This is a genomic window from Algibacter miyuki (genome assembly GCF_030409805.1).
GTDB lineage: Bacteria > Bacteroidota > Bacteroidia > Flavobacteriales > Flavobacteriaceae > Algibacter > Algibacter miyuki.
The window spans coordinates 812401-870071 of sequence record NZ_JAUFQP010000010.1; the positions used below are offsets into that span (position 1 = coordinate 812401).

General features: G+C 35.1%; 49 protein-coding genes (2 of these 49 only partly in view). 17 read left to right on the plus strand and 32 right to left on the minus strand.

The window, feature by feature from the left end:
• From mraY to mraZ, 6 genes are all read right to left on the minus strand, one after another.
• On the minus strand, positions 1 to 161 hold the 5' portion of the coding sequence (mraY, locus tag QWY92_RS11490) for a phospho-N-acetylmuramoyl-pentapeptide-transferase (protein WP_290271372.1). It extends 1081 nt beyond the left edge of the window; 161 of the gene's 1242 nt are visible here — the first part of the coding sequence; the start codon lies at positions 159 to 161; its stop codon lies beyond the left edge, outside the window.
• 16 nt (positions 162 to 177) lie between these two features.
• Positions 178 to 1641 carry a UDP-N-acetylmuramoyl-L-alanyl-D-glutamate--2,6-diaminopimelate ligase gene (locus tag QWY92_RS11495; protein ID WP_290271374.1) on the minus strand — a complete coding sequence of 488 codons (1464 nt, stop codon included), beginning with the start codon at positions 1639 to 1641 and terminating at the stop codon, positions 178 to 180.
• Positions 1638 to 3596 (minus strand): penicillin-binding protein, encoded by a 1959-nt coding sequence (locus QWY92_RS11500; RefSeq protein WP_290271616.1) that lies wholly within the window; start codon positions 3594 to 3596, stop codon positions 1638 to 1640. The genes QWY92_RS11495 and QWY92_RS11500 overlap by 4 nt, the downstream gene beginning before the upstream one ends.
• 62 nt (positions 3597 to 3658) lie before the next feature.
• Positions 3659 to 3982 (minus strand): FtsL-like putative cell division protein, encoded by a 324-nt coding sequence (locus tag QWY92_RS11505; protein WP_290271376.1) that lies wholly within the window; start codon positions 3980 to 3982, stop codon positions 3659 to 3661.
• A gap of 40 nt (positions 3983 to 4022) precedes the next feature.
• Positions 4023 to 4931 carry a 16S rRNA (cytosine(1402)-N(4))-methyltransferase RsmH gene (gene rsmH, locus QWY92_RS11510; protein WP_290271378.1) on the minus strand — a complete coding sequence of 303 codons (909 nt, stop codon included), beginning with the start codon at positions 4929 to 4931 and terminating at the stop codon, positions 4023 to 4025.
• The gene (mraZ, locus tag QWY92_RS11515) at positions 4906 to 5376 is read right to left on the minus strand and encodes a division/cell wall cluster transcriptional repressor MraZ (protein WP_290271379.1); all 471 of its coding nucleotides are present in this window, start codon (positions 5374 to 5376) and stop codon (positions 4906 to 4908) included. The genes rsmH and mraZ overlap by 26 nt, the downstream gene beginning before the upstream one ends.
• Before the next feature lie 297 nt (positions 5377 to 5673).
• Between mraZ and QWY92_RS11520 the strand changes: the two genes are divergently transcribed.
• Both QWY92_RS11520 and yihA read left to right on the plus strand, forming a co-directional pair.
• Positions 5674 to 6438 (plus strand): alpha/beta fold hydrolase, encoded by a 765-nt coding sequence (locus tag QWY92_RS11520; RefSeq protein WP_290271381.1) that lies wholly within the window; start codon positions 5674 to 5676, stop codon positions 6436 to 6438.
• A gap of 46 nt (positions 6439 to 6484) precedes the next feature.
• The gene (yihA, locus tag QWY92_RS11525; protein WP_290271384.1) at positions 6485 to 7093 is read left to right on the plus strand and encodes a ribosome biogenesis GTP-binding protein YihA/YsxC; all 609 of its coding nucleotides are present in this window, start codon (positions 6485 to 6487) and stop codon (positions 7091 to 7093) included.
• A gap of 44 nt (positions 7094 to 7137) precedes the next feature.
• On the opposite strand, the gene QWY92_RS11530 is transcribed toward yihA, so the two are convergent.
• Together QWY92_RS11530 and QWY92_RS11535 are read right to left on the minus strand one after the other, a co-directional pair.
• On the minus strand, positions 7138 to 8232 hold the full coding sequence (locus QWY92_RS11530; protein ID WP_290271386.1) for an ABC transporter permease: 1095 nt from the start codon (positions 8230 to 8232) through the stop codon (positions 7138 to 7140).
• 13 nt (positions 8233 to 8245) lie between these two features.
• Positions 8246 to 10387, minus strand: coding sequence for a carboxy terminal-processing peptidase (locus tag QWY92_RS11535; RefSeq protein WP_290271618.1), 2142 nt, complete (start codon positions 10385 to 10387; stop codon positions 8246 to 8248).
• A 174-nt stretch (positions 10388 to 10561) separates the two neighbouring features.
• Here QWY92_RS11535 and surE point away from each other — a divergent pair, with 174 nt between their 5' ends.
• The 5 genes from surE (at position 10562) to QWY92_RS11560 (ending at position 15559) form a co-directional block, all read left to right on the plus strand.
• Complete coding sequence (surE, locus tag QWY92_RS11540) at positions 10562 to 11335, plus strand: 5'/3'-nucleotidase SurE (RefSeq protein ID WP_290271388.1); 774 nt, start codon at positions 10562 to 10564, stop codon at positions 11333 to 11335.
• The gene (locus QWY92_RS11545) at positions 11336 to 11617 is read left to right on the plus strand and encodes a hypothetical protein (RefSeq protein ID WP_290271390.1); all 282 of its coding nucleotides are present in this window, start codon (positions 11336 to 11338) and stop codon (positions 11615 to 11617) included. It abuts the gene before it with no gap.
• Between the two features lie 33 nt (positions 11618 to 11650).
• Positions 11651 to 12763: a lipid-A-disaccharide synthase gene (gene lpxB, locus QWY92_RS11550; RefSeq protein ID WP_290271392.1), complete on the plus strand. Its 1113-nt coding sequence runs from the start codon at positions 11651 to 11653 to the stop codon at positions 12761 to 12763.
• 8 nt (positions 12764 to 12771) lie between these two features.
• Positions 12772 to 13365 carry a C40 family peptidase gene (locus QWY92_RS11555; RefSeq protein ID WP_290271394.1) on the plus strand — a complete coding sequence of 198 codons (594 nt, stop codon included), beginning with the start codon at positions 12772 to 12774 and terminating at the stop codon, positions 13363 to 13365.
• 151 nt (positions 13366 to 13516) lie between these two features.
• Positions 13517 to 15559, plus strand: coding sequence for a ComEC/Rec2 family competence protein (locus QWY92_RS11560; RefSeq protein WP_290271396.1), 2043 nt, complete (start codon positions 13517 to 13519; stop codon positions 15557 to 15559).
• Between the two features lie 15 nt (positions 15560 to 15574).
• Here the strand turns inward: QWY92_RS11560 and QWY92_RS11565 are convergent, their stop codons facing one another.
• The 4 genes from QWY92_RS11565 to QWY92_RS11580 form a co-directional block, all read right to left on the minus strand.
• Complete coding sequence (locus QWY92_RS11565) at positions 15575 to 16123, minus strand: thioredoxin family protein (protein WP_290271398.1); 549 nt, start codon at positions 16121 to 16123, stop codon at positions 15575 to 15577.
• Positions 16124 to 16255: 132 nt separating this feature from the next.
• Positions 16256 to 18040 carry a peptide MFS transporter gene (locus QWY92_RS11570; RefSeq protein WP_290271399.1) on the minus strand — a complete coding sequence of 595 codons (1785 nt, stop codon included), beginning with the start codon at positions 18038 to 18040 and terminating at the stop codon, positions 16256 to 16258.
• A gap of 63 nt (positions 18041 to 18103) precedes the next feature.
• Complete coding sequence (locus QWY92_RS11575; protein ID WP_290271401.1) at positions 18104 to 19657, minus strand: peptide MFS transporter; 1554 nt, start codon at positions 19655 to 19657, stop codon at positions 18104 to 18106.
• 26 nt (positions 19658 to 19683) lie between these two features.
• Positions 19684 to 21870 (minus strand): S9 family peptidase, encoded by a 2187-nt coding sequence (locus QWY92_RS11580; RefSeq protein ID WP_290271403.1) that lies wholly within the window; start codon positions 21868 to 21870, stop codon positions 19684 to 19686.
• Positions 21871 to 22021: 151 nt separating this feature from the next.
• Here QWY92_RS11580 and QWY92_RS11585 point away from each other — a divergent pair, with 151 nt between their 5' ends.
• The gene (locus QWY92_RS11585) at positions 22022 to 23338 is read left to right on the plus strand and encodes a hydroxymethylglutaryl-CoA reductase, degradative (protein WP_290271405.1); all 1317 of its coding nucleotides are present in this window, start codon (positions 22022 to 22024) and stop codon (positions 23336 to 23338) included.
• Positions 23339 to 23351: 13 nt separating this feature from the next.
• Here the strand turns inward: QWY92_RS11585 and QWY92_RS11590 are convergent, their stop codons facing one another.
• The 13 genes from QWY92_RS11590 to gldB all read right to left on the minus strand — a co-directional run bounded on the left by QWY92_RS11590 (position 23352) and on the right by gldB (position 40260).
• Positions 23352 to 23876 (minus strand): ubiquitin-like protein, encoded by a 525-nt coding sequence (locus QWY92_RS11590; protein ID WP_290271407.1) that lies wholly within the window; start codon positions 23874 to 23876, stop codon positions 23352 to 23354.
• Between the two features lie 42 nt (positions 23877 to 23918).
• The gene (locus QWY92_RS11595) at positions 23919 to 24554 is read right to left on the minus strand and encodes an HAD family hydrolase (protein ID WP_290271409.1); all 636 of its coding nucleotides are present in this window, start codon (positions 24552 to 24554) and stop codon (positions 23919 to 23921) included.
• Positions 24555 to 24559: 5 nt separating this feature from the next.
• A complete protein-coding gene (locus QWY92_RS11600; protein ID WP_290271412.1) occupies positions 24560 to 26587 on the minus strand; it encodes an OmpA family protein in 2028 nt (675 codons plus the stop codon).
• A gap of 1 nt (position 26588) precedes the next feature.
• On the minus strand, positions 26589 to 27500 hold the full coding sequence (locus QWY92_RS11605; RefSeq protein WP_290271413.1) for a PorP/SprF family type IX secretion system membrane protein: 912 nt from the start codon (positions 27498 to 27500) through the stop codon (positions 26589 to 26591).
• A gap of 4 nt (positions 27501 to 27504) precedes the next feature.
• Positions 27505 to 30234: a T9SS type B sorting domain-containing protein gene (locus QWY92_RS11610; RefSeq protein WP_290271416.1), complete on the minus strand. Its 2730-nt coding sequence runs from the start codon at positions 30232 to 30234 to the stop codon at positions 27505 to 27507.
• Between the two features lie 144 nt (positions 30235 to 30378).
• The gene (locus tag QWY92_RS11615) at positions 30379 to 33603 is read right to left on the minus strand and encodes an FIDD domain-containing protein (protein WP_290271417.1); all 3225 of its coding nucleotides are present in this window, start codon (positions 33601 to 33603) and stop codon (positions 30379 to 30381) included.
• A gap of 83 nt (positions 33604 to 33686) precedes the next feature.
• Positions 33687 to 34370 carry an SDR family NAD(P)-dependent oxidoreductase gene (locus QWY92_RS11620; protein WP_290271418.1) on the minus strand — a complete coding sequence of 228 codons (684 nt, stop codon included), beginning with the start codon at positions 34368 to 34370 and terminating at the stop codon, positions 33687 to 33689.
• A complete protein-coding gene (locus QWY92_RS11625; protein ID WP_290271419.1) occupies positions 34363 to 35382 on the minus strand; it encodes a M28 family metallopeptidase in 1020 nt (339 codons plus the stop codon). The genes QWY92_RS11620 and QWY92_RS11625 overlap by 8 nt, the downstream gene beginning before the upstream one ends.
• A 96-nt stretch (positions 35383 to 35478) precedes the next feature.
• The gene (locus QWY92_RS11630) at positions 35479 to 37104 is read right to left on the minus strand and encodes a dihydrolipoyl dehydrogenase family protein (RefSeq protein ID WP_290271420.1); all 1626 of its coding nucleotides are present in this window, start codon (positions 37102 to 37104) and stop codon (positions 35479 to 35481) included.
• 3 nt (positions 37105 to 37107) lie between these two features.
• Positions 37108 to 38106: a pyruvate dehydrogenase (acetyl-transferring) E1 component subunit alpha gene (pdhA, locus tag QWY92_RS11635; RefSeq protein WP_290271421.1), complete on the minus strand. Its 999-nt coding sequence runs from the start codon at positions 38104 to 38106 to the stop codon at positions 37108 to 37110.
• Positions 38107 to 38274: 168 nt separating this feature from the next.
• On the minus strand, positions 38275 to 38757 hold the full coding sequence (gene cdd, locus QWY92_RS11640; RefSeq protein ID WP_290271423.1) for a cytidine deaminase: 483 nt from the start codon (positions 38755 to 38757) through the stop codon (positions 38275 to 38277).
• A 206-nt stretch (positions 38758 to 38963) separates the two neighbouring features.
• Complete coding sequence (gene gldC / locus QWY92_RS11645) at positions 38964 to 39296, minus strand: gliding motility protein GldC (RefSeq protein ID WP_290271425.1); 333 nt, start codon at positions 39294 to 39296, stop codon at positions 38964 to 38966.
• Positions 39289 to 40260 carry a gliding motility lipoprotein GldB gene (gene gldB / locus QWY92_RS11650; RefSeq protein WP_290271427.1) on the minus strand — a complete coding sequence of 324 codons (972 nt, stop codon included), beginning with the start codon at positions 40258 to 40260 and terminating at the stop codon, positions 39289 to 39291. The genes gldC and gldB overlap by 8 nt, the downstream gene beginning before the upstream one ends.
• A 94-nt stretch (positions 40261 to 40354) precedes the next feature.
• On the opposite strand from gldB, the gene nadE reads away from it, so the two are divergent.
• Both nadE and QWY92_RS11660 read left to right on the plus strand, forming a co-directional pair.
• Positions 40355 to 41143, plus strand: a complete 789-nt coding sequence (nadE, locus tag QWY92_RS11655) for an NAD(+) synthase (RefSeq protein ID WP_290271430.1) — start codon at positions 40355 to 40357, stop codon at positions 41141 to 41143.
• Positions 41144 to 41239: 96 nt separating this feature from the next.
• The gene (locus QWY92_RS11660) at positions 41240 to 41872 is read left to right on the plus strand and encodes a response regulator transcription factor (RefSeq protein ID WP_290271431.1); all 633 of its coding nucleotides are present in this window, start codon (positions 41240 to 41242) and stop codon (positions 41870 to 41872) included.
• A 146-nt stretch (positions 41873 to 42018) separates the two neighbouring features.
• Here the strand turns inward: QWY92_RS11660 and dnaG are convergent, their stop codons facing one another.
• Together dnaG and lipB are read right to left on the minus strand one after the other, a co-directional pair.
• Entirely contained in the window at positions 42019 to 44040 is a 2022-nt protein-coding gene (dnaG, locus tag QWY92_RS11665; RefSeq protein ID WP_290271433.1) for a DNA primase, read from the minus strand.
• A gap of 84 nt (positions 44041 to 44124) precedes the next feature.
• Positions 44125 to 44823, minus strand: a complete 699-nt coding sequence (lipB, locus tag QWY92_RS11670; protein ID WP_290271435.1) for a lipoyl(octanoyl) transferase LipB — start codon at positions 44821 to 44823, stop codon at positions 44125 to 44127.
• A 76-nt stretch (positions 44824 to 44899) separates the two neighbouring features.
• Here lipB and QWY92_RS11675 point away from each other — a divergent pair, with 76 nt between their 5' ends.
• From QWY92_RS11675 to QWY92_RS11685, 3 genes are read left to right on the plus strand one after another with little or no spacing between them, the layout of a single operon-like run.
• The gene (locus tag QWY92_RS11675) at positions 44900 to 45268 is read left to right on the plus strand and encodes a cupin domain-containing protein (RefSeq protein ID WP_290271437.1); all 369 of its coding nucleotides are present in this window, start codon (positions 44900 to 44902) and stop codon (positions 45266 to 45268) included.
• A gap of 3 nt (positions 45269 to 45271) precedes the next feature.
• Positions 45272 to 46099, plus strand: coding sequence for an alpha/beta fold hydrolase (locus QWY92_RS11680; RefSeq protein ID WP_290271439.1), 828 nt, complete (start codon positions 45272 to 45274; stop codon positions 46097 to 46099).
• A gap of 17 nt (positions 46100 to 46116) precedes the next feature.
• Complete coding sequence (locus tag QWY92_RS11685) at positions 46117 to 46872, plus strand: pseudouridine synthase (RefSeq protein WP_290271441.1); 756 nt, start codon at positions 46117 to 46119, stop codon at positions 46870 to 46872.
• A 56-nt stretch (positions 46873 to 46928) separates the two neighbouring features.
• Here QWY92_RS11685 and QWY92_RS11690 read toward each other — a convergent pair whose 3' ends face one another.
• The 4 genes from QWY92_RS11690 to QWY92_RS11705 all read right to left on the minus strand — a co-directional run bounded on the left by QWY92_RS11690 (position 46929) and on the right by QWY92_RS11705 (position 49979).
• Positions 46929 to 47180, minus strand: coding sequence for a hypothetical protein (locus tag QWY92_RS11690; protein WP_290271442.1), 252 nt, complete (start codon positions 47178 to 47180; stop codon positions 46929 to 46931).
• Between the two features lie 30 nt (positions 47181 to 47210).
• Entirely contained in the window at positions 47211 to 48089 is an 879-nt protein-coding gene (gene folD, locus QWY92_RS11695) for a bifunctional methylenetetrahydrofolate dehydrogenase/methenyltetrahydrofolate cyclohydrolase FolD (RefSeq protein ID WP_290271443.1), read from the minus strand.
• Positions 48090 to 48187: 98 nt separating this feature from the next.
• On the minus strand, positions 48188 to 49516 hold the full coding sequence (ffh, locus tag QWY92_RS11700) for a signal recognition particle protein (protein ID WP_290271444.1): 1329 nt from the start codon (positions 49514 to 49516) through the stop codon (positions 48188 to 48190).
• A gap of 304 nt (positions 49517 to 49820) precedes the next feature.
• Positions 49821 to 49979: a YqaE/Pmp3 family membrane protein gene (locus QWY92_RS11705; RefSeq protein WP_290271620.1), complete on the minus strand. Its 159-nt coding sequence runs from the start codon at positions 49977 to 49979 to the stop codon at positions 49821 to 49823.
• Between the two features lie 331 nt (positions 49980 to 50310).
• Here QWY92_RS11705 and lysS point away from each other — a divergent pair, with 331 nt between their 5' ends.
• The 4 genes from lysS (at position 50311) to QWY92_RS11725 (ending at position 57173) form a co-directional block, all read left to right on the plus strand.
• Positions 50311 to 52002 carry a lysine--tRNA ligase gene (gene lysS / locus QWY92_RS11710; RefSeq protein WP_290271445.1) on the plus strand — a complete coding sequence of 564 codons (1692 nt, stop codon included), beginning with the start codon at positions 50311 to 50313 and terminating at the stop codon, positions 52000 to 52002.
• A gap of 606 nt (positions 52003 to 52608) precedes the next feature.
• The gene (locus QWY92_RS11715; RefSeq protein WP_290271446.1) at positions 52609 to 53826 is read left to right on the plus strand and encodes a hypothetical protein; all 1218 of its coding nucleotides are present in this window, start codon (positions 52609 to 52611) and stop codon (positions 53824 to 53826) included.
• Between the two features lie 294 nt (positions 53827 to 54120).
• Positions 54121 to 56556 carry a zinc-dependent metalloprotease gene (locus tag QWY92_RS11720; RefSeq protein WP_290271448.1) on the plus strand — a complete coding sequence of 812 codons (2436 nt, stop codon included), beginning with the start codon at positions 54121 to 54123 and terminating at the stop codon, positions 56554 to 56556.
• A gap of 146 nt (positions 56557 to 56702) precedes the next feature.
• Positions 56703 to 57173 (plus strand): DUF4890 domain-containing protein, encoded by a 471-nt coding sequence (locus QWY92_RS11725; RefSeq protein WP_290271450.1) that lies wholly within the window; start codon positions 56703 to 56705, stop codon positions 57171 to 57173.
• 104 nt (positions 57174 to 57277) lie between these two features.
• Here the strand turns inward: QWY92_RS11725 and hemL are convergent, their stop codons facing one another.
• A protein-coding gene (gene hemL / locus QWY92_RS11730; RefSeq protein ID WP_290271451.1) for a glutamate-1-semialdehyde 2,1-aminomutase crosses the window boundary here: on the minus strand, positions 57278 to 57671 show its 3' portion. Its footprint extends 893 nt past the window's final position; 394 of the gene's 1287 nt are visible here — the last part of the coding sequence; the start codon falls outside the window, past its right edge; the stop codon is at positions 57278 to 57280.

Here is a 57671-nt window from a genome sequence, read left to right on the forward strand (position 1 = left end):
TGCTTTTTAGCCAAAAAGTTGATTATTTTTTTCCCATAAATGGTTGAAAACAACAAAGCAAAAATCATAGCCAATGCTGCTCTAAAGGTTAAAAACCCAAAGAGTGATGCTCCAGGAAACTGGAACTGTTTTTCTAAATATTCAAATAGGTAATACAGCATTCTTTTTCTATTATAATTACTTCTGTAATTGCTTTAATAACTCTTGTACGGTTTCAAAATCATCAAAATGAAAACGTTCGCCTTTAATTTCCTGATAATCCTCGTGCCCTTTTCCTGCGATTAAAATAATATCATTAGGTTGCGCCATTTGGCAAGCCGCTTTAATAGCCTGTTTCCTATCTGAAATAGTTAAGGCTTTTTTGAAGTTTTGAGGCTCCACTCCTTTTTCTATATCATTTAAAATAGCTTCAGGCTCTTCGCTTCGCGGATTATCACTCGTAAAAATCACCTTTGTACTTAGAGCCGTAGCAATATGCCCCATTTTTGGTCGTTTCGTTTTATCTCTATCACCTCCACAACCTACAACGGTAATCAATTCTTCATTTTTAGTACGAATACTATTTATGGTTTCTAACACATTTTTCAATGCATCAGGCGTATGCGCATAATCGACAATGGCCGTTATTTTTTCATCAGAAATTAAATACTGAAAACGCCCGCTTACACTTTCCAAATCACTCACTAAACGCAATATTTCCACTTTTTCTAACCCTAACAATTCCGCTGTAGCGTAAATTGCCAAAACATTATAAGCGTTAAAATCCCCGATTAATCGTGTCCAAACGTCACTCCCATTCACTTTAAGCAACAACCCACTAAATCTGTTTTCCAGAATTTGCGCATTATAATCTGCATAGCTTTTTAGAGCATACGTCTGTTTTTTAGCTTTTGTATTCTGAAGCATAATTGCTCCATTTTTATCATCAGCATTTACCAATGCGAATGCCGTTTTAGGCAAACCATCGAAAAATCGTTTTTTAACATCACGATATTCCGCGAATGTGCTATGATAATCGAGATGATCATGGCTTAAATTCGTGAAAATTCCGCCCTCGAAACGCAAACCTTCTGTTCTATTTTGATGAATACCATGTGAACTTACTTCCATAAAGCAAAACTCAACACCGGCATCGTTCATTTTTTGTAAATACTTATTTATAGTCAAAGAATCGGGCGTGGTATGCGTCGCCTTAAATTCCGTATTATCAACCATAATTTTAACCGTAGACAACAAGCCCACTTTAAAACCTGCGTTTTTAAACAGCTGAAACAACAAACTTGCTATTGTGGTTTTTCCATTCGTTCCAGTAACACCAACAAGTTTCAAGTTTTCCGATGGCACTCCGTAAAAATTAGAAGCCATAAAAGCCAAAGCTTTACTAGAATCTTCAACCTCAACATATGTTACACCAGCTACTTTTTCTTCAGGAATAACTTCACAAACTACAGCCGTTGCACCGTTTTCAACAGCGACATCGATATACTTATGCCCATCGACAACAGAACCACGAATAGCCACAAAAACGTCGCCAGCACTGATGTTTCTAGAATCGAAATCGATGTTACTCACATCAATACTCGTACTACCAACAACAGCATTCAAGGAAACCTTATATAATATGTCTTTTAATGCCATCATGATGCTTTTAACGTAACTGTTTGATTATTTTTCAACTTAGTACTTTTGTTTACTGATTGCTCTTTTACAACTCCGTTCCCATTAAGTTTCACCTTAACTTTCACATCCATATTTTCCAATAAAGCCAAAGCATCCATTGCAGGTAACCCTACTACGTTTGGCATAATGGTTTTATATGTTTTTGTGGTTTCGTAAAACTGATTGTATTCCTTTTCGACAGAAGCGACTTTCACATCTAAAGATTTTACTTCATCAATTAAAGGCGTATCAGTAAATATTTTTTGAGCTATACGTTTAAAAACAGGTCCCGTAACATCGGCTCCGTAATACCCTTTTTTCGTACTTGGCTTATGGATTATTACAATACACGAATACTTTGGGTTTTCAGCTGGAAAATACCCCGCAAAAGATGAAATATATCTTTTGTTAGTCTTCCAATCTTTCATCCAATATTCTGTTTGCGCTGTCCCTGTTTTTCCTGCCATGGAAAAATTTGGAGAATACAACTTACTCGCCGTTCCTCTTACCACAATGTTTTTCAAAATCTCTTTGATTTCTCCTAAAGTTTTATCCGAACAAATCTTTTTATTAATAACTTCCTTCTCAAAAACCTCAATTTCCTCATCAAACTCCTTAACCGCTTTAATAAATCTAGGCTTCACCATTTCACCATTATTCGCAATAGCATTATAAAAAGTAAGCGTTTGCAACGGCGTTAAGCTTAAATTATACCCGTAAGCCATAGATGGCAAGGCATTTCTACTCCACTTTTTATCGCCTGGTTCCGGAATATCAGGATCGCCTTCACCTTTAATTGAAACACCAAGGGGCTTATCTAAACCCCAATCCTTAATATGATCAATAAATTTCTCGGGTTTTTTAGAATAATTTTCGTCAATAATAGTGGCCAAAGCAATATTTGAAGACACCTCCAAAGCTCTTGCTACTGAAATTTTCCCAAAACCACCATGATGCGAATCGTAAATGGTACGTCCGTAAAAACGTTTCGAACCTTTTTTAGTATCTACAACTGTTGCGGTATCTACCACTTTATCTTCCAAAGCCGCCATAACCGCCATAACTTTGAATGTTGAACCAGGTTCGTGAGACTCCCAAACAGCATAATTTCGTTTTTCGTAATACTCACCACTTTTAGTTTTTGCTAAGTTTGAAATGGCTTTAATTTCACCTGTTTTCACATCCATAACCACCACACAACCGTGCTCAGCCTCGTAATACTCCAACTGTCCTAATAATGAATGATGAGCGATATCTTGAATATTTACATCAATAGTAGTATAAACATCATACCCGTCTTTTGGCTCCACCTGATTATAATCGGTAAGTGGCTTCCATTTATTTTTTCCTATTTTTTGTTTTAAACGCTTACCATCGGTGCCTCTTAAATATTTTACACCAAAAGCACCATCAATCCCTGCGCGCGTTACATTACCCTCATCATCAAAACGCTCGTAACCAATAGAACGTTGTGCAATGGCACCCATTGGAAATTCACGTTTAGTTTTCTGACTCACTATAAGTCCGCCCGGAATAGCACCAAGCTCTAAAAGCGGAAAATTCCTAAACCGCACATAATCGGTGTAATTAATATTTTTTGCTAATAGTAAATATTGATTTTTATTAACACGCGCTTTTCTAATAGACTTCTCATAATAAGCTGAAGATTTTCCAGAATATTTTGAAAGGGAATCTGATAAAGGTTTTATAAATTGTTCAAACTTTTTTGTTGGCGATACTACAGCATCAATTGCAATATTATACTTCGGAATAGACGTTGCTAACAACCCACCATTATCGGAATACACATTACCACGATTGGCAGGAATGGTAATATTTTGCACATCTCGAGTTTCAACTAACGCCCTGTATTTATCACCTTGCAAATATTGAATACTAAACAATTTAAACAGCACAGCAAAGCCAAACACGAACATGATGCCTGCTATAAAATACAATCTGTTTAATATGCCTTTTTCGTTAATTGCCAAAGTTCACTTTAGTTTTGCGATTTAACTTTTATCTTTTTTGCTGGCGTTGTTGATGTTGCCAATCCTTTTTCTTTCATTTTACTCAATACGGTGGATTCCATTTTTAATCGTTGCAGTTTTGAACGCCCATCCACAAATGCCGAACGCATTTCTTTAACTTCATTATTCAATTTAGAAATCTCGTACACTTTTTTATCAGCACTATGCGAACTCGCTATCATCACTATCGCTAATGCGGAAACAAACAAAATCATGCGCCAATTTTTAAACGAATCGTCGCTGACTAAAAAAGTTCCTTTTAATATGTCGTATATGTTATTTTTAACTCCCAATGCACGATAAGCATCACCTTATTTAAAAGCTGATTTTGCTTTATTTTTTTTCTGCAATACGCAACTTGGCGCTTCTTGCACGGTTATTTATTTTTATTTCTTCTTTCGACGGTACAATTAAACCACCTACTTTTTTAAGAGGCACTTCAAAATTTCCGAACATATCTCGCTCTGGCTCGCCTTCAAACAAACCATTTCTAATGAAGCGCTTCACTAAACGATCTTCCAAAGAATGGTACGAGATAAAACTCAACCTCCCATTTTCATTTAAAATCTCTGGAGTTTGCTCTAAAAATTCTTTTAAAGCTTCAATTTCCTGATTCACTTCAATTCTAATCGCCTGATAAATTTGCGCCAACACTTTATTTTCATGTCTCGGTGGCAAAAACTTTTTCAAAACTGCTTTTAATTGTTCACTAGTAACAATCTGCTCCGTCTCTCGGTGTTCTACAATAAGCTTTGCCATTGCAGGTGCAGCGCGCAATTCACCATATTGTAAAAACACATCTTTCAACTGCTCTTCTTCGTAATGATTTACCACATGAAAAGCAGACAATTCTTTCTCCTGATTCATGCGCATATCTAAATCCGCTTCAAAACGCGTAGAAAAACCACGCTCGGCAACATCAAATTGATGAGACGACACACCGAAATCTGCCAAAACACCATCTACTTTTTTCACTCCATGAAAACGCAAAAACCGTTTTATAAATCTAAAATTCTCATTTATCAATGTAAATCTCGAATCGTCTATTGCATTTTCAAGCGCGTCTAAATCTTGATCAAAAGCGAATAACTTCCCGTTTTCACCTAAACGCTTTAATATTTCTTTGCTGTGTCCGCCACCTCCAAAAGTAACATCCACATACACGCCGTCTGGTTTAATATTTAAACCATCGACCGTTTCTTTTAACAATACTGGATTATGATATTCCATAGTCTTCATCATCTTGCCCCATAACTTCCTCGGCTAAATCTGCAAAATCAATTGCCGCGTCATCAATGGCTTGTTCATATAAATCTTTATCCCAAATTTCAATAATATTAATAGCCGAAGCCACCACAATATTTTTCGAAATATTAGCAAAAACAGTTAAATCTTTAGGCACTAGCAACCTGCCATTCACATCAACTTCAACAATTTTTGCTCCTGCAGTAAACCTTCGAATAAAATCGTTGTTCTTTTTTTTAAACTTATTCAGCTTATTCATTTTCTGCATTAACGCTTGCCATTCACTCATGGGATACAGCTCTAAACATTTCTGAAACACCGATCTTCGCAAAACAAAACCATCGTCCAGCACTGATGTAAGCTGCTTTTTTATCGCAGCAGGCATCATAAGTCTGCCTTTGGCATCAACTTTACAATCGTATGTTCCTGTTATTAAGCTCAATAGTATCTCGTTATGTTTTAAACGTTTAAGATTCAAATATATTGAAAATTTTACCACATTTTACCACTTTACCCCACTTTGTTAACAAGTTTTTGACGAAACGTAGGTTAGCTTCGTTTTGATGAATGAAAAACAAGACACAAAGGCTTGATTTCGCATTGAAAAATCGTAGGAAAAATCATAAATAAAAAAGAATAATTCCCTTATTAATAATTATTCTTTTTGAGAAACAATTAAAACCTTTGAAATACCAATGAAATAACTATATTTGTTTCTCATGCAATGACTAATTGATTAATGACGCACCGTTTAAAAAAGGAAGGAAACTACAGCTATATTGAAGCCGGAGAAGGAACACCAATAATTGTTCTACACGGATTAATGGGCGGATTGAGTAATTTTGATGCCGTAACTGATTTTTTTAGCCAAAAAGGATATAAAGTTCTTATTCCTGAACTCCCGATATATAGCATGTCGCTGCTTAAAACTAACGTAAAAAGTTTTGCCAAATATTTACATGAATTCATAATTTTTAAAGGTTATGATGAAGTTATTTTATTAGGAAATTCACTTGGTGGACATATTGGTTTATACCACACAAAAATGTTCCCAGATACAGTGAAAGCTTTGATAATTACAGGAAGCTCTGGACTATACGAAAGCGCTATGGGTGGCGGATACCCAAAACGTAGCGATTACGAAGTGATTAAAAAGAAAGCACAAGATGTATTTTACGATCCGGCTGTTGCTACAAAAGATATTGTAGACGAAGTTTACGAAACCGTAAACAACCGTAATAAACTAATAAAAACTTTAGCAATTGCAAAAAGTGCTATTAGACATAATATGGCTAAAGATTTACCCAACATGCCTAATCCAACTTGTATTATTTGGGGTAAAAATGACAACGTAACGCCTCCGGAGGTTGCTGAAGAATTCAACGAACTTCTTCCAGATTCTGAATTATTTTGGATTGATAAATGTGGGCACGCCGCTATGATGGAACACCCACAAGAATTCAACACCATTATGGATGCATGGTTACAAAAAAGACAATTTTAAAGTCTTTATCTTAAAACATTCCAACTAAAAAAAACACCAAAAATAGATGCATATTAAATCTGCCGAGTTCGTAATGAGCAATTCTGATGTTGAAAAATGCCCAAAAAGCAGATTACCAGAATACGCGTTTATTGGCCGAAGTAACGTTGGAAAATCGTCGTTAATAAACATGTTAACAAGCCGAAAAAGCTTAGCAAAAACATCTGGACGTCCAGGAAAAACCCAACTTATTAATCATTTCCTAATTAATAAAAACTGGCATTTAGTAGATTTACCAGGTTATGGTTATGCCCGTGTTTCTAAAAGTTCTAAGAAAGTATTTCAGAAATTTATTACGCAATATTTCGGACTAAGAGAACAACTTGTAACCGCTTTTGTATTGGTTGATATTCGCCATACACCACAACCTGTTGATTCAGATTTCATGAAATGGCTTGGAGAAAATGGCGTTCCGTTTTCTATCATCTTTACTAAAGCAGATAAACTGAGACCTAAAGCAATTCAAAACCATGTGGATGCCTACAAGGCTATTTTACTAGAAACCTGGGAAGAGATGCCTAATTACTTTATAACATCATCGTCTAAAGATATTGGAAAAGATGAAGTTCTAGGCTATATCGCTGAGTTAAATGAGAATATGGAACCTGGAAGTTAATTCCTTTTCATTTAATATTTTCAGCAATAAAATCCCCAAACATACTACCCTTTTACATCTAAAGCATCGCGAAGCGCATTGCCAATAAGCATAAACGCCATAACGAGACTCATGATACAAAGTCCTGGAATTAACGCCAAATAAGGTTTCCCTAGTATAATATAGTTATAATGATCTTTAATCATGGCACCCCAACTTGCCATAGGCGGTTGCGCACCAATACCCAAAAAACTTAATCCGCTTTCTATCAAAATTGCTGCAGCGAAGTTTGCGGCGGAAATCACGATAACCGGCGCCATAATATTAGGTAATATATGTTTTGTAATTATTCTGAAATCGTTAAAACCTAAAGCTCTCGCAGCTGTAACATATTGCATTTCTTTAGTGCTAATTATTTGTCCGCGCACCACTCTAGCCACTTCTACCCACATGGTTAAACCTACAGCGATAAACACTTGCCAAAAGCCTTTTCCGAGAGCCAAAGTTATGGCGATGACCAATAATAGCGTTGGTATGGACCAAGTGACATTTATAATCCACATGATAATGGCGTCTACTTTGCCCCCAAAATAACCTGCGATACTCCCCATAAAAATACCGATAACTAAGGATATAAAAACAGCAACGAAACCAATAAAAAAGGAGATTCTTGCCCCCACTAACACACGACTTAACAAATCACGTCCATATTTATCGGTTCCAAAAAGAAATGTTTTTTCTGATATAAAAGCAGAAGCATCACTGTTTGTAAACTGACTTAACGCTATTGTTTTTTTAACACCTTCCAAGCCATCGGAAGCATATTCAGTATAATCTAATGTGTTTTTATTAATCTGATATTCAGAAACAGGAATTTCAGTATCAGTATTTTTCTTTCCAAAAAATATTTTATCAAAACCATTTTGTTCCACGGTTATTTTAGAAGGAATGGTAAGCATGGTTACCATATAACCTGGCTTTTTGGAATGAATTGCCAAATGCATTTGATTAGCATATTGTGAATTATCAGGCGCAAACACATATGCAAAAACCGATACAACCCCAACAAAACCAATAAAACCCAAACTAAAAACACCCCAAAAGTTCTTTTTAAACTTTTGGAGTGCTAGTTGTTTTAGTGAGCTAGATTTTGAACTCATATATTATAATGTCCTATTTTTTTACTCTATTAACCGCAGCTACTTTACCTATAAGAAAACCATTTAAATCTTCCAATACATTTAAAGCTTCTTCAACATAAACATCTTGACTTAAATTTTCGTGCCAACGTGTACGTTTTTCTTCTAAATCAGTGGTGTCTTTCGCGAAAAGCGCTTTCTCATAACTGGTAGAACTAAAAGTTAAGTTCGTTTTATAATCAGAAATGGCATCAAAACGCTTCGCCTCCTCTTCATTAGTATCTAATTCCGATTTATATTTCTTGAAATTTAAAGAAAATATCGTGTTATCAATTTTACTCTTTACCCACTTCGCGTTTTCGTCAATAAGTTTTAGCTGCTCGTTATTTTCCATACGCGCTTTACTTTTTGCTATTATTGCATTATAATCAAAATAGTCTGCCCAAGGCTTATAATTTGCTGCATCAATTTCATCGTAAGGCAATGGGTTGTCTTTGTCTTTTTCACCTACATCAATATAACTAAATCGACCTGGAACTTGCACGTCACTTTTAACGCCTTCTAACTGCACCGAACCTCCGTTGATTCTATAATATTTTTTGGTAGTAAGTGCTAAGGCTCCTAAATCGTCTCCTGTATTATTTCTAAGCAAGCTATTCAAATTAATTACATTTTGAACCGTCCCTTTTCCATAAGTTTGTTTACTACCTATAATAACAGCACGTTTATAATCTTGCATTGCCGCTGCCATAATTTCGGAAGCAGATGCTGAAATTTCGTTTACTAAAACCACTAAAGGTCCGTCCCAAACAATAGATTTATCGGTATCGGTTAAAACCTCCTTAGCTTGCCCGGTAGAGCGCACTTGTACCACCGGTCCATCTTCGATAAAAAGCCCTGCCATATCTACCACAGTTGGCAGTGATCCTCCGCCATTATTACGTAAATCGAGCACAATACCTTCTACCCCTTCTTTTTTCAGACGAAGTATTTCATCTTTTACATCTTTGGCTGCATTAATATTTTTATAATCCTGAAAATCGGCATAAAATGCAGGCAAATCAATAATACCAAAACGGCTACCGTCTTTTTCTACTACCGAAGATTTTGCATAAGTCTCTTCCAACTCCACAATATCTCTTGTAATTACAACATCCTTTATGGTACCATCAACACGCTTTATGGTTAAGGTTACTTTAGTTCCTTTTGGACCTTTTATATATTTTATGGCATCGTTAATTCGCATACCAACAATATCTACAGCAACTTCTTCATCTTCTTGTTTTACTTTCAAAATAACATCTTCAACTTCTAGCAGTTTGCTTCTCCAAGCCGGACCACCAGAAATTAGCTCAACGATTTTAATGTAATCCATTCGTTTTTGCAATCTCGCTCCAATCCCTTCTAGTTTTCCAGACATGCGTTGATCGAAACTTTCTTTTCCTCGAGGTGCTAAATAATATGTATGCGGATCAAACTCTTCTACAATAGTGTTAACATAAACAGCAAACCAATCATCACGTTCTAAATCGTCAACATTATCATTAAAGTAAATATCTATAGATTTCAAAGTAGCCTCGCGAGCTTCCTTTTCAATTTCTTCTTCCGTTTTCATAACATACTCCGGATCTTTTTCCTTGGCACGTTTTTCAGTTTCATATATATCATCAAAATTAGTTAACGTAGAAAACTTCAACTGTTTTCTCCAACGTTCTTTCATTTCTTTTTTATTCTTTGGATACTGAGATTGCTCATAATCGGTATCAAAATCTTCATCAACAGTATAATCGAAAGGTTTTGCTAAAATATCACGATATATCTCTTTAACTTCAACAATACGTTTTAAAACTCTCTCGTTTACTAAGTTGAAAAATGAAATATCAACAGATTTTAACTGATCATCTAAGCTAGTTTCAAATTTTTGAAAATCTTTAAAATCCGAAGCATAAAAATAACGTTTTACCGGATCTACAATTTCTAAATAATCAGAAAATAGTTCTTTTGAAAACTCATCATCAAACGCAATAGGATCAAAATGTCCGCGCTCGATAACCATAGTAATAAGTTCAATTAATCTTTTATCTTTATCAGGGTTATCATATCCTTTCGAAGTAAAACTGCACGATGCAAAGGCTAACACCAACAACAAAGACAGCACTTTAAAATTCTTTTTCATAATATTCTTCATCTTCTATTTTTAAAAATTCCCTCGGAACTTTATATCATTCCACTAAAATAGAGAAAAAACTATGCCAATAATCCGTTTAGGTGATAATTTTTTGTTAAACAGAAGAAATAAGGGCTATACAAGGGAAATTATGTATTTTAGCACTGTTATTTAATGATACCCATGACAGACAAACCACTTATACTGGTAACGAATGATGACGGCATTACAGCTCCAGGAATTCGAACTTTAATTGAAGTTATGACCACCATTGGCGATGTTTTTGTGGTGGCACCCGACAGCCCACAAAGCGGTATGGGCCACGCCATAACTTTAGACGCCATGCTTTATGCACAAAATGTAAACATAAACAGCGGACCACAACAGGAATTTAGCTGTTCTGGCACACCTGCCGATTGTGTAAAAATTGCCATTCGCGAGCTATTACCTAGAACACCAGATTTATGTGTTTCGGGCATAAACCACGGTTCGAATTCGGCTATCAACGTAATTTATTCTGGCACCATGAGTGCGGCTATTGAAGCGGGGATTGAAGGTATTCCGGCCATTGGGTTTTCATTATTAGATTACAGTTGGGATGCAAATTTTGAAGCTTCAAAAAAGCACATCAAAACCATTGCTAAAAATGTATTAAAATCGGGATTGCCAAAAGGCATTGTTTTAAATGTAAACATCCCTAATGTTAAGTCTGAAACCATAAAAGGCATACGAATTTGCCGCCAAGCGAAGTCCAATTGGGTAGAATCTTTCGATAAACGCAAAAACCCACAAGGCAAAGATTATTATTGGCTTTCGGGAAAATTCGTAAATTTAGATGGCGGAGAAGACACTGATGAATGGGCTTTAGAAAACAACTATATATCGGTAGTACCTGTGCAATTCGATTTAACAGCACACCAATTTATTGCAGAATTAAATACTTGGAATTTAAAATAGATGAAAAAAAACATATTTATAGGCATGTTTATTGGACTAATTGCAAACGCGATTGGCTTAATTTTAACAGCTACATTAATAGGAAATGGGGATGATTTTAGCACCGTAATTAAAGCGGCTTCGGAAGAAGGATTTCTTGGAAAGCTCATTAGTTTAGGAGCTATTTTAAACCTCATCACATTTTTTATTTTCATTAAAAAGAAACAAGATTATCGTGCTAGAGGCGTATTATTAATTACCGTATTTATTGCCGTTTTCACTTTTGCATTTAAAATGTTTTAACCTATAAAATAAAGCATTTAAAACTCACAACTCATGAAGTACTACATTATAGCAGGCGAAGCATCGGGCGATTTACACGGTTCGAACCTCATGAAAGCGCTACTGAAAGAGGACGCTCAAGCCGATATTAGGTTTTGGGGTGGCGATTTAATGCAGTCAGTTGGTGGCACATTGGTAACGCACTATAAAGAACGTGCCTTTATGGGCTTTCTAGAAGTAATCTTGAACCTTAGAAAAATATCTAAATTCATTACGTTTTGCAAAGAAGATATTCAAGAGTTCCATCCAGATGTGGTTATTTTTATTGATAATTCAGGCTTTAATTTACGTATAGCCAAATGGGCAAAAGCCGCTAATTTTAAAACACACTATTATATCTCGCCACAAGTTTGGGCCTCGCGAGCAAGTCGAGTAGAAAAAATAAAACGCGATGTAGATGCCATGTATGTCATCTTGCCTTTTGTTGAAGAGTTTTATAAAAAACACGATTATAAAGTCCATTTTGTTGGGCACCCGCTTATTGACGCTATTGCAAACCGTAAACAAGTTAGCGAAGCTCAATTTAGAGCAGCAGAACAACTGAACGACAAACCTATTATCGCCTTACTACCAGGAAGTCGTAAACAGGAAATAACGAAAATGCTATCGGTGATGCTTAGTTTGGTGGACGATTTTAAGGAGTATCAGTTTGTAATTGCAGGCGCACCAAGTCAAGAATATAGTTTTTACCAAACCTTTATTAAGGCCACCAACGTAAAATTTATAGACAATAAAACTTACGATTTATTAAGTCTTTCCACAGCCGCTTTGGTAACATCTGGTACCGCTACTTTAGAAACCGCTTTATTTAAAGTACCTCAAGTGGTTTGCTATAAAGGCAGCAATATTTCGTACCAAATAGCAAAACGCATCATTACTTTAAAATATATTTCTTTAGTGAATTTGGTTATGGATCGCGAGGTAGTTACAGAACTTATTCAAAATGATTTCAATAAAAAACGCCTTAAAAAAGAATTAGAATACATTTTAAACGAAGAGCATCGTAAAAAACTATTTTTAGACTATTACGAATTAGAAAAAGCTTTAGGCGGAAAAGGCGCCAGCGAAAAGACGGCAAAATTAATTTATAAATCCATTCACGATTAAATTTTTAGATGAAAAAAATTGTTCTTATACTTATCCTCATCATTAGTTTCAGTAGTTGTAAATCTTCAAAACGTTCGAAACGAAAAACGAACTCATCTTCACAAATAATTACCAAACGATCGAAAGATTACCAGGTAAAACAAGCCGTTACTTATTCCGAAGAAAAAAAAGCAATCCCAAGAACAGCAGCAAATACACCTTCTAAAAAAGTATCTAGTTCGAAAGCCGATAATATTATTGATTATGCTGAAGATTTTAAGGGCGTGCGCTATAAATGGGGCGGCACCACAAAAGACGGCATGGATTGTTCGGGCTTAATTTACGAATCGTTTAGAGCCTATGATGTTGTTTTACCGCGAGTGTCACGAGATATGGCAAAACGTGGAGAAAAAATCACTTTGAAAAATGTTAACAAAGGTGATTTACTTTTTTTCAAAACAGGCAACCGTAGAAATTCCATCAATCATGTCGGACTCATTGTTGACATTGCCGATAACGATATTCAGTTTATTCATGCAACCAGTAGTAAAGGTGTGATGACTTCTTGGCTTAACGAAAATTATTGGCTAAAGGCTTTTTATCAAGCACGCAGAATTCTTTAAACTACTTCGCTGTAATATATTATAGGTCAATCAAAGACTGATTACATCAGTCATATTTCTCGCCTTTTCCACCCGAAATAACATAGCGTACTAAAAACCGTACCTCATATTTTTATCGGACATCAATAATATTTTATATCTTACCTTGGTTATGAAGTTACTCAATTTCACCATAATCAAACTCACTATTTGCCTCATTACCGGCATCTTAATTGGATGGTTTTTCACTACGCCCCTCAATATCTCACTATGGTTAACAGGTACTTCATTATTAAGCTTATTCATTACTTATAGCGTTGCCCGAAAACAATTCATCAGTACGGTTTGGTTTGGATTAATTGCCTTTATCTCGATGATCTCTGTGGGAATTCTCACAACAAACATTCATAACGAAAAAAACTTTTCTAAGCATTTTACACATTATGTATTAGATGAAAAAGAAACCTTAGAAACTGTTACATTCCGCATTAGAGAAGTTTTAAAACCCAACAGATATTATGATAAATATGTTGTTGATATTTTACAGTTTGAAGATAAACAAACGCAAGGAAAATCGCTTTTAAGTATTGAAAAAGATAGCACAAAAACACCTTTAAAAGTTGATGCCGTTTTTTCCACAAGAACCACTTTTGAAGATTTAGGTTATCCGTTAAACCCTTATCAATTCGACTATAAAGCCTATTTAGAAAAAAAGCAGATTTATCATCAGTTACGTGTTAACATTTCTGAATTATTTCCTGTTTCATCAAAAATACACACAGCGTTTGGAGTTGCAGATGGTATTCGAAGTTTCATCAATTCTAAATTGAAAAAATATAATTTTCACCCTGATGAATTAGCTGTGATAAATGCCTTATTTCTCGGGCAACGTCAAGATTTAAGTCAGGATATTTATAACGATTATAAAAATGCAGGTGCCATTCATATTTTAGCTATTTCCGGACTGCACGTTGGTGTTATTTTGCTCATTTTAAGTTGGCTCTTAAAACCTATGGAAAGTCTGAAACACGGCAAAATACTTAAAACCATATTGCTCGTTATCCTATTATGGAGTTTTGCTGTTATCGCAGGACTTTCCGCCTCTGTAACGCGTGCTGTAACCATGTTTAGCATTGTAGCTATTGCCATGAATTTAAAACGGCCTACAAACATCTATAACACACTAGCGATTTCAATATTTATTATTTTATTGTTTAAACCCTTATACATTTTCGATGTTGGTTTTCAACTGAGCTACATGGCTGTTTTTGCTATTGTGACTATAGACCCATTGCTTTTTAAGTTATGGCAACCCAAAAACAAAATACTTAAATTGTATTGGCACACGGCTACGGTTAGTATTGCTGCTCAATTAGGTATTGCTCCGCTTTTACTATTTTATTTTCATCAGTTTGCGGGGCTCTTTCTAGTATCGAACTTGATTATTATCCCTGTGTTAGTTTTCATTTTAGGTTATGGATTATTCGTTATTTTCATGGCGTCAATAAGCATATTACCACAATTTCTAGCAGATGCATTCAGTTGGATTATTAGTAAACTGAATGCTATTATCGCTCTAATATCAGATCAAACAAGTTTTATTTACAATGATATTCCGTTTAGTATTTGGCATGTTTTAGCGTTTTATCTTTTTATTATTTCGATTGTTCAACTCATGAAAGCTTGGGATTTCAAAAACATAAAGTGGCTATTTTTAAGCATTGCAAGTATACAGTGTGTTTTTATCTATACCAACTTCAACAAACCGTCAAACGAGTTTATTGTATTTCATAAAAGTAGATATAGCTTAATTGGAAATACCGCAAATAATAAGATTACTGTGGCTCATGACATGGATTCTACGGCCTTTTTAGAATCTTCAATCGTAAAAAATTATACTGTTGGGAATTTTATTAATCACATAGAAGAAACCAAAATACAACCAGTTTACAGTTTAAACACAAAAACACTTTTAGTTGTAGATAGTCTAAATACGTATAATATTAAATTGTTTAAACCCGATTATGTTTTGCTTCGGCAATCGCCTCAAATAAACTTGAATCGATTAATAGATTCCATTCAACCTAAATACATAATTGCTGATGGTAGCAACTACAAATCGTACGTGGAGCAATGGAAATCGGTATGTATAAAAAGAAAACTCCCTTTTCATAATACGAATGAAAAGGGAGCTTTTATAATTGAATATGAGTAATATTAAAGGAATAATCTATCCTTTAAACTCAGACACAAATGCGCTATAATAAGCATTAAATTCATCTTGAGTTTTAATATTTTTATGATCGTCGTTTTTAAACATTTTTAAATACAACTCTAATTGTGTTGGTGTTTGGTATCCTCTAAGCGGTGTAATAACCTCAGCATTTTCATCTAAAAACACAACCGTTGGATAGGCACTTATTTTTAAATATCGTGCTAAATCGTGCGCTCCATTACGTCTGTTTGCTAAAGCAGGATCGTAATTAGGATTAGTAAACGATTTTTCTTTATAATTTACCACCTCATTACCTTCGCCATTAAACTTTACAGCATAATAATTTTCGTTAACATAATCGGCTACTTCTTTATTCTGAAAGGTGTTTTTATCTAACATTTTACATGGTCCGCACCATGTAGTGTAAACATCCATCATTATTTTTTTTGGTGCTTTCTTTTGAAGTGAAATGGCCTCTTCTAAAGTAACCCATTTAATTTCTTGTGCCTGACTGTAAACTACTGTAAAAAGCATTAATAAAAACGCTATTGATATTTTTTTCATTTGAACTATTTTTAATTATTCTGATAAGAAACACTACTTTCTTACCATACAAAGGTAGTAAAAGCTGTACCGAACTTACAAAAAACGCCCCAAAAAGTGGAGCGTTCTATATATTTTTAACATTTAATTTTATTATCGAACGCCATGCATTAACCTTTTAAGTAATGGATTTAATACTATTGAAAACAAGGCAAATACCGCCGGTACAATGGTAAATATTAAGAAGAAACTACTCAATGAGTATTCCGCAGTAATTTTATCAATCATCCCTCCCATGGTTCCTGCTGCTTTCTGCCCAATGGCGATGGCTAAATACCAAATACCGAACATAAAACCAATCATTCTACCTGGTACTAATTTACTTAAATACGACAAGCCTACCGGAGATATACACAGCTCTCCCATAGTGTGAAGCAGATAAGCTAATATTAAAAACACCATACTTACCGAAGCTGTTTTCGCGCCTTGAGGAATGCCCAAAGTACCGAAGACTAACACACCAAAACCTAAGCCTAAAAGTAACAAACCGATACCGTATTTCATGGCGGCACTTGGGTTGTATTTACTTTCCCACCATCTTGAAAACAATGGCGCTAGGGTAATTATAAAAAATGAATTTAAAATACCAAACCAAGTTGCTGGTACTTCGGTAGTATCTTTACTGAATTCATTATTAATTTTATAGTAAACAATATACCATAGAAACGCAAAAGACACAGCTAATACAATATTTGAATACGGTATTTTTGAGTATGTTTTTTTGAATAATAAAAATAACACCCACGTAATGATAGCCAAAGGACCAACGGTTAAAATTAAGTCTACAATTTTAAAAATCATGGCCGAACTCCCCGTAAGAGCGCGCTCGGTATAATCTCTAGCAAACAACGTCATAGAACCTAAAGCCTGCTCGAAAGCAGCAAAGAAGATTACAGTAAATACAGCGAACACCGATACGGCAATAATTTTATCACGTACAACACGTGAATATCTAGAAATACGCGTGGTAATTAAATACAAAAACAACACTAAAGCCGTTAACACTGTAACGCTAGAACCATCTAAACCTCCAATTTGGAAGTTCAAAATATTAATGTTTCCAATTTTTGAAAGTGGATCATTTATTAGATATAACAATCCGCCTAAAGCTGATAACACAATTAAAACCAAATCTACCGTTGTAAATGGGTTTTGTTTTTCAACATGCTCTGTGACATCATGCTCCTTCGGACTTCTTTCATTTATATTTTGAGCCAATTCAACTTCATGTACTTTGGATGGTTTTTCTCCAATTTGACCGAAAAAATCTTTCGCCAGCCAAAATTGAATCAACCCTAAAAGCATAAAAATACCTGCTAACCCAAAACCGTAACTCCAGCCAATGTTTTCAGCTAAATAACCGCAAAGCATCATTCCGAAAAAAGCTCCAGCATTTACACCCATATAATAAATGGTATAAGCGCCATCTTTTTTAGACTCCTTGCCTTTGTACATTTCAGAAATCATAGAAGTCATATTTGGTTTAAAAAAACCTGTTCCTATAATTAAAAGTGCTAAACCTAAATAAAGTGACATTGGTGTTTCAAAAACCATAGCCGCATGGCCAAGCATCATAAAGAAACAACCTATAATAACCGCCCATTTATAACCAGTAATTTTATCGGCAACCCATCCACCAACAATAGGCGTTAAATATAACATAGACCCATAAGTACCTATTAAAGCTAGGGCATGTTCTCTTGGCCATTCCCAACCTGCATTAGCACCAAGTAAAGGCGCTGTTAAAAACAAAACCAAAAGAATACGCATTCCATAAAAGGAAAAACGCTCCCACATTTCTGTAAAGAAAATGATAAATAACCCAGCCGGATGCCCGATAACTTTATCTTTAAATAGATTTTCAATGTCTGTATTCATAAAAGAATATTTAATTAAAGGTTTATAATGAAGAAAACCCTCAATGTGAGGGTTTGTTAAATTTTAATTTTCCGCAAGTTCAAAGCCTTCCGTTTCCTCGTTTTTTAGAACGCGCTCACTTTCTTCTGCCCCATGCGTTAATCGCTTTAATGGCTTCAGAATAACGATAAATAATATACCGATAATCACGGTGAAAATTACGATTCCAGAGAAAATATATAACTCACCAAACTTACTTGCAGACTCACCAATAATGCCCGCAACTTTATTTCCTAAACCAGATGCCGCAAAATAAACCCCCATCATTAACGATGCGTATTTTACAGGTGCTAATTTAGTAATAAAAGAAAGTGCTACTGGAGACAAACAAAGTTCTCCGATTGTATGGAAAAGATAAGCCAATACTAACCAAATCATACTAGATGTTCCAGATCTCTCAAATTCCATAGCAGCAAATACCATGAATAAGAAACCTAGCCCCATAATGATGATACCAATTGCCATTTTAAATATAGAAGAAGCTTCTTTACCCTTTAGTTTTCGTTTTGCCCATACACCTGCGATTAAAGTTGCAAAGAGAATAATAAATCCGGCATTTAAACTTTGAAACATTACTGTTGGAATTTCCCAACCAAATAACACACGATCGGTATTAGTATCGGTATACAAATTCATTAATCCTCCGGCTTGCTCGAAAGCGCCCCAAAAGATAATTACCATAATAAATGACAGTAATAACACCACAAAACGATCTTTATATACTTGCGTGTCTAAATCTTTATAAATCATCATTAACAATGCAGCAATAGCCGTTAAAAACAAAAACAAAAGACCATAACCCCAGCCCATAGCATACCAACCAAATAAAGACGCCGCCAACAATATACCAGCAAACATCAATTGCTTTGGAGATTTAAAAAGCTCAGAATACAACTCGCCGTAAGACACTTCGTTTTCATCATTTGTGCTTGGAATAAAATTTCCAACCTGAGATAAATATTTTTGACCAGCAATATAGTTTATCAATCCTAGAACCATAACAATACCTGCCAAACCAAAGCCAGCATGCCAACCCCATTTTGCAACAACACCACCAACAACCATAGTTGCTAAAAGCGAACCTAAGTTAATACCGATGTAAAAAATACTAAATCCTTTATCACGTCTAATATCACCAGCTTTATATAAACCTCCAACCATAGTCGAAATATTAGGTTTTAACAATCCAACACCTAAAATCACTAATCCTAAACCTGTGTAAAAAGCCCAAATATCAGTAAGTACTAAAACGGCATGCCCAATACATAAAATGACAGCTCCATATAAAACTGCTTTTTTCTGGCCAATTAGTTTATCGGCAATCATACCTCCAGGAATAGACATCACGTAAACCAACATGGTATACCAACCATAAAGCGCTAAAGCTTCTTGATCTGTCCATGCCAACCCTGCGCCTCTAGCATCTCCGGTAGTTTGCGTAGTCATATACAACACCAATAAGGCACGCATTCCGTAATAGGAAAAACGTTCCCACATTTCTGTTAAAAATAAAATATACAATCCAATGGGTTGTCCAAAAAGTTCTTTTTGATGGGGTTGTAATGTTTTAGCAGCCATAAATTTGTTGTTAGTTAATACTGTAGTTAGTCATTTATTTTATCTCCTAGATTTGCATCTATAAAGTTAGTCATTTTAGTGTATAAATGAAGTCTTGTTTTTCCACCATAAATACCGTGATTTTTATCAGGATAAATAGCCCAATCAAACTGCTTATTTGCTTGAATTAAAGCTTCTGCAAGGCGCATGGTATTTTGCACATGCACATTATCATCTCCCGAGCCATGCACTAAAAGAAAGTTTCCTTTCAATTTATCTACATGATTTATTGGTGAATTTTCATCATAACCACTTGCATTTTCTTGTGGCGTTGTCATGTATCGTTCCGTATAAATAGAATCGTAAAAACGCCAGCTGCTTACAGGAGCAACAGCAATAGCCATTTTAAACACGTCGTTTCCTTTAAACAAGCAGTTACTACTCATAAAACCACCAAAACTCCATCCCCAAATACCTATTCTATCCGCATCAATATAATCTAGACTACCTAATTTTTTAGCGACTTCAATTTGGTCTTCAACTTCGTACTTACCTAATTCCTTTTGTGTTATTTTCTTAAAATCAGCACCTTTATAACCTGTTCCGCGTCCATCGACACAAGCAATAACATAGCCTTTTTTTGCTAGCAATTGATACCAATAATCATTAGAGCTAATCCAACTATTTGCAACTTGTTGCGAACCTGGACCTGAATATTGAAACATTAATAAAGGATACTTTTTTGAAACATCAAAATCTGCCGGCTTCACCATCCACATGTTTAAATCATTTCCATTTATTGAAATAGTACTAAACTCTTTAGATGTAATATTGTATTCTGAAAGCTTTTCAACTAAAGCCTCATTATTTTTAATTAATTTTATCACTTTACCAGATGATGCATTGTTCAGAGTATATTCCGGAGGTGTTTTCGCATCAGAAAACGTGTTTATAAAGTATGAAAAATCGGCACTAAAATCGGCGTTATTAGTACCTTCTTTCGATGTTAACCTGATTTTATTTCTTCCATTTAATTTCACAGCATAAACATCTCTATTTATAGATCCGTTTTCTACCGATTGATAATAAATTGTTTTTGCTTTTTCGTTGAAACCGTAATAGTTAGTTACTTCCCAGTTTCCTTTAGTAACTTGGTTTATCAATTCACCTTCATTACTATAATGATAAATATGATTAAAACCATCTTTTTCGCTGGTCCAAATAAAGCTATTGTCCTTTAAAAAGGTTAAGTTATCGGTAACATCCACATAAGCTTTATCGGTTTCCTTCAGAAGTACTTTTTTAGTATTTGTTGTCGTGTTATAAGCGAATAATTCTAAATTATTTTGATGTCTGTTTAATACTTGAGCACTCAAAACATCGGCTTTTTTAGTCCAAGCCATTCGCGCTATATATTCAACATCTGCACCAACCTCAACCTTAGTTGTTTTTTCGTTTTTCAAATTATAAATATGGAGCGACACTTCTGAATTTACTTCACCCGCTTTAGGATATTTAAAAACCTCTTGCGTTTGGTAAAGAGCTTCACCATAAACATCCATTGAAAACTCAGGAACGTTGGTTTCATCAAAGCGTATATAGGCAATTTGTGACCCATCGGCATTCCAATCAAAAGCTCTAACAAAGGCAAATTCTTCTTCGTAAACCCAATCTGTAATACCATTAATAATGCTGTTTTTCACACCATCGAACGTGATTTGAATGGTTTCTCCCGAAGTTAAATTTTTGACGTACAAATTATTATTAAAAGCAAAAGCCACCTGATTTCCGTTAGGAGAAAAGGTGGGCTCTTGTATTTTTTCTTCTGAAATTAAACTTAACGTTCCAGTGGCTACGTTATAGACATAATAATGACCACGTGATGAACGACGGAAAATAGACTCCTCTCCGGTTGCTAAAATCACCTGACTTTCATCGGCACTAAACGTATAATCTGAAAAATATGGAATGGCCTCTAAATCATTTGCACTTACCAATGTTTTTACCTTTTCCAAGGTTTTATAATCGTAAATATCAATAGTTGTGTTTCTTGCGGCGCGGTCAAAATTTAAAACAGAATATTGTTGTCCGTTTGCCATAGAATGTAAAGCATCTAACCCTTCGGTTCTAAATGTGCCATTCCAAATATCCTCTAGTGTAATGTCTTTTGTTTGTGCCGATACAATAGCTGTAAAAAAAAGACAAATATGAAAGGTGAATTTTAGGTATTTCATTAAAATCGATATTTAATTCTCATAATTACCGCAAGTTTAACAAAAATACTTCAAAACAACGATAATATTAACAGTTAAATAACTTGTGAAATTCAAGTTAACGCTTAATTATGTTAAGAGTATTATCTTTACACCCATAAATGCACAAATTATGAGTAAAACGATTGCTGGATTTTCAAAATTATCAAAATCAAAAAAAATAGATTGGCTTGCAGACACCTATTTTGCTAACGCCGAAAATGCAAAAACAGTTTTAAAACAATATTGGAACGATAATGAAACATTACAGCAACTGCACGATGAGTTTATAGAAAACACCATAAGTAACTACTATTTACCTCTTGGTGTGGCGCCAAACTTCTCTATAAATAACCGACTTTACACTATACCAATGGCAATTGAAGAAAGCTCAGTGGTAGCAGCAGCAAGCAAAGCTGCTAAGTTTTGGTTAGAGCGTGGCGGATTTAAAACTACCGTAATTTCTACTACAAAAATTGGACAAGTTCATTTTATGTTTCATGGTAATTCTGAAACCTTAAAAGCCTTTTTCGAAAATGTAAAACCCAAATTAATTACCGAAGCAAAGCCATTAACAAAAAACATGGAATCGCGTGGCGGTGGCATTTTAGATATTGAATTACGTAATAAAACAGCCGATATTGACGGTTATTACCAACTTCATGCATCGTTTGAAACCCTAGATGCCATGGGAGCAAACTTTATAAATTCTTGCTTGGAACAGTTTGCAAAAACCTTTAAAAATGAAGCCTTACAATATGTCGATTTCTCGGAAGCAGAAAAACAGATAGACATTGTAATGAGCATCCTTTCTAACTACGTTCCTGAATGCTTAGTTCGTGCTGAAGTGAGTTGTAAAGTTGAAGAACTTAGTGAAAACAAGAACATTTCGGGTGAAGCTTTTGCTAACAAGTTTGTGCAAGCCGTAAAAATTGCAGAAATAGAACCTTACCGCGCCGTAACTCACAATAAAGGAATTATGAATGGTATTGATGCTGTTGTACTTGCCACAGGAAACGACTTTAGAGCCGTTGAAGCTGGCGTGCACGCTTATGCCTCTAGAAACGGAAAATACAGTAGTTTATCGCATGCTAAAATTGAAAATGGCATATTTACCTTTTGGATGGAAATTCCGTTGGCCTTAGGTACCGTTGGCGGTCTTACAGGTTTACACCCATTGGTGAAATTGGCTTTAGAATTGCTACACAAACCTTCGGCTAAGGAACTTATGCAAATTGTTGCCGTTGCCGGATTAGCTCAAAACTTTGCGGCATTACGTTCTTTAACCACAACAGGTATTCAGCAAGGACATATGAAAATGCACTTAATGAATATTTTAAATCAGTTTGAAGCGACTTCGGAAGAAAAAATAAAACTCACCAAGCATTTCGAGAAAAACCCCGTGAGCCATAGTGCCGTTGTTGAAGCTATTGAAACCTTAAGAAATTAAGAGAACAAATAACTTATTCTTTAAAAAAACGCAACGTTTGGTTGTTATTAAAACTCAAGATATACATCCCTTTATGCAAATTTTGAATAGCAATACTATTGCTATTCACAGACACTATACCTTTAGCTACTTCTTGTCCGAAAACAGTAAGAACACGGTATGCTCTTTCTTCTTTTAGGTTAGAAATGACAATATAATTTTTAGCTGGCACAGGAAAGGCTATCAGTTTATCAGCAACCTTTACAAGACTTTCCGTAGATAAAGTAGACTGCGACAAAATCAATAAAGACTCCTTTTGTATATTATAATCTGCTACCATATTTCCATCAAGTAAAGTTACGCCGTTATAAGTTAGAATTTGCTCATTTGGCGGCACACCTTCTTTATCCTGAACCTTTAATTTGACGCTTTCAATAGTATCATTTGGTTCAACCTCGAGCGCTATAGTTTTACCATCATTCATTTTAACAAAAATCTGCATAGCCGCAGCATTTAAAGTCAGTAATAAAAAAGCAATTACAATGTAGTTTTTTATCATAAGTAGGTATTAAATTTAGTATCTTTTAATATTTCGCCTCATTTAAAGCATCGCTAAAAGCTTACTCATACTATCAAAAGTTAGCGTGGCTTCGCTTTTTAATTCATTATTATAATCGTGTGCTACAAAGCCAAAAACATCAAAACCGCCTTGTTTTGCAGCTCGAACTCCAGATAAACTATCTTCTATAACAACGCATTCTTCAGGCTTAAACCCCATGGTTTCTGCTGCCCATAAAAACACTGCTGGATCGGGTTTCCATTTCTGAATGCTGTAACAGCTAAATATTTTATCTTCAAAATGCGGCAACAATCCGGTAAGTCCCAAATTAAGTTGAATTTTATCTTCTGGCCCGCTAGATGCGACACAAAATGGCTCTTCTAAATTTTCAAGCACATGCTTAATACCTTCAACGGGCTTCATCTCTTTTTTGAAGGCTTCAAAACTGCGTTGTCTATATTGATCTTCTAAATCGTCGGGAAGTTCTTTTTCTGTTAAGGCCGCTATTTTACTTTTACAGGCCGTAAAAAAACTGCCTTTAAAATGTTTCATACCATAGAGCAAATCAATATTGGCCCCATGCTCATTAGCTATATCCACTAAAACCTGAATACTCACGGGTTCGCTATCGACCAAAACACCATCGCAATCAAAAATCACACATTTATACTTCCCCATAAACTTTAATATTTAGTTATTTCAAACTCACTACGTCGGTTTAATTGGTGCTCTTCCTCGGTACAATTTAGCATTGGGCAAGGCACCATAGGCATTAATTCTCCAAAACCTTTAAAAGCCAATCGGCGTGCGTTTATAAAACCTTCCAAAGCTAAATAATTTCTTGTAGATTCTGCGCGACGTTCCGATAAATATTGATTGTATTTTACGGTACCTCGACTATCGGTATGTGCACTTATTTTCAAATTAATCTCAGGATAGCGCTCTAACTTAGCCGCCAAAGCATCTAATATTTTCTTAGAATCGGCTCTAATATCCCACATATTAAAATCGAAATAAATAGGCTCTAATTCAAAAAACAGCTTCCCATCTTTTTCAACTACCGGAGGGCCTTCAACATCGGTTAGCAATGCAAATCTGGTCGGATCTTTTTCTTTTAACTTGATATCAATTTTCTTTTCGGCAATAACGGCTTCAACAGGATCGATAACCACAGGTGGCGGAGGCGGAATAACTTTTAAATACAATACATGCGTTTGATCTTTCTTTTCTAAAACAGTAATAGCCAAAGTCTTTTTATAATACCCTTCTGTTTCTGCTTCAAGCTGATAATTATCAGCTAGTAAGTTCATGTTAAACACAGCCGAATCGTCTAAAGTATTACTATAAAGTGTTTTATTCTTCTTAGTTGTTAAAAGCACTTTTACGTTAGGAATTTCATTTTTTGTAACTGCATCACGAATTTCGAACGTATTCATATATTCGCGAATAAAAATTTCTCCTGTTTCTTTAAACTGAAAAATATTATCACTTCGTTTATTTCTATTTGAAGCGAAAAAACCTTCGGTTTCATTATAATAATTCAGGTTAAAATCATCGTATTGCGAATTTATTGGCACCCCTAAATTTAGCGGTTTTGTGAAGCTATTATTCACCAATTCTGAAACAAAATTATCCAACATTCCCAAACCTAAATGCCCATTGGATGCAAAAAACAAATGACCTGCTTCTGAAATAAACGGAAAATGTTCTCGGTTTTCGGTGTTAATTTGACTTCCTAAATTGATAGGTTGGCTTATTTCTTCTTCATCTAAATGGACATAATACAAATCGAAACTTCCATAGCCACCTTCCATATTTGACGAAAAATAAAGTTTATCACCTTGCGGACTTAATGCTGGATGTTGGTACGAAAAGCCGTTGATATTAAATGGCAATTTTTCTAATTCGGACCAAACTCCATTTTCGAAAACAGATTTATAAATATGAATATTATTCAATTTATCATCATTAAATTCACGCTTCCCATTAGTGATATTACTACGCGAAATATACATAGTAAGTCCGTCTTTACTGAAACAAAAATTACCTTCGTGATATTTAGAATTTACGGTTTTAGGCAAAGGTTTTGTTAAACCGATAGTATCATTTTTTTCATTTACCACAGTTACAAAAATATCTAAAAAGGACTGATGTGTCCATTTATAGGTTTTTCCGAAGACTGCATCCACACCTCGATCGGATGTAAAATACACCTTATCTTGAAGTTTTACAGCACCAAAATCGGAAGCATCTGAGTTAAACTGCACTTTTTCTACCGTATAATCTGGACTTTTTAATTTGAAGGTTTCAATATTCTCGATAGATTCTGCTATATCTATAGATCCCGAATTATTTTCCTTATAAACTTTTAAGTGCTCTAACGCTGTTTCGTAATCGCCTAAAGCGGATAATATTTGATAGAGTTTAAAGTTATATTCATTATCGTAACTTTTATCTTTTTCGCCAAATTGCCCTTTCACTAATTGTTTTAAATAGCGCGAAGCCAATCGGTATTCAAAAGTATTATAATAGCTAATTGCTAAATTCTGAAGGTCTTTTTTATGGCGTTCCTTTTGTAGTGCAACTTCGTAATGCTTGGCAGCATTAATAAAATCTCCTTTTTCAAAAAAACGATCGCCTCTAGTTTTTTGGCCAATGGCTAATTGAGCCCCCAAACAGATTGCTAAAACTAAAATTATTTTCTTAATCATATTAATAGAATCTTGGAGATGAATATGTTTTACTTAATCCTAACACATCGAACCTGTATAATAATACAAACTCATGACTGCCATTATTGAAGCTTTTTAATTGACTGGTATTGAAATCGTGAGCGTAGCCAATACGTAAATCAGGGGTTACATTGAAAACGGCCAGACCTGAAATAGCGTCTTGATAACGATAAGACACCCCTAATTCGAATTTATTATCGTACATCACATTTGCTGAAACATCAACAGATAGCGGCGCACCACCAGTATATTTAATAACGGTTGATGGTTTCAACTTAAACATATCGTCCAATTCAAAAATATAGCCACCAATTAAAAACACGTGAATGCTATTGTTGTAAAACACCTGATCATTAAATTCTAAATCGCCGGGTATTAAATTTGGAGAAGACACTCCAACATAGTAATCCTTATGAAACAAAAAAGCTCCAGCCCCAATATTAATCACTGTTTTATCGGTGTTCCCAAAAGATGGATCGCCAGAAACATTACTGCCAATAGCACTAAAATTTAAATGATCAAACCCCATTTTTAATCCAAAAGACAGATTTAAATCACGTTTTAAATTAATTTTATAAGCAGCGTCTATGTTAAATACATTTTCGCTCATATTGACGTTACCGCCAATATTATCATTTAAATAATTTACGCCTAATTCTATTTTTTCGCTTAAAGGAATATTTGCAAAAACATTAGCCGTTTTTGGAGCACCATCTACACCTACCCATTGGGTACGGTATAAAGCGCCAACTTCAATTAAACTTGGTTCGTTAATCATATAAGCAGGATTCACCATGCTCATATTATACATGTAATTTGTGTACTGTGGCTCTTGTTGTGCAAGGGCAGACAAACTACAGGCTATAAATAGTATCAATAATTTTATCTTCATCAATTTATCTGCTTAAATAAAAGTTACCTTGAAAAGGGTTTGTTGTGCCGTCTTTTGGATCGAATACAAAAAAGTAAACACCTGTTGAAAGTTGATTTCCTATGCTACCGGACACGTTAGATTTCCCACTAAAAAGCGGTGTATTTATTGTGCCTTTATAAACACTTACACCATATCTATTCAGAATATTTAATTCGAAATTCGGGAAGGTATCTGGTAAATTACATAAGTCGAATTCATCATTAATAGAATCGCCATTGGCTGAAACGCCATCTTTAATACAACTGTCACAATTTGGATTATCTATATCTAAAACCGTAACGGTCATGGCAGTTTTTGGCGACTCGCAATTGTTCTCGTCTACGGCAGTTACAAAATAATCTTCACCATTTACTAAGGGTGTCCCCATAGGTAGTGGTGTATCTGCATCGGCGGTATCATACCAATTAAAGCTATACCCGTTTTCCGCAATTAAACTATTTACTGTAGCGCCATCTGCGGCACAAAAGGTTTGATTGCCAACCGTAGGTGCATCGACCTCAACAATGGTAATTTCTATATTTGAAATCGCCAAACGACATGTGGCATGCCCTTGAATTTCATACCTAAAATTATAAGTCCCTTCTGTTAGTTGAGACACATCTAAAAGGTTTACAGCTAAAAGATTGGTGTTATCTAAATCGGTAAAAAGACCTCCTAAATCTGCGGAAGGATGAAGATAATCGAACAAATCGATTTCTAAATCGGATCGACAAACATCATAGGAGACATCATCACCAGCATTAGGGCTTTTATAAACGGTAACAATTAATGTAGACTGACTTCCGGAACACAGTGTTGCTCCTCCTGAACTTTTATTCGCTGGAACGGTGTATGTGTAAGTACCACCATCTGATAATCCCGGGTCGAAACTTGCCGTTTCATCGGTGGTTACAAATCCGTTTGGTCCTTCCCAAGTTCCGGTCGGACTAGGATTGCCATCCAGCTTATCAAACAAATTAATTACAGCTGTGTTATCGCAAACATCTAGTAGCGTATCTATACCCGGACTATATTCTTCAAAAAGTGTAAACGATAAATTAGCGGAATTTACACAACCTTTCTCGGTTACGGTTTCATAAGTAAAATCGAATAACTCCTTATCGGTGATCTCCGGAACAATAAACGCCGTTGGTGTTGTAATAATATCCCCAGAAACATTATCTCGCCAAGTTCCCATGGTACCTTGATAAATTGGACCATCGATACCGTTGGTGCTTAAAAGAGAAAACAAGTTTAACGGGCTAGCCACTAAGGGATCGGTTTCACAAAACTCTAATCCTGTGGTATCTTCACCTGCATAATGATTCGGGTATAAAACCACGGTAATATTAGCAAACTCCGGATTACATGGCGACATACCACCACTATTACAACTATTACAAGAACTAGATACTAAATATTGAAATACATAAGTACCCGCATCAGCTTGAGTTAATGTTGATAAATTGATAATCCCCGAATCTGCATCTACTCTAATATCTGAAGGTCCTGAAACAAAATTCCAATTGGTGCAACTTACATTAGGAGGATAATCATATAGTATCCCATTTTCTATGGTAAATGTTATTTCATTATATAAATTAATAACAGTAGGTTGATTTACATCTAAACAAACCTCTAAAGGCGCTTCCTGTTTAAAAGGCTTGATGGGTTCGTAGATTCGGAATATGACGTCGGATTCTTTACTAGCGCAATCACTTAAAGACGATCGGGCTTCAACAGTGTATGTATAGGTAAACTCTGCACAACCAAAATTAGGGTTATTAAGTTTTAATTCATCGTAAATAGCTCTAATATTTATTGAAGAATCTGACGGGTTATCAATTTGATTTCCGGTAGTAGGAGAAGCAGACCAAGTACCTTCTGCATCTTCACCTATTAAAAAAACATCGCTAGTTAAGTCAATATCCGCATCCCAATTACCTGCTAAAATATCGGTTTCGCAGATATCAAAAGTAGAGGGATCTCCCGACAATACATCTCGAATAACTTGAACCTTAAAACGAGAGACTTTCTCTGAGGCACACGGCCCTATTCCGGACACGGTATAAGTGAACTCAAAAACATCAAACTCTACTAAATCACCGTAAGGTATATAAGGAATTTCGGCTTGAAACTTACCTTCTTCATCAAGACCTATAAAGTTATCAGGGTCTCCCATGTTCCCGATAAAACGCCAAACACCATTTTTATGAGGTGAGGGCTGCGATTCGAAAACTTGAAACAAATCGAAATCGCCTAAAACCGATTGACAAACTGAAACATTAACATCGTTAATTCCAGATGCCGGTAAAGGCTTCCCTTCATAAGGACCTAAAACAATATTTAAAAGTACTTTTCTACCACCTGTACAGGTACTAGAGGTATCAATTAATTCAAATTGATAAGTATCCTCTCTTGAGGAAGACGATCCTAAATCCCACAAATAGAGATCACCACTAAGCGGATCTAAAGCGAAACTATAATTGGGATCAAACCAAGAGCCAGAGCTTAATGATATTGGCACGCTAGCTCCAGGAATAGCATTATACACATCGTATAAATTAATAATTCCGTCGGGAGTGCCGTTAGCATCCTTATCAATGGTTGTCATATCGCAAACATTGTAAGTTACTATTTCGTCACACTGAGCTTCAGCTTTTACAAAACAAATTATGAGCATTGCAAAAACCAGATATAGACTTTTTTTCAATACAGTTGGTTTTAGTTAAGAGACCTGGCGATTACTGCCGTAGTGCCGCAAAGGTTAAAAAAATTAACATCTCCAACTAAGAAAATTACTATTTTTTTACATTTTATCTAATATTAATGCACTTCGTCTATAAAATTGATAAATTTAGCGCTTCAACGTAAAGTGCCCACTAAACCTAATGTTTTCATCTAAAATGGCTGTAAACCAATAATCGGACACCTGTAACGGGCTACCAGAAATCGTTCCGTCCCAACCTTCAGAATTCGATTTTATTTGTTTTAAAAGCTTACCATATCGATCAAAAATACTGACTACTGCATTAGGATAATCCTTTAAACCTTTAATCAACCATACATCATTTACACCATCGTCATTTGGTGTGAAAAATTTTGGATAATCTATGATCGACACGCTTTCAAAAGCTTGTCCACAACCCTTTTTATCTCTAACAGACACCTCGTAAACACCTCCTGAAACATTACTAAACACAGCACTATCTTGATAATTTACGCCATCTATGCTGTATTCAAAATCGCCATCGCCAGATGCTATAATTTCAATGAAGTTTTGATCTGATAACTCTTTATAATTCACCTTGGTTATTTCTGGTAACTGTGATCGTATTAAACGAAACTGGAATTCATTTTCACAAATGATTCCATTTTTTAATTCGCTTACCTTTAAAACATAATCGCCTTCTTCAATTAGGTTTACTTCGAAATTGTTTGAAAGCACTGTTCCGTCCTCGAAAGTCCATTCCCAAGAATTAAAGCTACCAGGTAATGCAAGTTTCAGAAAAGGCTCTAAATCACAAAGAAAATATTCGTCTTGTAAATTTATTTGAGGCAAATCATTCACTACCAAATCAAACGTAGTTTCAGAATAACATAAACTATTAAGTGCATTTTCTACACGCACATAAATGGTTTGAGACCACGCTTCTGTATTTTTAAATGCTGTCGGTAATGGCGATGGCAAGGCTGATCTATTTTTATCAAAATAGAGAATTTTTAAACCATTTTGACTGCCAATAAGTTCTGCTTCTAACTGTGCTGTATCAAAAAAAGCGAAACCATTTCCTTCATTACAAGCATAAATAGTTTCTGGTTTATTAATTTCAGGTTGGGTTGCCGTTTTTAAAACTAGAGGTGTTTCAGCAAAACATCCGGTTACTGTATTTAAAACCCGAACTGTAATTATTTCTTCGTTTGCTTTGGTGTTCGTATAAGGGTTTGGCAATGGTTTTGGTAGTATATTTCCGAATGAATCAAAATAAGAAACTTCTAACCCGGTTTGACTTCCTAAAACTTCGGTCTCAATATCTGTAATATCAAAATATTCTGAAATACCATCATTATTATCATCGCAGCCTATAAGCGCATTTAAAGCATAAGCCACTGGCAACGGATTCACCATCAACTTAAAAGTCGTTTCGTTGTAGCATTTGGTTATTGTATGTGTTGCACGAACCTTAATTACTTCTTCATTTTTAACTAAGTTTTCAACTGCGCTTAAAGGTGCCGATATTTGGCTTCCGTTTTCATAATAAAATGAGACCGTTGTGTTCGGGTTACCAATTAAAACATCCGATTCTACCGCTTCCAAATCAAACTTTGCATACCCATTTGTATTATTATCACAAACTTTTAAATCGTTAATACCAGATAAATTGGGTAACGCATTTACAATTAAATCGAAAGTGGTTTCTGAATAACAACAAGGATTATTTTGATGTGCAACCCTTACAGCAATGGTTTCTCTATCTCGAATTGTGTTTGAAAAAGCACTTGGCAATGTACTATACTCGTTTCCTGAACCATCAATAAACGTTACGACCTTATTTGATTGCCCTCCTAAAACTTGCTTCTGAACGCCAGAAAGATTAAATGATGAAGACATACCTGAGCCGAAAGCATCCTCACAGGAATAAAAATCGTTAATACCATAAGCCATTGGCGGCTCAGTGACGTCGATAGTTTCTTCTAATACCTCTACGCTTCCGTCTTTACCGACAACTGTAGCTTTTATTGTATAAGTACCATCGGCTGAAAAATCATGAAAAGGAGATAAATCTGTAGAAGTATTATCTACGCCAGATGGCGAATCGCCGAAATCCCAGACTACCGAAGCTACGTTTGCTTTGTTTTCTACACTAAATTCTTTAAGAAATTCGGAACAAATATTTGAAATATTCATTTCGAAATTATTGGTGATGTGGTTTACGTTTCCTGTAACGTTTATATAAAACTTATAATCTTCACCCGGCCACAAGGCATACCTGGTAATCTCATCAGAATTTATATAAGTTGGACTTGTATAACAACCTTTGTACCAAGTTGGCGCGCCATCGTCAACCTTAGTTCCTGCAATATGAAGCAAACCAGAACCGCCACCTTTTAACCCTTTAAGGACTTCTACAAAAATGCGTTTTGTGCCAGCAGGTACAACAACCGGCGTATCGAACTTGATATTTTCGGTTCTAACAGCGCCAGAGGTATTAAAATATCCCAAACCATGAAGCTGGCTCGAACCAATTAAACTAGATTCTGAAAACGAATCCGGAAAGTTATCATCAATTTCATATATATTAAACTGAACCGCTGCCCCCCATTCCGCATACGAATAGGCCAATTGCCCTTCCGTTATTGTATATTCTTCATTTTCAGAAATACCAAAATCATTTAAATAAAAATCACGTCCTGCATACACATATGAATACGAGCAAGAATTATTAATAGTTTTTACCAAATCATCACAAACATTATGGGTGAGCCTTGTGGTTGGCCCTGTACTTCTGATATCAACCGCTTCACCTGTAACATTAATAAAAAAGTTAGCATTTGGCACCGGCACATCTATATCTGTGGTTGGAATATAATCGTAATATTTTCTACACCCTTTATACCACGAAACCCCAGAATCGTCTGCTGTTCCAGCAATACCGACTTCAGCTGAATTTGGATTATAAAAATCGACCCTTTTTGAAACTACAACTAAAATGCGTTCTATTCCGGCAGGTACCACTAATGGATTTATAAAATCGAATTCTACAATTTGAGGGCCATCGACAATTTCGGGCAATAATTTATTACCACCGCCAGACAATGGAATAGGATTTGAATTAGGAAAACTAGCATCTACTCCAAAAACACCAAAACTTAAATATGCACCATTATATGATTTACTGATTCCAACTTGACCAGAATGAATAATAAATTGTTGGCTATTGGATATTCCGAAATCAGACAATTTAAAAACTCTCGCCCAAGATTCATCTTCTTCACAAGAAAGCATATTGGTTTCTACCAACACATTACCAATATTATTAGTTAAGGTAATTTGTGCCGATAAAAAACATGTACTAACCAAGAAAAAAAATGAAAGAAAATATCTCATACTACTGCAACAAAACAACCGTTAATAAATTATTAAAACAAGATAACGATCTCTTTTTAAGGCGTAGAATTAGAAACTTGCAACAATTTCCCGTTATAATATTTGTTTCCGTTGAGTGAAAAATCTAAAATATATTCCGCCATTTCTAGGGCTGTCGTTGGCGCTTGATAGCCAGGAAAAGCTTCTTCTAGCATTTCGGTTTGCACAGCTCCTAACGCTAATACGTTAAAGGCAATTCCGGAATCTTTATACTCTTCGGCTAATAATTCGGTAAGCGTAATTACCGCTGCTTTACTAGAACTGTACGCTGCTAAACCTGGGAATTTCATACTGCCCTGTACGCCACCCATAGAACTTATTGTCACCACATGGCTAGATGCTTTCATAAAAGGAAGCATTTTCCGTGTAAGTTCAGCAACGCCAAAAACATTGGTTTTATATACATATTCAAAATCGGCCATAGAAATTTCAGCAAAAGGTTTATTAAGCAATGCACCTGCGTTATTTATTAAAACATCCACCTGTTTCCAGTTTGTGTTTATAAAATCTTCTACTTTTGTATAGGCTTTTTCATCATTTAAATTGAAAGAAAAACAAGTCACGTTTTCTAATTTTAAATCCTGAATAGGTTTTTCATTCCGCGAAAGCGCCAATACTTTATGGCCTGCTTTAGCGAATAATTGTACCAATTCGAACCCAATACCACGACTGGTTCCTGTTATAATTACGTTTTTACTCATGATTTAATTGTATTTCTTTTGTTGCTGAATTCACCATCCCTTCCAAAGCAGGAATCATTTTATTGATGAAAAGTGTCATGTGTTTATAATCCATTTTATCCGCTTCATCATCCACATGATGGTAATAATCAAAGTTTGTAAAATCGAAGGTTGAAATCGCTTGCGCCGGCACTTGAAAAGCTTCGTAAAACGGATAATTATCCGAACGCTTAAACAAGTTATAAGCTTTTGCTTGTGGCAAAAAGCCAACAATATCTTCACCTACATAACCATTCAACTTTTCCGCCATGTTAGATTCGTTATAACCTGTAACATATGCCATGATTTCATTTTCAGCTCTTGGCACACCAATCATTTCAAAATTAATCATAGTGTAAACGTTTAAATTATCTCTTTTTAAACGTTCCGCTAAATGCCCTGAACCTTTTAGCCCCATTTCTTCAGCTGCATAAAGTGTGAATAAAATGCTTCGCTTATTATTTTTTGTTTTTGAAAAATACTTAGCCCATTCTAAAACAGCTACAGTTCCTGAAGCATCATCATTCGCTCCATTAGCTATCACATCGCCATTTACGGCTCTTGCTGTTCCTATATGATCGTAATGCGCGCCTAGAATTACAAATTCATTCTTTAATTCAGGATCGTTTCCCTCAATAAACCCAATCACATTATAACCTATAATGTCTTTCACATTAAATGTATCACGATACGTTTCAAAATAAGGTTTGATATTATTGTTTTTAAATACATTTTCAATAAAAACAGCCGCTTTCTCTATGCCTTCACTTCCTGTATTTCTTCCTTCAAGTTCATCGGAAGCTAAATATTCTAAACTAGATTTAATTGAAGCTTCTTCTATAGCTATTTGAGATTGAAGCGTACTAACCACTTTTAAATCATGATTATCTCTATTTACTGTTACTCCTGTTGAGGTCGAACTTTTAATGGTATCCTTAGTGTTTCCGCAGCCCACTATCAGTAGTCCTAATGCGATGTTTAATATGTATTTCATAATTTCCTTTTAAAAAAATTAAAGATAAAAAAAAGCCTGTTTCAATGCTATGAAACAGGCTTTTATATTTAGATTCTGAAAAATTCAGAATATGAATTATACTAACATGGTAACTGGGTTTTCAATATATCCTTTCAATGTTTGAAGGAACTGAGCACCTGTAGCGCCATCTACTGTACGGTGATCGCAAGCTAAAGACAATTTCATGGTATGCCCCACAACTATTTGTCCGTTTTTAACCACTGGTTTTTCAACGATATTTCCAACAGAAAGAATAGCAGAATTTGGTTGATTGATGATAGATGTAAACGTATCTATACCAAACATCCCTAAGTTAGATACGGTAAATGTACTACCTTGCATCTCGTCTGGAGTTAATTTTTTGTTTTTTGCTTTCCCTGCAAGTTCACGAACTGCAGCACCAATTTGAGGTAACGTTTGCTCGTTTGCAAACTTAACAACTGGTACCACTAAACCATCTGGCACAGCAACTGCTACACCAACATGTACGTGATTATTTAATCGCATTTTATCAGCAAACCATTGTGAGTTTACTTGTGGGTGCGCTTTTAATGCTAAAGCACAAGCTTTAACAACAATATCGTTATAAGATATTTTAGTATCAGGAATCGAATTAAACTGTCCACGGAAAGACATAGCGTTTTCCATATCAAACTCCACACTTAAATAATAATGTGGCGCTGTAAACTTCGAGTTTGTTAAGGCTTTTGCAATTGCTTTACGCATTTGTGAATTATCAACATCGTCAAAATCTTCTTGACCAGAAGGCACAAATTTACCTGCTGATGCTGCCGAAGCTGCTGGTTCGTAATTTTCGATATCGCGTTTTACGATACGTCCATTTTCACCAGAACCTTGAACTTTTGTTAAGTTGATACCTTTATCTTCTGCTAATTTTTTCGCTAATGGTGACACATACACACGTCCGTTTGCTGTAACAGGCGTTGGTGCAGGCGCACTAGTTTTAGGTTTAGAAGCTGCAACTGGAGCACTTTTTGGTGCTTCTTTTTTTGCTTCTGCCTTTGGAGCTTCCTCCTTTTTAGCTGGTGCCGCTGTACTAAAACTAGCTGCAACTCCAGAAACATCTGTTCCTGCAGGGCCAATAATAGCTAAAAGTTCATCTACTTTCGCAGAATCGCCTTCTTGTAGACCAACATATAATAATGTACCCGCTTGGAATGATTCAAATTCCATCGTTGCTTTATCTGTTTCAATTTCAGCTAAAATATCGCCTTCTTCAACGCTATCACCTACTTTTTTCAACCAAGTTGCAACAGTACCTTCTTCCATGGTATCACTTAAACGTGGCATGGTTACAACAATAACACCTTCTGGCAATTCTGCCGATGCTGCTGTTTCTTCTGAAGCTTCTTCTACTTCCGGAGCAGCTTCTTCTGTTGTTTCCTCTTTCACTTCCGCGGAAGCGTTACCTCCTCCATTTAAAAGACCTGAAATATCTTCACCTTCGTCTCCTATAATGGCTAAAAGTTCGTCAACCTTAGTTGTTTCACCTTCTTGAACACCAATATGTAGCAATGTACCTTCATTGAAAGACTCAAATTCCATAGTGGCTTTGTCCGTTTCAATTTCGGCTAAAATATCGCCTTCTTCAATCTTATCTCCTACTTTTTTCAACCACGCTGCAACCGTACCCTCTTCCATGGTATCGCTTAAACGAGGCATATTTACTACTATTGCCATAGCTTATATTTTGTGTTGTATAAATGGATAATCTTCTTGTTCGTAAACCATATCATAAAGCTGTTGCTTTTCTGGGTATGGCGACTCGTCTGCAAATTTTTCACATTCTGCAACAAGATCTTTAACACGCTTATCTATTATTTTAATATCATCTTCCGTAGCATATTCTTTTTCAAGAATAACATCTTTTACTTGCGTAATTGGATCAATTTTCTTGTATTCAGCAACCTCATCTTTCGTTCTGTAATGCTGAGCATCACTCATTGAATGCCCTCTATAACGGTAAGTTTTCAATTCTAGGAATGTTGGTCCGTCACCTCTTCTTCCTCTTTGAATCGCTTCATCGAAAGCTTCGGCAACTTTTATTGGGTTCATACCATCTACTGGTCCACAAGGCATATCATATCCTAAACCTAATTTCCATATATCAGTATGGTTTGCTGTTCTTTCTACTGAAGTTCCCATAGCATATCCGTTGTTTTCACAAACAAATACTACTGGTAATTTCCATAGCATAGCTAAATTGAAAGCTTCGTGAAGTGAGCCTTGACGGGCAGCACCATCACCAAAACAACATAAGGTTACAGCATCGCTACCGTGATATTTATCACCAAATGCAATACCAGCACCTAAAGGAATTTGACCTCCAACAATACCGTGACCACCGTAAAAACGAAATTCTTTAGAGAAAATATGCATAGAACCTCCCATACCTTTAGAAGTCCCAGTTACTTTTCCAAATAACTCGGCCATAACACGTTTAGGATCTACGCCCATACCAATAGGTTGAACATGATTACGGTAAGCCGTTATCATTTTATCTTTAGACAAGTCCATAGCGTGCAAAGCACCAGCTAAAACAGCTTCTTGACCATTGTATAAGTGAAGAAATCCTCTTACTTTTTGTTGAATGTAAACGGCAGCTAGTTTGTCTTCAAACTTTCTCCAGAATAACATGTCTTCATACCATTTGAGGTAAACCTCTTTTGTGATTTTTTGCATCGACTAGTATTAAAATTTTTATTTCGCGGAATACAAAAGTAACACATTGTAAGTAATTGCAAAAACGCAATGTGCTTAAAGTGAAAAAAAATATTGAAAACCTTTAATTCCGCGAGCCTTTTAAATGATAATTCAGCTTTTTTTTAAGAAAACTGAGGTTTTGAAAATTTACAGTGACGATTTATCGAAACCGAGAGGTAATAAATTCGCTAAAGAATTAGATTTAGCCACTTTACCTGTTTCTCCCATAAAATAAATTTCTATGGGTAATTCTTGTTTTATTTCATATTCGGCAATTGCTTGACGGCACGCGCCACAAGGCGGAATTGGTTCGAATGTTGTTTTTAATTTTGAACCAGCTGTAATAGCCATGCGTACAATTTGTGCATCTGGATATTGAGAACCTGCATAATAAATAGCTGTTCTTTCGGCACATAAACCTGAAGGATACGATGCGTTTTCTTGATTGCTACCTGAAATAATTTCGCCATTATCTAAAAGTAGCGCTGCTCCAACATGGAATTTAGAATAAGGCGCATAAGCCTTGTCACGTGCTTCAGCAGCTTTATCCATTAATGAAACCACATCTTCAGGAAGCTCGTTTAAATTATCAAAAACGTATAAGGTTGACTCTATTTTTATTTCTTTCATAAGATTTCCTTGGTTTGATTCGCCTTAATTTATAAGCCTTTAAAAAGCTTCAGAATTGATCACTTGTAACCAACTCATCATTTTAAGGTGTACCAATGTAAGTTAAAAGATGTCATGAATTGAAAAAATTGAACTATTTTTTTTCAGAATAAAAGACACAACACCTCGATAAAGTATTCAAAAAAAATATTCTTATGAAAAGAAACTTATTTATTAAGTTCTAATTTTTCTGCAAAATAATCACAAAAATCTTTCATGGTTGCGGTCATTTTTTCATCTTGAGTTGCACGGTTAAAGGTATTACTCATAGCTACTAAGGTTTGATGAAAAAACACTTTCATTTCGTCTACTGGCATATCTTTAGTCCATAGATCGATACGCAACATTTCTTGGGTTTTAGAATCCCAAACCGACAGCATCATCGCTTTAGCTTCTTGGTTAGTAATACCACCATCTTCTGCGGTCCAATGTAATGTTTCTGGAACTCGATTTTCATCAAGTTCTACGTTTAATTCAATTTTAGATTTTATACTAGCCATTATTTTTTTTAGGTTTAAATTTTGAATTATTAAAAATATCTTCTGCATCCATAATCAACATATCTTTAAAAGGTGTGTCGTTATTTTCCATGTAAGCTTTTACAATTTGCCATCCTATATATTGACCAATTCGCCCTGGAGATTCGGAATCTATACCTTCTAACTGAAATTTAGAAAAAGGTGCTGCATTTATAAATCGGTTGGGTAATTTTGCATCTGTACTAAAGAGTAATTCTCGCTCCACGAAATAACGCCAAATAGAACTTTCATTATTTATAGTCCAATCAAGCTGTTCTGCGGTGTAACTAATGCGCTCGTTTTCTTTCTTAAAAGGAAGTACTTTATCTTTAAAATATAGTACTTTTCCGTAGTAAATCATTTCATCTAAAAGACTTTTTCTTTTAGGCTGAAAAATGTATTTCTTAGCGTATTCACCAGCTAAATCAACAACTATTTCTTGTTTATCTAAATGCTCTGCAATGTATCTTGGAATACCTTCGTAAAAATAATGATCTCTCCCTAAATAGGTATCCAAAGCCAAAAGGACGATGGTATCAGTAACAATCACTTTATTTCGATATTCAACATTACTTGTTGTGGTAATAACTCGTGGTGTTTTAAAGGTGGGGAAATAATAATGAATGTAGCTGAATAATAACTCCACATCCGATTCATAAATTTCAAAATTAGGAAAAACCCTACTTACTTCTTGAGCTAATTCTTGCTGCAGTGTGTCGTTTATTTTTTCAATCCACTCCGTATCGTTTACATCTTTCGGAAAGAAAAACGGATATGCCCGTTTAATATCCGGCAAAGATTTCTCGTTTGTTTTTGCAAATTGCTGATCGAATCTTTCTATAACAACATCTACTTTATGCTGATTCACAGCCAAATCGGCGGCGTTTTCTTCCTTGCACGAAAAAAAACAAATAACTACTAGTATATATAAAAATACGTGTTTCATAATAAAACTTAGACGCTATAAATTTTTATTAATTGAGCGTTTCTTCTATTTTTGTTGACAAAGGTAGTATTCTCAGATTAAAATTCTTCAAAAAATGCAAACAGAAAAAGTAGTAGATTTCATTGTAAATTGGTTAAAAGATTACGCAACCAAAGCAGGCGTGAACGGATTTGTTATAGGTGTTTCTGGCGGAATAGACTCGGCAGTAACTTCTACCTTATGCGCGAAAACAGGTTTAAACGTACTTTGTATTGAAATGCCAATACACCAAGCAGCTAGCCACGTAACTCGAGCACAAGAACATATTAAACACCTTTCTGCTCGTTATGATAATGTTAGCGATACCAGAACCGACTTAACACCGGTTTTTGAAGCCTTTAAAACTGAAGTGTTTTTTGATGGCGACCAAGCGACTGTAGATATGGCATTAGCCAATACAAGAGCACGTTTAAGAATGACATCGCTTTACTATTACGCAGGACTTTACAAGCTTTTAGTTGCCGGAACAGGGAACAAAGTTGAAGATTTTGGCGTTGGTTTCTACACAAAATATGGTGATGGCGGCGTAGATTTAAGCCCAATTGCCGATTTATTGAAATCTGAAGTCTATAAATTAGGAGCGTTCTTAGAAGTACCAGAATCTATTATGAATGCCGCACCAAGCGATGGTTTATTTGGAGACACACGAAGTGATGAAGACCAAATAGGAGCTTCGTATCCCGAGCTAGAATGGGCGATGCAAATGGATGAAGCAGGTAAAACAGAGTCAGATTTCACTGCGCGTGAGAAAGAAGTGTTTATTATTTATAAAAGGTACAATTCGAGCAACAAACATAAGATGATTGCAATCCCAATATGCGATATTCCTGATAATTTAATGTAATTTTTGCAGATTACATAAAAAACCCATACTTTTGCTAAGAGCTTTTTTCTTTCAACAATCACCTCTCGAACCCTTATACAGAAAGCTCAAAAAATTATGATAAAATTACTAATAGCAGACAACCATCCTATTACTAGGAAAGGTTTGGAGGTGCTATTTTCTGCATCTCAAAACATCGAAATTGTAGGAAGTCTACAAGATGGAAATGACATCTTAGATTTCATACAAAAAAACCCTGTAGACATCATTTTGACGGAAGCCGACTTTCCAAAACTAAATGGATTAACACTTTTACGTTATTTAAAAAATGATTTTCCAGACATTAAAACCATTATTTTCAGCGGAGAACCTGAAGAGGTTTACGCCATAAATGCTATAAAAGCAGGTGCTTCTGGATTTATTCACAAATCTGTGAATGTTATTACAATTAATGAAGCCGTACTAAAAGTACACGATGGTGGCATTTATTTAAGTAACGACTTAACGCAACAACTTGCGTTTGGTAACAGAGTTAATAAAGGCTCAGGAACGTTCTACAAAAAACTTTCTACACGAGAAGCAGAAGTTTTAAAACTTTTAACTATTGGTAGAAAAAACAAAGAAATCTCTAAAGAATTAGACATTAACGAAAAAACCGTTAGTACTTATAAAGCCCGCTTGATGCGCAAACTTAAAGTAACTAACTTGATTGATTTAGTTAATCAAGCCAAGCTTACAGAAGCCATTTAATAAGGCTTAATTTACGAGATTAAAAAAACTCGAATAGTATTTTACGCTTTTAAGTAATTTCTATTCGAGTTTTTTTATTTTTATTTTCTATAAAAATGTAACAGCTTAATACACCTTCCCTTTTGATCTTTACAGCAATTAGAAATCTACAATACCTTCCCTAACTTTCTTGACAGCAAAGTTTTTAAGCTTAAATAATCTTGAGTGTTACTTAATATCTCTTTGTTTTGTTCATTCTTATCAGCATTCATCTGAGACATAAACTCATTAATTTTTTGATCGATAAGGTGACATCGTAAACGTAATATGGTTTCGGTAACGTGCTGAGTAAGTCCTTCAATCTTAGATTTAGGAAAAATATTTTGCTCGTTCCATCGGCTCAATTCATGCTTATCATCATCCATCAAAATAGATGTTATTACAGATGAAATATTCTGATCTACTATGTTTATTATTTTCTTCAGTTCAAAATTAGCATCTTGATGCAGCCTATTTATTATAGTGTTATATAACAACTTAAAATCGGGGTTAGAAAACTCCATTTCGTCGTCATGTAAATCGCCATAAACCTTTTCGAATACTTTTAATTGATTAACTACAGGCTCCAAAACCAACTCGCCTTTAGCATTTTCTTTTAAAACCAAGTCTTCAAAATCCTCTACTTTGTTTCCATATAGCAATAAAATTTCAATAACATTTCGTTCTAAAACATACTGAACATCTACCTTTGCAACAGGCGCTTTGTTTTTAATAATCTCGAAAGGATAATTATCAGGCGGCCCTTCTCTTGGATCTTGATTAGGATCCATATTTGGGTCTTGATTATAAGTGGGCTTAGGTGCAGATTGCTTAGCGCTTTCCTTAGAAGCCTTACTACTAATTTGTGCCAACGTAGTAAACAACACCGATTCGCTAATATCCATGATACGCGCACACTCCTGAATATAGATTTCCTTCTTTATTTGATCAGGAATTTTAGAAATACTATTTACAATATCTCTAACTGTATCTGCTTTTTTTATTGGATCATTTTTAGATTCCTCAAAAAGTATAGACGCCTTAAATTGAATAAAATCTTTCGCATTATCCGTTAAATATGCTTTAAGCTCTTCAAGTGTATTTTGTTTAGCAAAACTATCTGGATCTTCACCTTCCGGAAATGTACAAACCTTAACGTTCATACCTTGTTCCAGAATTAAATCGATACCTCGTAACGAGGCACGCATTCCGGCTGCATCTCCATCAAAAAGTACCGTAATATTTTTTGTTAACCTATTAATTAAGCGAATCTGATCGGGTGTTAAAGCTGTTCCGGACGACGATACCACATTGGTAATCCCCGTTTGATGAAACTGAATAACATCGGTATAACCTTCTACTAAATAACAGTTATCCTCCTTTGCAATGGCTTGCTTAGCGTGATAAATTCCGTAAAGCACTTTACTTTTATAGTAAATTTCACTTTCCGGAGAATTCATATATTTCGCTGCCTTCTTATCAGCAATTAAAATACGACCACCAAAGCCCAGAACACGGCCACTCATACTTTTTATAGGAAACAAAACACGCCCCTTAAAACGATCGAAACGTTTATCTCCTTTAACAATGGTTAGTCCGGTTTTACTTAAATAATCAAGATTATAACCTTGCTTCAAAGCCTCGTCCGTAAAGGCTTGCCACTCATTTAAACCATAACCTAAATCGAATTTTTTTATAGTCTCGTCGGTAAAACCACGTTCTTTAAAATAACTTAAACCAATTGATTTACCTTGATCAGTTTTATGAAGAATTTTCTGAAAATAGGTGTTCGCAAACTCACTAACCAAATACAAACTTTCACGCTCATTAGCTTGTTGCTTTTGTTCGTTAGATTGTTCGGTTTCTTCAATTTCAATATTATACTTTTTAGCTAAATATTTTATAGCTTCTGGATACGTAAAATGTTCGTGCTCCATTAAAAACGAAACCGCGGTACCGCCTTTTCCTGTAGAAAAATCTTTCCAAATTTGTTTAACCGGCGACACCATAAAACTCGGCGAACGCTCGTCGCTAAAAGGGCTTAAACCTTTATAACTACTTCCCGATTTTTTTAAGTTTACAAAATCGCCAATAACCTCCTCTACTCGGGCGGTTTCAAATACTAAGTCTATGGATGCTGGTGATATCAAAAGTTGAGTTCTAATTTAAGCCGAAAAACAAAAGGATTTCCAAAAGTTCTCAGCAATTAACAGAATGATTTAAAATAGATCTAATTATATAAATTCAGCTTCAAAAAGCACTTTAAAATGCTTAAGTAATTTCTCTTTTACTTCAGCTTCATCAATAGTTTTTTGGGCCAATTCGACGTTTAAAGAAGTTACAGCTTTACCACGAATACCACAAGGAATAATATTATCAAAATATCCCAAATTAGCATTCACATTAAGCGCGAAACCATGCATAGTTACCCATCTACTGGCGCGTACACCCAAAGCACAAATTTTACGTGCAAACGGTGTGCCAACATCTAGCCAAACACCGGTTTCACCGGGGCTTCTATCGGCTTTCAATCCATATTCCGCTAAGGTCAAAATAACCATTTCTTCTAAAAAACGTAAATACTTATGAATGTCTGTAAAAAAATTCTCTAGATCCAAAATGGGATAACCCACAATTTGCCCTGGGCCATGATACGTTATATCTCCACCTCGATTTATTTTATAAAACGTAGCACCTTTTTCGGCAAGTTGCCCTTCATTTAATAGTAAATTAGACAAATCGCCACTTTTACCCAAAGTATAAACATGCGGGTGCGAAACAAACAAAAAATAGTTTTTGGTTTTTAGAGCGGTTTCCTCTCTCCTATTTTTTATTTTTGCATCAACAATATCTTTAAACAACGTCTCTTGATAATCCCAAGTTTGTTTGTAATCTTTAGTGCCTAAATCTTGCAGTTCAATTTGCTTATTCATAGGTTACAAAATTACGATATTTTATGGAGAAAGATTGAAGTAAAAATATTGAATTTGAAAGCTAAAAACACAAATTATGTCTGAAAAGAAATACACCATTCAAAACAATCCTTTTATTGTGCCAACTACCGACGGCAAAGTAATTAAAGAACATTTTGGAGGCGCCACCGATGGCAATGCAGCCATAAGTATTGCCCATATGAAAGCACCTGCCGGATGGAGCGAACCTTTTCAAACCCCTGCTTTTGATGAATTTACTTTTATTATTCAAGGTAAAAAACAATTTATTATTGAAGGCGAAACAATTATTCTCGAAGCCGGCCAATCTATTAAAATAGAACGCCATACACGCGTACAATACTCCAATCCATTTACCGAAGTCTGCGAATATATTGCTATTTGCACTCCCGCTTTTTCAGTAGATTTAGTAAATAGAGAAGATTAAATTATGAAAAAATATCTCCCTAAAATTTTCGGAAAAACAATAAATACCATTGGCTTTTTTGCTCCAAAATACGCCGCACATTTATCCATTACATTATTTTCTTCTCCTAAAAAAGGAAAAACGAAAGAACACCAGGCAGCTTATTTAAAAACGGCCGAGCAAGAAACCATAATAAGTAATGAAATCCCTATAAAAACCTACCGTTGGGAAGGCAAAAAAGATACTATTCTTTTAGCGCACGGTTGGGAAAGCAACAGTTACCGTTGGAAAGATTTAATCGAACTTTTAATTGTTGAAGATTATACTGTAGTTGCTCTAGATGCTCCAGCGCATGGCGAATCAGGAGGGAAACTATTTAATGCTTTAATTTATTCGGAATGCATAAATACCATTGCAAAAAAGTTTGAAGCTTCCGTTATTATTGGTCATTCCGTTGGTGGTATGGCAACGGTTTTCGGGCAATATCATTTTCCTTTAGAGCGTATTAAAAAATTAGTACTTCTAGGCGCCCCTTCCGACTTTACCGGCGTATTTTCCAGGTACATTAAAATGATGGGGTACAACCAACGTGTTTCAGAAGCCATGAATGCTTATGTTTTAAAGCATTTCAAGCATTTACCAGAATACTATTCAGCATCAGATTTCACCAAAAATTTTAAACCAAAAGGCTTAGTTGTTCACGATAAAAAAGACCGTATCATTCCTTATAAAGATGGCTTGAAATATAAAATGAGTTACACCAATTCAGAATTTGTTTCAACTAAAGGTTTTGGGCATGGTTTGAAATCAGAACGTGTTTATCAACCAATTTTAGATTTTTTAAAGGATTAATAATCTATTTTTGCAATATGGAAGTACAATTAAAACGAATTAATAAATTTTTAAGCGAAGTTGGTTATTGCTCACGTAGAGAAGCCGACAAACTTATAGACGCCGGACGTGTTACAATTAACGGCAGCGTACCAGAAATGGGCACCAAAATAGCACCAAACGACGTGGTTTGTGTGGACGGTAAAGAAATTACCAATACCAAAACTTCATTTGTTTATCTGGCTTTTAATAAACCTGTTGGTATTGTTTGTACCACAGACACTTCAGTAGAGAAAGATAATATTATCGATTTTTTAAAATACCCAAAACGTATTTTCCCTATCGGAAGATTAGACAAACCGAGCGAAGGTTTAATCCTACTAACCGACGATGGTGATATTGTAAACAAGATTTTACGAGCTAGTAACAATCACGAAAAAGAATACATTGTAACGGTTGATAAACCGATCTCTCAAACTTTTCTTGAACGTATGGCTGGTGGTATTCATTTGGAAGATTTAAATAAAACCACCAAGAAGTGTGAAATTCAAAAACTGAGCACCTATGCTTTTAAAATTATTTTAACCCAAGGTTTAAACCGCCAAATTAGACGTATGTGCGACTATTTAAACTACGAGGTTGAGACTTTAAAACGGGTTCGAATTATGAACATAAAATTAGATACGCCTGTTGGAGAATATCGAGAATTAACCAAAGAGGAATTTATAGACCTCAATAAACTTTTGGAAGATTCCACAAAAACGTATGAAACCAATAAGAAGCGAAAAGCATAAAAAAAGGCATCAAATTTAAATTTGATGCCTTTTTTTATTCCTCTTATTTCTACGTTCTAACTTTTAGTTTGCGCAGTTTCTATTTTTCCAGATTCCTTTGGCTTTTTCCAAAGTAGCAAACATATACCTGCCCAAATTAGGGCGATAATAACCATTCCTACTATAAATGGCATTTCTCCTTCATTCATCGAACTACCTTTTACTCCAAAAATGTAAAAAGCTAAAACACCAAATAATAAAATTTGCCCTACGAAATACGCTATAACACCCTTTTTTGTTAAGTGTTTTAATATTAATGCATCTAGCATAATTTGTATATTTTATTAATACTTAAACGCTTATTGCATATTTCTTTCTCTCGCCAATAATGTGTTTTTCAACAACATAGCAATTGTCATTGGACCAACACCACCCGGTACAGGCGTAATATAACTTGCTTTTTTGCTTACACTTTCAAACTCGACATCTCCTGCTAATCTATAACCTGTTTTTTTAGTCGCATCTGGCACACGGGTAATTCCAACATCGATAATTACAACATCTTCCTTAACCATATCACCAGTTAAAAATTCCGAAATACCAATAGCCGCCACAACAATATCAGCTTCTAAAGTTATTTCTTTTAAGTTTTTAGAACGGCTATGTACTACAGTTACTGTAGCATCACCAGCTTTTCTTTTCTGACTCATTAAAATACTCATTGGACGACCTACAATATGGCTACGTCCTAAAACCACCACATTTTTACCAGACGTTTCAATTTGATAACGCTCTAACAACTCCATAATACCGTATGGTGTTGCAGGTAAAAAAGTTGGCAAATCTAAAGCCATTTTCCCTACGTTTGTTGGATGGAAACCATCGACATCTTTATCTGGATTTACAGCCATTAAAACCTTTTGCTCGTCGATATGCTTTGGCAACGGTAATTGCACAATAAAGCCATCAATATCGGCATCGGTATTTAATTGGTCAATTTTCTGAAGTAATTCTTCCTCGGAAGTATAATCAGGCAAATCGATTAACGTCGAGTTAAAACCTATACGCTCACAAGCTTTTACTTTTGCGTTTACGTAAGTCATACTAGCACCATCGGTTCCTACTAAAATAGCAGCAAGGTGAGGTACTTTTTCACCTTTAGAAACCATAGCTTTTACATGCTCGGCAATTTCATCCTTAATATCGTTACTTACTTTTTTTCCGTCTAAAATGGTCATCTTTATCTCTTTTTGCCACGAATTCACGAATTTATTTTCCGAAAAACTCTAAAGCTATAATCTCTAATTTTTATATTTTTTTACTCCTAACTGCCGACTTATTTCATATTCTGCATCATCTGCATCATCTTTTTGCCGCCACCACCTTGCATCATCTTCATCATTTTGCTCATTTGGTTAAATTGCTTTAAAAGCTGATTTACTTGTTGCACAGACGTACCAGAACCTTTACCGATTCTAATTTTTCTGCTCGCATTAATAATTGATGGATTTGTGCGTTCTTTTGGCGTCATCGAATGGATAATAGCTTCAATACCTTTAAAAGCATCGTCATCAATATCAACATCTTTAAGCATTTTACCAGCACCAGGAATCATACCCATAAGGTCTTTCATGTTTCCCATTTTCTTTATTTGCTGAATTTGCTTTAAGAAATCGTCAAAACCAAACTGATTTTTAGCAATTTTCTTTTGAAGTTTTCTAGCTTCAACCTCATCAAATTGTTCTTGTGCACGTTCTACTAACGACACTACATCTCCCATACCTAAAATACGGTCGGCCATACGTGACGGATAAAACACATCAATCGCCTCCATTTTTTCACCAGTACCAATAAACTTAATAGGTTTATTTACTACCGATTTAATAGAAATAGCAGCACCACCACGAGTATCACCATCTAATTTTGTAAGAATAACACCATCGAAATTCAACACATCATTGAAAGATTTTGCAGTATTTACAGCATCTTGCCCCGTCATAGAATCTACAACAAACAAAGTTTCTTGTGGGTTTATGGCTTTATGAATGTTCGATATTTCGGTCATCATCGCCTCATCTACAGCTAAACGACCCGCGGTATCAATAATCACCACGTTATGTCCGTTTGCTTTAGCATGTGCAATACCTGCTTGCGAAATAGCAACCGGATCGGTATTACCTCTATCGCTAAAAACCTCAACACCAATTTGCTCGCCAACCACGTGCAATTGATCTATTGCAGCCGGACGATACACATCACAAGCTACCAATAAAGGTTTTTTAGTTTTTTTGTTTTTTAAGTAATTAGCAAGCTTACCAGAAAAGGTGGTTTTACCCGAACCTTGTAAACCAGACATTAAAATAATACTTGGTGTTCCCGATAAATTAAGCCCTGCGGCATCGCCTCCCATAAGCTCGGTTAACTCGTCTTTTACGAGTTTTACCATAAGTTGCCCAGGTTGTAAGGTTGTTAAAACGTTTTGTCCTAATGCTTTTTCCTTTACTCTATTGGTAAATTCTTTGGCTATTTTAAAGTTAACATCGGCATCTAGAAGTGCGCGACGAACTTCTTTTAAAGTTTCGGCAACGTTTACTTCGGTTATACTTCCGTGTCCTTTTAGAACGTGTAAGGCTTTATCTAATTTATCGCTTAAATTATTGAACATAGTTTTTAAGTCTTCTGTAAGCAGTCGGCAATATACACGCTGCTATTTAATTAAAAATGAAGTGCAAAAATAACGAAATATTTTGTTTTTTTCCTCCTATTTATATGAAGTTGTTATCTTGAATTTGAAAGCTTATTTTATCGCCGCACGGAAAGATGGAAAATCGAGTGGTTTTTTTACTAAATTTCAAAGACTGCTATATTAATAGAATCAAGAATATAGAGCTTAGAAATGCTATAGCGTCAAAGCTTTTTTGAAATTCATCTTTTTACAATGAACACAAAATTTTCTTCGGAAGAAACACTTATCGTTTCGGATTGTTTAAAATGATTAATGCCGCAATGATTCCGGGAACCCAGCCACAAAGCCACAGTAGGAATACGATAAAAATAGAGCCACACCCTTTATCTAAAACTGCTAAGGGCGGACAAATGATGGATAATAATACTCTGAAAAAATTCATTTTTTTTGATTTGATTTTGATTGATGATGAAATACACCTTATTTGACGCTGCATTTATTGTTTTGTTACACTTAAATTTAATTTTTCATTGATTTTAGCTTTCGATACTTTATAAACTAAGCACTTAACCTGCTACTAACGGCTTGTTTGGCGGGTGAGCTCGCGCTAGGGATTGCAGTGGAAAGCCCACAGCCCGACAACGGAGGCGCGCGGACTTGCAGCGGAAAGCCCGACCCTTGGGTAGCGCCCAAAAAAAATGGTGAATTGATACGGGAAAATCGGGTTGCAAATGTTTATCTTTGTGCCTTTAAAATTTTTAGAGCATTAGACTATGTCGCAATTATCAGAACAAGAACTCGTAAGAAGAGAGAAATTAGTAAAATTACGCGCGATGGGGATTAACCCATATCCAGCGGATTTATACCCTGTTAAAAACACATCGAAATCGATAAAACAAGATTTTGTTGAGGGCAACAAGGTGGTTATTGCTGGCCGTTTAATGGCGTTGAATTTACAAGGAAAGGCATCATTTGCGCAGTTACAAGATAGTGCTGGGCGTATTCAGGTATATTTTAACCGCGATGAAATTTGCCCTGGTGATGATAAAAGCCTGTATAATGATGTTTTAAAAAAATTGCTTGATTTAGGTGATTTTATTGGTATTGAAGGCGAATTGTTTACCACCAAAGTAGGTGAAAAAACAGTGCGTGTAAAAACTTTTAAATTATTGAGTAAGGCTTTAAAACCTTTACCGTTACCTAAAGAAAAAGATGGCAAAGTTTACGATGCGTTTACCGACCCTGAGATGCGTTACCGCCAGCGTTATGCTGATTTAGTGGTAAACCCGCATGTGAAAGAGGTTTTTGTAAAGCGTACAAAACTGTTTAATGCCATGCGTTCGTTTTTTAACGAGTCTGGGTATTTTGAAGTTGAAACTCCTGTTTTACAACCTATTCCTGGTGGCGCTGCGGCACGTCCGTTTATGACACACCATAACAGTTTGGATATTCCGTTATACATGCGAATTGCCAACGAATTGTATTTAAAACGATTAATTGTTGGTGGTTTTGATGGCGTATATGAGTTTTCTAAAAACTTTAGAAACGAAGGCATGGACCGCACGCATAACCCAGAGTTTACTGCAATGGAAATCTATGTATCGTACAAAGATTACAATTGGATGATGGATTTCTGCGAGCAACTTTTAGAGCATTGTGCTATTGCGGTAAACGGAACAAGCGAAGCTACTTTTGGTGAGCATAAAATCGATTTCAAAGCACCTTACGCCCGTGTAACCATGGCCGATTCTATTAAGCATTTTACAGGTTTTGATATTACTGATAAAACCGAGGATGAAATTAGAGCTGCTGCTAAAGGCATGCACATTGAGGTGGACGACACCATGGGTAAAGGAAAACTTATCGATGAGATTTTTGGCGAAAAATGTGAAGGCAATTATATACAACCTACTTTTATTACGGATTATCCAAAAGAAATGAGTCCGCTATGTAAAGAACATAGAGATAATCCAGAATTAACCGAACGTTTTGAGTTGATGGTTTGTGGTAAGGAAATTGCGAATGCCTATTCGGAATTAAACGACCCTATTGACCAACGCGAGCGTTTTGAGCACCAATTAAAACTAGCTCAAAAAGGTGACGATGAAGCTACCGAATTTATTGATCACGATTTTTTACGTGCTCTAGAATATGGTATGCCTCCAACATCGGGTATGGGTATTGGTATGGACCGTTTAATTATGTTTTTAACTAACAACCAATCTATTCAGGAGGTTTTATTTTTCCCGCAAATGCGTCCGGAGAAAAAAGCACCTGCTATTAGTGAAGATGCTAAAAGCTTATTAGAAATTTTAAAAAGCGCTGAGCAATTTGAACTTGTTGATTTAAAAGGAAAATCTGGCTTATCGAACAAAAAATGGGATAAAACTATTAAAGAATTAACAAAAAACAATTTGGCCAAAGTTGAAAAAACAGACGACGGATTGTTTGTTGCTAAAGTTTAACGCCACAATGTAGATAAGCCGCTTTTAGCGACTGAGATATACACAAAGAAAAAGCCCGTAATCTATAAAGATTACGGGCTTTTTACTACTAACTAACTAAACTAATTTAAACTTATATGAAATTTAGAATTTAAGCTAACTACCTCTTAAATTCTCTACAAAGAAACCACCAAAAAGCGGATTGAGAATACATATTTAGATATCTTTAACACCCTTTGTATCGCTTTTATATTTTATTTAAGACTAAAGTGTTTATTTGTTAAAATTTTTAAGAAAAATAGACCAAAAAAGCCCGCATCTTATATTTTAAAAATTCGATTGTACCAATAATTATTTATTAAAAATCAGGGCTTAAAGTTTATAAAGAGCATACAACAAGAAACAGTTACTCCCGAAGATTTTAAAACCGTAATTAATCAAGCCTTTATTTGGCAAAAAAATAAAGTAACAATACTTAGCCAATACCTTGTTTCACTTAATTGAAACCCCTTATAGAACAAAAAAATATTAAAAAACAAACATGTTACATTATATTAACACCTGTAAAACAACAAGCGCGTAATACTTTTCCTTAGATTTTATAATAACTTTATTTACATTTGCTTAATGAACAAACTCTACCTCATAATTCTTTCTGTATTTTGCTGTGTTACGGCTACAGCGCAAAACACCGATAGTATTTCTTTTAAAAATGGGATAGATAATCCAAACCATTTAACAACGCATCATTTCGGTATGTTTAGTTCTAGAATTTCAACAAATTTTAAACTAAAAGCACCGACCAAAAAAACGGTTACTTTTAGTACTTCTAGCGGAAATACACCACATCCTTTTGTGGAAGCTTATTTTCCGAAAGATCCAGAAACTAGAGCACAACTGAGCCAAGTAAAATGGCACGATAGAAACTTCACATTTGTAGACCAAGAAACCACACCTGCCGATTACATGAATATTGTGGTAGATGCCGTGATAAAAGAATTTAGAGCTAGCTTAAGTATTCCGCTTTCAAAACATCACGAATTGGGAGTTTCTATACGATCGCATTTAATTACTAAAGGAAAATATCCGTTTACATTTTTTACCAGTGACGAAACTATAGAATGGTTTCATAGTAATATTGCTGGCGGAGAAGACCCTTACGGAAGACGCTATTACGGTTTAAATAAAGTAAATTTTAAATACACTGATAGAAACGGAAAAACTTTAGAATTTGAAAATAACGACTTTTTTATTGGCGGTATCGAGATAAACCATCATTATTATCCCGAATTAAATATCAATAAAACGCGCCAGATCTTTATTAACTTCGGAAGTCATTTAGGCTTTAACACTTCAGAATACAACCCGTCTATAGATCTTGGTGTTTCTACCAATGTGATAAAAAAGATCGATTTAAAAAATCGTTATGAATTAAACATTGCTTTAGGCGCAAACTTGTTAAGAAAAAATATAATCGATTTTAAGGATACTGTTGACTTAGGCAATAACAAATTTTTATTAACAGGAGAAAGCGCCATAGAAATAGCCCGACACACAAAAAAAGGAAATTATCACGCATTCGGCATCAATTACCAAATACAATCGCGATACAATAAAATTGAAGAAGAAAGTTATTACAAACTTATAGGGAAATGGAAAGAAATTAACGGTGGTTGGCAGCACGGCGTGAGTAATTTATACGATGTTTTAACCAACTGGGATTTCACTTATACCTACGCCCGCCCAAATTTGAAACTCGCATTTTACATCAAAGAGGATTTACAAGTTAATAACGCACCCGATTTTCAAACCGGACTTAGTGTTAAGTTCCCCATTTTAAACTAGGAAATTCATATATTCCAATAATAACCAACCTGTTATCATCTTTTATTTTTTTTCTTTATTACTAGAGACAAGAGCAATTCTGCCTGTCTCTAAAATCTTTCCGTCATACTTCCGAAGACATTTTATTTTCAGAATAAAACCACATACACTTTATCAAAAAGATTACAAATTATTAGCCTTTAGCTAAAAACACTTTCAGAATTTAACCTAAAATTTTGTTAATTAGTTAAATTCCTACTAATTATCTTACAATAATAAATATTTTTACAACACAAACAACAAACCTTTAACACATTGAAAAAAACTACCAAATTATTATTGTTACTCGTTGCAACAATAATACTGTCGTGTAACTCGGCAAAAAAGACAGCAGAAGCCGACGCACAGAAAAAAGCCTTCGCTGCAAAAAAAGCACAAGCTGACAAGTTGAAAAAACAACAAATACAGCCCTACTCAAAAATAGTAACCAAAGAAGCTAAAACGGATGATGGTTTATTTAAAATTCATCAAATAAAAGATAATTTTTTATACGAAATTCCAGATTCACTTTTCGATAGAGAAATGCTTATGGTAACTCGTATTGCTAAAACAGCTAGCCAACTTGGTTTTGGTGGTGGTAAAGAAAACACTCAAGTGTTACGCTGGGAAAAGAAAGATAAAAAAGTATTACTACGCGTGGTATCTCATAAGGTTGTGGCCGATAAGTCACTTCCGATTTATGAAGCTGTAGTGAATTCTAATTTCGAACCTATTTTATATACGTTCCCAATAAAAGCATTCAGCAAAGATTCTACAGCAACCGTAATTGATGTTACAGATTTATACAAAAAAGATGTCAACTCTCTCGGCCTTAGCCTTAGAACAAAAAAACAATATAAAGCAACCCGCTTAGATGATAGCAAATCGTATATCGAATCGATAAAAAGTTACCCTTTAAATATTGAAGCACGCCATATAAAAACATATTATGCTTCAGCGCCACCTTCGAACACAAGTTTAGGAACTATTGGTGTTGAAATTAACAACTCTATGGTTTTACTGCCTAAAAACCCAATGAAACGCAGATATTTCGATGAGCGTGTAGGATGGTTTACAAGTAATCAAGTTGATTATGGTTTAGAAGTTCAAAAGAGTAAAAAATTAACTTACCTAGACCGTTGGAGATTAGAAGTTAAAGATGAAGATTTAGAAAAATTTAAGCGTGGTGAACTGGTTGAGCCTAAAAAACAAATTATCTATTACGTAGATAGAGCCACACCTGTTAAATGGAGAAAATATATCAAACAAGGTATCGAAGATTGGCAAGTTGCTTTTGAAGCTGCTGGTTTCAAAAATGCCATAATCGCGTTAGATCCACCAACTGTAGAAGAAGATCCAGAATGGACTCCTGAAGATGTACGTTATTCTGTGGTGCGTTATTTAGCTTCTCCAATACCAAATGCTAATGGCCCACACGTAAGCGATCCAAGATCTGGAGAAATATTAGAATCGGATATCAACTGGTATCACAATGTAATGAGTTTAGTAAATGGATGGTTCTTCACTCAAACAGCAGCTGCAAATATCGATGCCCAAAATTCTGAATTCACAGACGAAGTTATGGGAGAACTTATTCGTTTTGTATCCTCTCACGAGGTTGGCCATACTTTAGGTTTACCACACAACATGGGAAGTAGTGCTGCTTATAAAGTTGAAGATTTACGCGACCCGGAATTCACAAATAAATATGGTACCGCTCCTTCTATTATGGATTATGCGCGTTTTAACTACATCGCTCAACCCGAAGATAAAGGTGTGTCGCTTTTCCCAAACATTGGGGTTTACGATAAATACTCTATTGCTTGGGGATACAAACCTATTTTAGACAAAACTGCTGAAGAAGAAAAAGAAACTTTAGACAGTTGGATTATGGCGCATAACGGAGATCCGCTATACCGATTTGGAAAACAACAAGGAGAAACAATCGATCCTAGCTCACAAACTGAAGATTTAGGAGATGATGCTGTTTTAGCAAGTACTTACGGTATTAAAAACCTAAAACGCGTGGTACCAAACTTAATTGAATGGACTACCAAAAACACATCAGATTACGACGATTTAGAAAACATGTACGGACATGTATATTCTCAGTTCAACCGTTATATGGGGCATGTCGCTAATAACATTGGTGGTATTTATGAAAACTACAAAACTGCCGATCAAGAAGGTGCAGTTTATAGCCATGTTGATAAAGCACATCAGAAAAAATGTTTACTATTCATAAATGAACAATTATTCGAAACACCACAATGGTTAATAAATCCTGAAATAACTAATAAAATTGAATCTTCAGGAAGTATTAAGCGCCTCAACACACTTCAAGTACGAACCTTAAATAACATTTTAAGCGCTAGTAGAATGGAACGTATGATTGAAAACGAATCGCTTAACGGAAACAACGCTTACCAATTAACCTCGATGATGCGTGACTTAAGAAACGGCGTTTGGAAAGAACTAAATACGGGTAGAAATATTGATACCTATAAAAGAAACTTACAACGTGATTACATTAACAGATTAGCTTTTTTAATGACATCAAAAGGCAACTCGGACATCAAAGCTATTGCCCGTGCCGAACTGAATACATTAAGAAGCCTTGTGCGCTCACGTATTGGATCTAGAAATGCAATAACCAATATTCACCTTAGAGATATTGCTAAAAACATCAATCAAGTTCTTGATCCGAAATAAGAATTTCAAAACACATATTTACTAAAAAAGGGCTTCCATAACAGGAAGCCTTTTTTTGTTAAAAGCAAGTTAAACTAAAAACCGCCTTTAAACCTTTTTGAAATGCACAAGTCCTAGAAGCAAATAATCTTTAAAACTTAAACAACATGAAAAAATTAATAATTATCGCTTTAGCATTCATCGGATTACAAGCAACAGCACAAAGAAATCAAGGCGGACCAAAAAACCATGATAGAGGAGATAAAATGATGACACTTACTCCTGAAGAAATGGCAACATTGCAAACTAAAAAAATGACTCTAGAATTAGATTTAGATGAAGGACAGCAGTCTAAAATTCTAAAAATAAATTTAGAAAATGCCATTAACCGAAAAGCTAAAATGGACGAACGCAAAGCGAACAAAGAAGCTGAAAATACTGAAAAGCCTTCAAAAGAAGATCGTGTAAAAATGATGAATGACATGCTTGACCACAAGATAGCGGAAAAAGCAAAAATGAAAAAGATTTTAAACGCCGATCAATATGAAAAATGGGTAAAATCTCAAGAAAAAAGAGACCATAAAAAACGTGGTGGCAAAAAAGGAGATAGAAAAAATAAAGACCACAAAAAAGATTAAAAACTTTGTTTGATTGATTACTATTTGTTAGTTAAAAAGGGCTTTTCTATAATTAGAAAAGCCCTTTTATTTTATATAAACTCGAAAAAAAATATCGAATGGTTTTATAATGTTTTAGCAACAGTATCTACGGCTGCTATGGTAAAATCTAAATCGTCGTAGCTTAAAGCTTCTGTTATAAACCAAGTTTCAAACGCACTTGGTGCAATATATACCCCAGCATTTAACAACCCGTGAAAAAATGCTTTAAACGTATCATTGTTTCCGTTAGCTGCTGTTTTAAAATCGACGACCTCTGCACCGTCAAAATGCACAGAAATCATAGAACCTACACGGTTTATAGTATGTACAATTTTATTATCATCTAAAACCTTTGCTATTCCTTTATGCAGGTAAGCTGTTTTTTCAGCTAAGCTTGTAAATATTTCACTTTGGTTATTCAGCTCAGTTAACATAGACAAACCAGCAGCCATAGCTAATGGGTTTCCACTCAAAGTT

What these genes read in the sequence shown, in the direction of transcription:
- pdhA (WP_290271421.1), bottom strand. Translation starts at nt 38,106, where the DNA reads ATGCAAAAAATCACAAAAGAGGTTTACCTCAAATGGTATGAAGACATG.
- surE (WP_290271388.1), top strand. Translation starts at nt 10,562, where the DNA reads ATGACAGACAAACCACTTATACTGGTAACGAATGATGACGGCATTACA.
- QWY92_RS11715 (WP_290271446.1), top strand. Translation starts at nt 52,609, where the DNA reads ATGAACAAACTCTACCTCATAATTCTTTCTGTATTTTGCTGTGTTACG.
- QWY92_RS11680 (WP_290271439.1), top strand. Translation starts at nt 45,272, where the DNA reads ATGAAAAAATATCTCCCTAAAATTTTCGGAAAAACAATAAATACCATT.
- QWY92_RS11560 (WP_290271396.1), top strand. Translation starts at nt 13,517, where the DNA reads ATGAAGTTACTCAATTTCACCATAATCAAACTCACTATTTGCCTCATT.
- QWY92_RS11555 (WP_290271394.1), top strand. Translation starts at nt 12,772, where the DNA reads ATGAAAAAAATTGTTCTTATACTTATCCTCATCATTAGTTTCAGTAGT.
- QWY92_RS11590 (WP_290271407.1), bottom strand. Translation starts at nt 23,876, where the DNA reads ATGATAAAAAACTACATTGTAATTGCTTTTTTATTACTGACTTTAAAT.
- QWY92_RS11605 (WP_290271413.1), bottom strand. Translation starts at nt 27,500, where the DNA reads ATGAAGATAAAATTATTGATACTATTTATAGCCTGTAGTTTGTCTGCC.
- QWY92_RS11625 (WP_290271419.1), bottom strand. Translation starts at nt 35,382, where the DNA reads ATGAAATACATATTAAACATCGCATTAGGACTACTGATAGTGGGCTGC.
- ffh (WP_290271444.1), bottom strand. Translation starts at nt 49,516, where the DNA reads ATGTTCAATAATTTAAGCGATAAATTAGATAAAGCCTTACACGTTCTA.
- QWY92_RS11630 (WP_290271420.1), bottom strand. Translation starts at nt 37,104, where the DNA reads ATGGCAATAGTAGTAAATATGCCTCGTTTAAGCGATACCATGGAAGAG.
- QWY92_RS11580 (WP_290271403.1), bottom strand. Translation starts at nt 21,870, where the DNA reads ATGAAATACCTAAAATTCACCTTTCATATTTGTCTTTTTTTTACAGCT.
- rsmH (WP_290271378.1), bottom strand. Translation starts at nt 4,931, where the DNA reads ATGATGAAGACTATGGAATATCATAATCCAGTATTGTTAAAAGAAACG.
- QWY92_RS11500 (WP_290271616.1), bottom strand. Translation starts at nt 3,596, where the DNA reads ATGTTCGTGTTTGGCTTTGCTGTGCTGTTTAAATTGTTTAGTATTCAA.
- QWY92_RS11530 (WP_290271386.1), bottom strand. Translation starts at nt 8,232, where the DNA reads ATGAGTTCAAAATCTAGCTCACTAAAACAACTAGCACTCCAAAAGTTT.
- QWY92_RS11545 (WP_290271390.1), top strand. Translation starts at nt 11,336, where the DNA reads ATGAAAAAAAACATATTTATAGGCATGTTTATTGGACTAATTGCAAAC.
- QWY92_RS11575 (WP_290271401.1), bottom strand. Translation starts at nt 19,657, where the DNA reads ATGGCTGCTAAAACATTACAACCCCATCAAAAAGAACTTTTTGGACAA.
- QWY92_RS11675 (WP_290271437.1), top strand. Translation starts at nt 44,900, where the DNA reads ATGTCTGAAAAGAAATACACCATTCAAAACAATCCTTTTATTGTGCCA.
- folD (WP_290271443.1), bottom strand. Translation starts at nt 48,089, where the DNA reads ATGACCATTTTAGACGGAAAAAAAGTAAGTAACGATATTAAGGATGAA.
- QWY92_RS11535 (WP_290271618.1), bottom strand. Translation starts at nt 10,387, where the DNA reads ATGAAAAAGAATTTTAAAGTGCTGTCTTTGTTGTTGGTGTTAGCCTTT.
- QWY92_RS11565 (WP_290271398.1), bottom strand. Translation starts at nt 16,123, where the DNA reads ATGAAAAAAATATCAATAGCGTTTTTATTAATGCTTTTTACAGTAGTT.
- lysS (WP_290271445.1), top strand. Translation starts at nt 50,311, where the DNA reads ATGTCGCAATTATCAGAACAAGAACTCGTAAGAAGAGAGAAATTAGTA.
- QWY92_RS11725 (WP_290271450.1), top strand. Translation starts at nt 56,703, where the DNA reads ATGAAAAAATTAATAATTATCGCTTTAGCATTCATCGGATTACAAGCA.
- QWY92_RS11585 (WP_290271405.1), top strand. Translation starts at nt 22,022, where the DNA reads ATGAGTAAAACGATTGCTGGATTTTCAAAATTATCAAAATCAAAAAAA.
- yihA (WP_290271384.1), top strand. Translation starts at nt 6,485, where the DNA reads ATGCATATTAAATCTGCCGAGTTCGTAATGAGCAATTCTGATGTTGAA.
- QWY92_RS11570 (WP_290271399.1), bottom strand. Translation starts at nt 18,040, where the DNA reads ATGAATACAGACATTGAAAATCTATTTAAAGATAAAGTTATCGGGCAT.
- QWY92_RS11600 (WP_290271412.1), bottom strand. Translation starts at nt 26,587, where the DNA reads ATGATTAAGAAAATAATTTTAGTTTTAGCAATCTGTTTGGGGGCTCAA.
- gldB (WP_290271427.1), bottom strand. Translation starts at nt 40,260, where the DNA reads ATGAAACACGTATTTTTATATATACTAGTAGTTATTTGTTTTTTTTCG.
- QWY92_RS11520 (WP_290271381.1), top strand. Translation starts at nt 5,674, where the DNA reads ATGACGCACCGTTTAAAAAAGGAAGGAAACTACAGCTATATTGAAGCC.
- QWY92_RS11495 (WP_290271374.1), bottom strand. Translation starts at nt 1,641, where the DNA reads ATGATGGCATTAAAAGACATATTATATAAGGTTTCCTTGAATGCTGTT.
- QWY92_RS11595 (WP_290271409.1), bottom strand. Translation starts at nt 24,554, where the DNA reads ATGGGGAAGTATAAATGTGTGATTTTTGATTGCGATGGTGTTTTGGTC.
- cdd (WP_290271423.1), bottom strand. Translation starts at nt 38,757, where the DNA reads ATGAAAGAAATAAAAATAGAGTCAACCTTATACGTTTTTGATAATTTA.
- nadE (WP_290271430.1), top strand. Translation starts at nt 40,355, where the DNA reads ATGCAAACAGAAAAAGTAGTAGATTTCATTGTAAATTGGTTAAAAGAT.
- QWY92_RS11690 (WP_290271442.1), bottom strand. Translation starts at nt 47,180, where the DNA reads ATGCTAGATGCATTAATATTAAAACACTTAACAAAAAAGGGTGTTATA.
- lpxB (WP_290271392.1), top strand. Translation starts at nt 11,651, where the DNA reads ATGAAGTACTACATTATAGCAGGCGAAGCATCGGGCGATTTACACGGT.
- QWY92_RS11705 (WP_290271620.1), bottom strand. Translation starts at nt 49,979, where the DNA reads ATGAATTTTTTCAGAGTATTATTATCCATCATTTGTCCGCCCTTAGCA.
- gldC (WP_290271425.1), bottom strand. Translation starts at nt 39,296, where the DNA reads ATGGCTAGTATAAAATCTAAAATTGAATTAAACGTAGAACTTGATGAA.
- QWY92_RS11620 (WP_290271418.1), bottom strand. Translation starts at nt 34,370, where the DNA reads ATGAGTAAAAACGTAATTATAACAGGAACCAGTCGTGGTATTGGGTTC.
- QWY92_RS11660 (WP_290271431.1), top strand. Translation starts at nt 41,240, where the DNA reads ATGATAAAATTACTAATAGCAGACAACCATCCTATTACTAGGAAAGGT.
- QWY92_RS11685 (WP_290271441.1), top strand. Translation starts at nt 46,117, where the DNA reads ATGGAAGTACAATTAAAACGAATTAATAAATTTTTAAGCGAAGTTGGT.
- lipB (WP_290271435.1), bottom strand. Translation starts at nt 44,823, where the DNA reads ATGAATAAGCAAATTGAACTGCAAGATTTAGGCACTAAAGATTACAAA.